The following is a 57,671-nucleotide window of genomic DNA, read 5'->3' on the forward strand; positions in this document are numbered from 1 at the left end:
CTCTACTGGACCTCAGAGAATACACACCTTTTCGATGCCGACGGCCTGCGGCGGGATGACCTGACGCCGACCCCATTACCCAGCTCATCTAGAAGCATTCCTCGTCCACCGGCGGTGGGCTCTTTCCAACACTGACAGCAGTATTGACACTTGCGGAGTCTCTTATGCGTTTGCGTACCCCTTTTGCAATGACCGCCCTGGCAGCGGGCTTGTTAAGCGCCGCCCAGGTAAACGCGGATAGCGTCGATCTGACCATGTACTACCCGGTCGCGGTGGGTGGTGCACTCACCGACGTCGTTGATAACCTGGTGGAAGAGTTTGAAAGCGAATACCCCGATATCAACGTGGAAGCGATCTACGCCGGCAACTACGACGATACCCGCGTGCGCGCCATGTCGGCGATGGAAGCGGGTGATACGCCTCAGCTGTCGGTCATGTTCTCCATCGACCTGTACGAGCTGATTGAGCAGAACGCCATCGTCGCCTTTGACGACCTGGTCGAAACCGATGAAGAGCGCGAATGGCTCGAAGGCTTCTACCCAGGGCTGATGGAAAATGGCCAATTGGATGGCAAAACCTACGGCATCCCCTTCCAGCGCTCCACCATCGTACTGTTCTGGAACAAAGACGCCTTTGAAGCCGCTGGCCTAGACCCCGAAACACCCCCGGAAAACTGGGAAGAGATGGCCGAGATGGCCGCTACCGTGCGCGAAGCCTCCAATGGCGAGCAGTGGGGCGTGATGGTTCCGTCGACTGGCTACCCCTACTGGATGTTCCAGGCCTTTGCCTTTCAGAACGGCCATCGGCTAATGAGCGAAGACGGCACTGAAGTCTACTTCGACGACCCCGCAGCGGTTGAAGCGCTGGAGTACTGGGTGTCACTGGCCACCGAGCATAACGCCATGCCCGACGGCACCATTGAGTGGGGCACCCTGCGCCAGAACTTCCTTGAAGAGTCCACGGCAATGATGTGGCACACCACGGGCAACCTGACCGCCGTACGCAGCGAAGCCAATTTTGATTTTGGCGTCGCCATGCTGCCGATGAAAACCCAGCGCGGTAGCCCCACCGGCGGCGGCAACTTCTACATTTTTGAAGACGCCACCGAAGAAGAACAGCGCGCGGCGATGACCTTCATTCGCTGGATGACCGACCCTGAGCGCGCCGCTGCTTGGTCAATTGAGACGGGCTATATGGGCGTTAGCCCTGCCGCCTACGAAACCGATGCGCTACAAGGCTATGTGGAAGAGTTCCCACCCGCCGCGGTCGCCCGCGACCAGCTCGAACATGGCACGGCGGAGCTTTCCACCTACCAGGGTGGCCGCATTCGCCGCGCCTTGGATAACGCCGTGCAGGCGGCACTCACCGGTCAAATGACACCGCAAGAAGCGCTTAGTCAGGCGCAGCAAGAGGCCGACAGCGTGTTGCGCCGTTACGCCCGCTAATCGTTAGAATTTTACTCTTCGCCGGGGCATGCCCCGGCTTTTCCAACGTGCGGTACGTTCTATGTCATTCACCAATCACCGCAAAATGCAGCTCTACGGCGCGCTTCTGCTGCTTCCCGCTGCGCTACTGCTGACGACTTTTGCTTATTTACCAACCGTGACAACGGTCATTAACAGCCTGTTTTTACCCGGCTTTCGCGGTGCACCCACTGAATTCGTAGGCCTTGAAAATTATCAGGTGTTGTTCGATGACCCGACGTTTTGGAAAGTAGCTCGTAACAACTTAATCTACGCCGTCGGTACGATTCCTACGTCTATCGCACTGGCCTTGGGTATGGCGCTGTTCGTCAATGGCAAGCTTCGCGGGCGGGGCTTTGTGCGCATGGCTTACTTTACGCCGACGATTCTACCCATGATCGCCGCGGCCAATATCTGGATGTTTTTCTACGCGCCGCAGATTGGCCTATTCAATAAACTGCTCGGCATGTTGGGCTTTTCCGGGGTGAACTGGCTGGGCGATCCAAACGTTGCGTTAAGCTCGGTGATCGTGATGTCGGTGTGGAAAGAAGCCGGCTTCTTTATGATCTTCTACTTGGCGGCGCTACAGAGCATGCCACCCGAGTTGAAAGAGGCGGCTGACTTAGAAGGCACTAGCCGCTGGAGCTTCTTTTGGCGCGTCACCTTTCCGCTACTCATGCCCACCACGCTGTTTGTGCTAATCAATGCGCTGATTAACTCGGTGCGGGTCGTGGATCACCTATTTATCTTGACCAAGGGCGGACCCAACAACGCCACCAACCTGCTGCTTTACTACGTCTACGAGAATGCGTTCTCGTTCTTTGACCGCACCACGGCAGCCACCATTACGGTGGTTATTCTGCTGGTACTCGCGGTAGTGGCCACGCTTAAGTTCACGATTTTAGATCGCAGGACCCACTATCAATGAATACGACCACTACCTATGCGACCCGCTCCCGCTTCTTCTCAATTCCAGCGCTGGAAACCGTGGCTGCGTGGCTACTGGCGATTATCTGGATTTTTCCGCTGCTGTATGCCTTTTGGGCCGCCTTCCACCCCAGCGAGTTTATGGTGAACTTTGAGCTCTTCGCCCCGCTGACGCTGGAGAACTTCACTAACGCCTGGTCTCAAGCGCCCTTTGCCCGCTACTACCTCAATACCTTTGCACTAGTAACGGGAGTAGTGATTGGCCAGTTTATCGTGTGTACTTTGGCAGCGTTTGCCTTTGCACGCTTCCCGATTCCCGGCAAGAACGTTCTGTTTATGCTGGTGCTGATTCAACTCTTTGTGTTTCCCGAAGTGTTGATTGTCGAGAACTACCGCATCGCCAGTGAGCTGGGGCTGATCAACACCATCACCGGGATTGGCCTGCCCTATGTAGCCAGCGCCTTGGGTATTTTTCTACTCCGCCAAACCTTTAAAACCATCCCAAGGGAGCTGGAAGACGCCGCCCGCATCGAAGGCTGCAACTGGCTGGAAATTCTCTGGAAGGTGTACGTACCGCTAGCCAAGCCCACCTACCTTGCTTACGGACTGGTCTCGATTAGTCACCACTGGAACAACTTTATCTGGCCACTGGTGGTCACCAACTCGGTAGAGAGCCGCCCATTAACCGTGGGCTTGGGGGTCTTTTCCGCGCCCGAAACCGGCGTTAACTGGGCAACCGTTAGCGCTGCGACGCTGTTAAGTATCGCCCCGCTGCTAATCGCCTTCCTGCTGTTCCAGCGCCAGTTCGTGCAGTCGTTTTTACGGGCCGGGATTCGCTAGACAGACGCCTCTCAGGTTTTTCGTGCGACAATTCTCCCTCAAGTACGCGACAAGGAGAGCATTGATGCACGGCGACCCTCACCCGGCAGCCCTCAAGGTACTGCAGGAGGTATTTGGCTACGACAGCTTTCGCGGCCCGCAGCAGGCCATCATCGAGCATGTGATGGCCGGCGGCGATGCGCTGGTGCTGATGCCCACCGGCGGTGGCAAGTCGCTGTGCTATCAGATCCCCGCACTGCTGCGCGAAGGCACCGCTATTGTGGTCTCGCCGCTGATCGCGCTGATGCAGGATCAGGTGGCGGCGCTTAAGCAGAACGGGGTCAGGGCGGCTTACCTGAACTCCAGCCTCGATTATCACGAGGCGGTCGAGGTGGAGAACCGCCTGCGTGCTGGGGAACTGGATCTTTTGTATGTCGCGCCCGAGCGGCTGGCCACGCCACGTATGCAGATGCTGCTGGAGCAGACCCGGATTGCGCTGTTCGCCATTGATGAAGCCCACTGCGTCTCCCAGTGGGGACACGATTTTCGTCCCGAGTATCGCCAGCTTTCCCAGCTTCATCAGCGCTTTCCCCAGGTGCCGCGCATCGCCCTGACCGCCACTGCCGATGTGCCCACCCGGGGCGATATCATGGAGCATCTGCAGCTCCAGGCGGCGGCACTTTACAACAGCGGCTTTGACCGGCCCAACATTCGCTACCATATCGCCGAGAATCAGGGTAACGCCAAAGAGCAACTGCTGCGCTTTATTCGCGAGCACCACGACGGCGAGGCGGGTATCGTCTACTGCCTTTCCCGGCGCAAGGTGGAGGAGACCGCCGCCTGGCTAGAACGCCAGGGGCTGACGGCACTGCCCTACCACGCGGGGCTTCCCCCCGAGCAGCGCCAGCACCACCAGACCCGCTTTCTACGTGAAGATGGCGTGGTCGTCGTGGCCACCATCGCTTTTGGCATGGGCATCGACAAGCCCGACGTGCGCTTTGTGGCGCATCTCAATCTGCCCAAGAGTATCGAAGCCTACTACCAAGAGACCGGCCGCGCCGGGCGCGACGGCCTGCCCGCCGATGCCTGGATGGCCTACGGGCTTCAGGACGTGATCACGCTGCGCCAGATGCAGCAGGACTCCAGCGCCGCCGACCATCAAAAGCGCATCGAACAGCAGAAGCTCGACGCCATGCTGGGGCTGTGTGAGATCATCAGCTGCCGTCGCCAGGCGCTTTTGCACTACTTTGGCGATCACCTGGACGCCCCCTGCGGCAACTGCGATAACTGCCTGACCCCACCCGAGACCTGGGAGGCCACCGTGGCGGCGCAAAAGGCGTTCTCCTGTGTCTACCGCACCGAGCAGCGTTTCGGCGTGACCTACCTGGTGGACGTGCTGCTAGGCAAAAGCAACGAGCGCATCACCCGCTTTGGCCACGACCGCCTTAGCACCTTCGGCATCGGTAAAGACCTCGCTGCCAACGAATGGAAAGCGCTCTTTCGCCAACTGATTGCCAGCGGCTTTTTAAGCGTGGATATGGAGGGCCACGGCGGCATTAAGCTCACTGCCAATGCCAGGCCGGTGCTACGCGGCGAGCAGAACCTCACCCTGCGCAAGCCAAGCAACAAACCCAGCAAAGCCAAAACCGCTCGACGAGGAAGCAAAAACGCCTCTGCGCCGCAGGGCCACGGCCCGCTATGGGAAGCCCTTCGCCAGCACCGCAAGGAGCTTGCCGAAGCCCAGGGCGTGCCAGCCTATGTGATCTTCCACGACGCCACCCTGGCTGAAATGGTCGAGCAGAAACCCCAAAGCCTAGCGGCACTGGGCGCGATCTCCGGCATCGGCGCACGCAAGCTGGCGGATTACGGCAAGGGCTTTCTGGCCGTTATTTTGGCGCATCAGGAAACCGAGCAAAACAGTTAAACCAGCCTCTGAGACCCGGAAGGCGAATGTGCCGCGGTGCTACGGCCCCCACGCGCTCTGACAAAAGGCAAGAGGTCGTCATCTTGGGCATGATTGGCAGCGTGCTGTTACTTCTGCGCCCGGCGATTCGATTGCATCGCTATATCTATTTCAAGCGGCTGCCGGACACCAATCACGATGCCTAGTCGACAAGGCAGGCCGCTCAACGTAGCTGGCTATCCTTGCTGCCGCGCCGATTGTAGCCACTATAGGCCGACTGCTTTTTGTCCAACTCACTCTGACAGACTACACAGAGCCGAACGCCAGGAATCGCTTTACGGCGCGCTTCAGGAATGGGGTCGCCACACTCCTCGCAAAACTCAAGACTCTCGCCGCGGGGCAGTTGGCTACGGGCTCGCTGCACTGCATCTTCCAGCGTGCTCTCCATCTGCTCTTGCTCGGCACCATCTTTTGCCCATCCGCCGGCCATTGTCGTGCTCCTCGCTAAGGTGAAACTCCTTTTAGCATAGCAGCTAGGCGGGCGAATCGTTTTTCTCAACGTCCTCAAACACCTCGGGATATTTTCGCCTAGCCCGCACTAAGCGAATAATAGTGATGATATTGGTCACCACAATCAGGCCTTCGGCAATAGTACCGCCGATGGTGCCAATCAACAGGTTATTCAGCATCCATGCTAAGGCGGCCAGCCCCAGAAAAAACCGCATGGCAATGCCGCGCATTAGAAACATGCCAACAGTTCCCAGCACCATAGCAGTCACCGGCAGAATATCCACCCAGCTTTGCCATGTGACGGCTGCGGCGATACCGCTGGCCAGCAAGACACCCGCCATCACGGCTTTACTTCCCAGGTAACGACGAGCCAGTACAATCCGCACTATCACCAGCACTGTTAACGCAGCCGCTGTCCAGCTCTCGAAAAAGACAAACTGCAGCGCAAAGGCCACATTGGCGGAAATCAGCAACACCAGAAGGCGATCATCGTTTTTGCTGGCAAAGGCCACGACGCATATCACCAGGGCCACCAAGCCACAGAGCTGACCAGCCAGGGCACTATGGCTGAACATTTCAAGCATTGAGAGAAGGCCCCTAGGCTAAGAACTGTTTAGATCTATAGGCTAACATGTCGTTGTCGCCGCCGCTGCCACACCAGCACTGCCAAGGGCACCAGCGCAATGGGGATCAACACTAGATTAAGCGTCGCCCAGCCTAAGCCGCTGACCAAGGGCCCAGCGAGCAAAGCCGTCGTAGCAGCGGTGCCAAACACTAGAAACTCGTTGGCGGCCTGGGTGCGCGCTTTATCCACCGGGCGGTAGCTTTCGGTGAGAAGACCGGTGGCGGGTAGGAAGGTAAAGTTCCAGCCCAGACCCAGCAAAATCAGCGCCACGTTGAACCCCGCCAAGCCGATACCCAGTTGGGTGACCAGCGCGCTTGCCACCAGCAGCAGGCAGCCCGCTACAATGACCTGCTTGGCGCCGATGCGGGTGGCCAAATGGCCAGTAAAGAACGAAGGTAAGAACATCGCCACCACGTGCCACTGGATGGTCATTGAAACGTGGTTAAAGTGGTGCCCCGCCCCTGCCATGGCGAGCGGTGTGGCGGTCATGGCCAGATTCATCACGCCATAACCGACCATCGCCGCGCTTACCGCCACAATAAACCCAGGCTGACGGAGTATCTTACCCAGCGGCAGTGAGGTGCCTTCGCCGTGGGTGCGGGAAGCAGGCGGCAGTTGCGTCAATATCAGCACTACCAATGCCAGGGCATAAAGCGCTGCCAAGCCTACAAAACTACCGAGAAACGGCACCTCGCCCAGCTCACGACTCACCCTTGCCAGCCACGGCCCGGCAAACGCGGCCAGTACGCCGCCGCCCATCACCAAACCAATCGCCCGGTCACGCAGTGGTGCAGGGGCGGCCTCCACGGCGGCAAAGCGATACAGCTGGCCAAAGCCAATGCCGATACCAATCAACCAGGTTGCCAGTAAGAACAGCCCAAAGCGCTCGCCAATCAGCGCCTGCACGGCGACCAGTGCTCCCACCAATCCCACAAGGTTGCCAAGCATGAAACCGCGCTTACGGCCCAACCTGGCCATGATCAACGAAGCAGGAATGGTGGCGCACATCAGCCCCAGCCACTGGGTGGCGACCGGCGCGGTCGACCATGACGCGCCAGGGGCCAAAGACGCCCCAATCAGCGGTGAGACGGCAATCAGTAAAACATTACCGGTGACCAGCAGCGCCTGGCAGAGCGACAATAGGGTGACGGTTAAAGGCATGAAACGCTCTCCTGAATAGGATCATCAGTATGGGAAGACGCAAAGCGCTGGCGATATACCGATGGTGATACGCCGTAGTAGCGCTGAAACTGGCGGCGCAGCTGCTCCGCGCCGCCCAGCCGCCAGCGCTGTGCCAGACGCTCAAGGGAGAGCTGCTCGCGCTCGTGCAGCAACGCCAGGCGCGCTTGCTCAAGGCGTAGCTGGGTCAGGTAAGCGCCGGGAGTGGTATTTAAGTAGCGTCTAAATAGCCGGGTTAAATGGCGCGGGGAGACCGCCATCAAGTCGGCCATGCTCTCAAGCCCATGATCCACGCTGGGGTCGGCGTGGAGTTGATCCAGCAAGCGGCGCAGCGGCCCAGCCTCTTGTTGGTGTCGCAGTATCTCGCTGAACTGCGACTGCCCACCTGGGCGCTGCAGAAACACCACGAGCTCACGTGCCACCCGTCCGGCAAGATCGGCACCCTGATCCGATTCTACTAGCGACAGCGCCAAATCAATCCCCGCCGTTACTCCGGCGCTGGTGTAGCGGCCGTTGCTTTCGATATACAGCGCATCGGGCTCGACGCTTAACGCGGGGTACTCATCGGCCAGTTGCGGTGCATGGCGCCAGTGGGTAGTGACGCGGCAACCATCCAACAGCCCCGCGGCGGCTAACAAAAATGCCCCGGAGCAGATAGAGCCCAGCCGCCTCACCTCTGGGGCCACCTCACAAAGCACTTGCTTCACTGGGGATATTTCACGCTGCTGCATCACGCCACTGCCGCCCGCCACCAACAGTGTATCCAGGGGCAGTAAATGAGTAAGTTGGTGGTAGGTGTGGGTAGCATGCACGGCTAAGCCGCTGTTGGTGATAACTGGGCCGACGGCATCAGCGACAAGGGTCAACTGATAAAGCGGTTGGGGGCTTAACGCGTTGGCGCTGGCAAACACCTGCCAAGGGCCGCTGACATCCAGCAGCTGGCAGTCGGGGTAGGCAAATAGGGCAACATGGCGAGTCACAGTCTCTCTCCGCTAACGGGCTATCGAAGCAGTAGAGAGAGTGTCAGCGCTGTGCCTTATGTCGGCAAGGACCATTACCCCACCGATTCGGACATCTCTATAAAAAGCGCTACATTCGCATCAGCCCGTCCTTTCTAACGGCGCTTCCATCCTGCGTACGCTGGAAACGAAATCACTAAAGCGCTCGCCCTGAATCAATACATGATCGCTCAGCGCTTGCTGCGCCGCCACGGGGTCGCCCCGCTCGATGGCTTCCACGATGGTTTGGTGCTCGCTGAGCGAATTATTCACCCGTTGGCGTACCTGCAGCTGTAGGCGCCGGTAGGGCTTTAAACGCTGCTTTAGCTGACGCGCTTCGCTGGCCAAAAAGGCGTTATGGCTAGCGGTATAGATACAGTCGTGAAAGCCTTCGTTCTCGTAGTAATACTCATCGCTGTCGCCGGCCAGGGCCGCCGCTTCGCAGCGTTGATGCGCCTCTCTTAACGCGGCCAACTCTGGCTCGGTAATCCGGCGGGCCGCCAAGCGTCCGCACATGCCTTCAAGCTCGGCCATCACCTCGAACATTTCGATCAGTTGATCAATCCCCACTTTTGCCACGAAGGTGCCCTTCTTCGGCGAAACGGTGACCAAACCGCTGGCCACCAATTGTTGAAAGGCTTCGCGCACGGGTGTTCGCGAGACCTGAAACTCACGGCCCAAGGCTTCCGGGTCCAGGCGTTCTCCTGGCACACGGCGGCCATTAATAATGTCGTCCTCAAGAGAATCTCTTAATCGCTGAGCGTTGGAACGCTTGGTGCCCGTCATGTTTTACCTCCTTGGATCGCGACTCACCTTGGCCGTTTTAATGCTGTCATATAGTTGACATTAGCATACGTAGCGCCTATTGATATATATATCAGCTCGACTGATAGATACATATAGTCAATCCAAACACACAACAACAACTGTTGGAGACGCCACATGCAACGCTATTTGATCTCAACTGCTGCCGCCCTCGGTCTCGCTATTGCGGCTTCCCACGCTTCTGCCGATACCGTGCTTCGCGCATCGCATCAATTCCCCGGTGGCCAGGGGGATGTCCGCGATGAAATGGTGCAAATGATGGCCCGTCATGTGGCCGATGCCGACGTTGGCCTGACCATTGAAGTCTATCCCGGCCAATCGCTGTTTAAAGCGCGCGAACAGTGGGGTGCTCTGGCCCGGGGCCGTCTGGATATCACCTCGCTGCCGCTGGATTACGCCAGCGGTCGGCACCCAGAGTTCTCTGCCACGCTGATGCCTGGCTTAGTGCGCAACCAGGCACATGCTCAGCGTCTGAATGACTCCGAATACATGGAGATGATCAAAGCGGTGATCCTCGATGGCGGTGCTCGAGTGCTCTCAGACGCATGGTTATCAGGCGGCTTTGCCTCTAGCGAGCGGTGCATTACCTCACCCGATACCGTCGAAGGTCAGAACCTGCGCGCCGCTGGGCCTGCGTTTGAGGAGATGCTGGAAGCCGCCGGCGCCTCCATCGCCTCGATGCCCTCTTCCGAGGTTTACACCGCCATGCAAACCGGCGTTCTGGACGCCGCCAACACCTCGTCGATGTCGTTTATCTCTTTCCGCCTCTACGAGCAGGTCGAGTGTTTGACCGAGCCAGGCGACTTCGCGCTGTGGTTTATGTACGAGCCGATTCTGATCTCCGAGCAGGTCTGGCAAGGCCTTAATGAAGAGCAGCAGGCTGCGCTGATGGAAGCCGGTGAAGCCGCAGAAGCCTTCTTTGCTGAAGAGGCCGCCGCCATTGATCAGGAGATGGTCGAGCTTTACGAGGAGAACGGCGTCGAGGTCGTTAGCATGAGCGAAGACGATTACAACGCTTGGCTGGAAATCGCCCGTGAGACCTCCTACAAAAATTTTGCCGAGAACGTTCCCAACGGTCAAGCCATTATCGATGCGGCGCTGGCCGTCGAGTAAGCAACCAATAATCGCCTAACGGCGCGGCCATTCCTCTCGGAATGGCCGCTTTATACTGATGCTTGCTTAGCTTGGCGACATAACCAGCTTGACGAGGGAATTATGGCACCTTCAACGACTCGCAATGCCCTTGCGCGAGGGGGCATTATCGGCGGCTACATTTGCGTCATGGATAAGCTCTCGCGAATTTCCGCCTATTTAGCCTGCGCCATGTTTATAGCTGGCGTATTAGTGATTTGCCAGATGGTATTTATTCGCTACTTGCTCGGAATGAGCACCAGTTGGCAGACCGAATTCACCATCTTCTCAGTAACGGCGGCAATGTTGATGGGTAGCCCTTATGTGCTGATGACCGGTGGCCACGTGGCGATCACCATTGTTCCCGATGCGCTGGGCGGTATTACCCGTACCATCATGCGTTTGATCGCTTCGCTGTTTGGGTTAGGTTTTTGTGCCGCCCTGGCGTATGCCAGCTGGGTCTATGTTTTTGAGGCACTTCACGGTGAGTGGACCACGGGCTCCGTCTGGAATCCACCGCTGTGGCCAGCCTTACTGCCCATGGCCATCGGCGCCACCCTATTGTCACTGCAGTATGTGGCTGAAATTCTGCGTGGGGAGAGCTAAGCATGGATCCCATTACCTTAGGCATTATTGTCGCCATCGCGCTGATTGCGCTGATGGCCATTGGCACCCCTATCGCTTTTGCCCTGGGCGGTGTATCGCTGCTGGCGCTGATCTATGACCGTGGCCTTTCCGAGCTCACCTACTTCGGTGAAACCTTTTTTGACCGCATCGCCGAGTTTGGTTTTGTCGCCATTCCGATGTTTATTCTGATGGGCGCCGCGGTGGCCTCCTCCCCCACCGGGCGCGATCTGTATCGCTCGCTGGATCTATGGATGGGCAAGCTGCCCGGCGGCTTGGCGGTTTCCAATATTGGCGCCTGCTCTATCTTTGCTGCGCTTTCGGGATCGTCACCGGCCACCTGTGCGGCGATTGGCAAAATGGGCATTCCTGAAATGCGCATGCGCGGCTACCCCGATGGCGTGGCGGCGGGCTGTATTGCCGCGGGCGGCACCCTGGGCATTCTGATTCCGCCGTCGGTCACCATGATCATCTACGGCATCTCCACCGAAACCTCTATTGGTCGACTGTTTATTGCCGGGGTGGTGCCAGGCTTTATGCTCGCGGGCCTGTTTATGATCTGGACGATGATCGCCTGCAAGCTGGCCGGTGGCTATAACAACCCCATGGCCGAGTCCGTCGAACGGCTAAAAAATAACGTTAAGCAGAATGTTGATACCAACCTGAAAGCCCTAGTCCGTGTTCTGCCCTTCCTGGGCGTGGTCGCGGGCATCCTGTTTGCTCTGTATGGCGGGGTGGCAACACCTTCGGAAGCAGCAGGTGTAGGCGCGTTCCTCTGTTTGGCGCTGGCTATTCTGATCTACCGCATGTGGCAGTTGGGACCGATCAAACTGATTATGCGCGACTCGCTGCGCGAAAGCGTGATGATCATGCTAGTAATCGCCACTGCCGAAGTGTTCGCCTACGCGCTCTCCTCGATGTTTATCACCCAAACCGTGGCGGGCGCGATTGCTGATCTGGAGATTAACCGCTGGGCGCTAATGGGGGTGATTAACCTCTTCCTGCTGGTAGCGGGTTTCTTCCTGCCGCCCGTGGCCGTGATCGTGATGACTGCGCCGATTCTGTTACCCATCATCCTGGCGGCTAACTTCGACCCCTACTGGTTTGCGGTGATTTTGACCATCAACTTGGAAATTGGTCTGATCACCCCGCCGGTGGGTCTCAACCTGTTCATTATTAAAGGCATCGCGCCAGATATCTCGCTGCGCGACATTCTGATGGGGAGCTTGCCCTACGCGCTGTGCATGGTGCTGGGTATCTTGTTGCTGTGTCTCTTCCCAGGCATCGCGCTTTGGCTACCTAACTTGATCATGGGTTAAGGAGTTCGACCATGAACATGCTGTTTTTGCAGGAGCTGTTCAACAATATCACCCAACGTGATGCGCTGTTGCGGCGCCGCCATCCCGAGACCTTAACGCCCGACCATGGGCAGTTGGTGAAAGCCTGCCAAAAGTTGCTGGAAAGCGATGGTGAAGCTTCCAGCATCGCCCTGGCAAGCCGCGCTTTGGCGATTTATCAGCGCCTTTCACTGGCTGAAAAAAGCAGCTTCTTTGCCCGCCTGACGACGGACTTTTCGGCCGAGCCCGGTCCTATTGATGCGGCCTATCTGGCGTACCAAGAGGTTCGCGACAACCAATCGCTACAGCGCCTGTTTGAAGCCTGTGAGCCACGCAGGCAGGAGCTTTTCCGGCGTTTAAACCTGGCCAGCGACGGTACCTATGAGCTGGTTAAAATGCGAGAGGACCTGCTGGCGCTGCTGCGCGAACAGCCCGAACTGGCGGCTATCGACGACGATTTCGCCCACCTGTTTGGCTCCTGGTTCAACCGCGGCTTTTTGATGCTCAAGCGCATTGACTGGAACACGCCCGCTTCGATTCTAGAGAAGATCATCCGCTACGAAGCGGTGCACGAAATTCAGGATTGGGATGATCTGCGTCGGAGACTGGATGCACGTGATCGCCGCTGCTTCGCCTTCTTCCACCCGGCGATTGGCGATGAGCCGCTAATCTTTGTAGAAGTTGCCCTCCACAAGGGTTTGCCAAGCCGTATTCAGCCTATCCTTTCTGGCGAAAGCAGCTATAGCAAAAAAGGTATCGATGAGGCCGAGGATGCTGATACTGCGGCGTTCTTTGGCATCAGCAACTGCCAGACCGGCCTGCGCGGCATCTCCTTCGGTAATTTTTTGATCAAGCAGGTGGTGCAAGAGCTCTCCCAGGAGCTGCCGCAGCTAAAATACTTCGTCACCCTCTCGCCGGTGCCCGGCTTCGCCCAGTGGTTACAAGAACAGCGTGATGATGAGCAGCTTCCCGAGTCACTGCGTAAGTCGCTCAAAGGGCTTGAAACGCCGGGGTGGCATCAAGATAAAACCCGTGAAGAGCAGCCCAAAGCCGCCATTCGTCCTCTAGCCGCCCGCTATCTGGTCGAAGAGAAGAACCGCCACGGCCTGCCGCTCAACCCGGTGGCCCGCTTTCACCTCGGCAACGGCGCCGAGCTCCACCGCATTAACTGGTTGGGCGATATCTCCGACAAGGGCTTTAAACAAGCCGCCGGCCTGATGGTCAACTACCTCTACGTGCTGGACGATATCGAACGCAACCACGAAAACTATACCGCCAAGGCGACCGTTGCTTGCTCAAATGAGGTGCGCGATCTCGCCAAACGCGCCCGCAAGCTGGCCAAGGGAGAGACCACCAAATGAGCCACAACCTATTTGAAACCTTTGCCGCCAAAATGCGTGAGCGCGCAGAGGCCGATTTTATTACCACCCGCGATGGCCGCCGCTATCGCTACACCGATGCGCTGTCCATCAGTGCGCAGCTTGCTGGCGCGCTAACCGAGTTAGGCGTTAAGCAAGGTGACCGAGTTGCCGTGCAGGTAGATAAAAGTCCTGAAGCCATTTTGCTTTACCTGGCCTGCCTGCGTATCGGCGGCGTCTACTTGCCCCTCAATACAGGCTATACGGGCGATGAGATTCGCTACTTCTTGAACGACGCCGAACCCGCGCTGTTTGTTTGCCGCCCTAAATTACTAGACGAAGCCAAGGCGCTTGCCGCTGAAACCGGCTGTCCTGCGGTGGCTACACTAGGCAGCGCTAGTGATGGCAGCCTAATGGAAACCGCTCGCACGGCAGCGCCGCGGGAGGATGTCGTGGCACTTGGCGAGCGCGATCTGGCCGCTATTCTTTACACATCCGGCACCACCGGGCGCTCCAAAGGTGCCATGCTGACGCACAAGAACCTCGCCTCAAACGCTGAAACCTTGGTAACAGCCTGGCACTTCAGCGCCGATGACCGGCTAATCCATGCGCTGCCGATTTTCCACACCCACGGCTTATTCGTCGCCTGCAACGTCACCTTGATGGCGGGTGCCAGCATGCTGTTCCTGCCCAAGTTTGATGCCGATGTGATATTTGAAGAGTTGCCCCGTGGCAGTGTGATGATGGGCGTTCCTACCTTCTATACGCGCTTGGTTCAGGATGAGCGCCTGACGCCTGACGCTACCGCCAACATGCGGCTGTTCGTCTCCGGCTCTGCCCCGCTCACCGCCGAAACCCACGAGGCGTTTGAAGCCAAAACGGGCCATGCGATTCTTGAGCGTTATGGCATGACCGAAACCAATATGAACCTCTCCAACCCTTATGAAGGCGCACGGCGAGCAGGTACCGTGGGTATGCCGCTACCCGGTGTGGAGATGCGTATTACCAATCGCGAAACCGGCGATGAAGTGCCTTTGGGTGAGATTGGCATGCTGCAGATTCGTGGCCCGAATGTGTTTATCGGCTACTGGCGGATGCCTGAAAAAACCCGCGAGGAGCTGTTAGACGACGGCTTTTTCATTACCGGCGATCTCGCCATGGTCGACGAGCAGGGCTATGTGCATATTGTGGGTCGCGACAAGGATCTAGTGATTTCCGGCGGCTACAACGTCTACCCAAAAGAAGTGGAGCAGGTGATCGACGAGCTCGATCAGGTCGCTGAATCCGCGGTCATCGGCCTACCCCATCCTGACTTTGGCGAGGGCGTGACCGCTGTGGTCGTACGCCAGCAAGGAGCTCTTGAAGATCAGCTTAATGAAGATAAGGTGATCAGCCACTTAGACGGTCGGCTAGCCAAGTATAAGCAGCCCAAACGGGTCTTCTTTGTCGATGAACTACCCCGTAATACCATGGGCAAAGTGCAGAAAAATGAGCTGCGCAAGCAGTTTAACGATACCTATCGCACTCCTTAGTCGCCCGTCCTGCCAGCATACTTTTAACAGCCTTTTGCCCCGCCGCGTGCGGGGTTTTTGGTACGGCTTTGCTGGGAAAAGGAACCATTTGCTCTACTAAGTGTTAAGGTGAAACTACTTAACGAACGATGGAGCAAATCACCTTGACTACGCCTACCGTCACGAGCGGCATCACTGCCAGCGAACTCTATAAGTTAGTCAGCCAGCCAGCCTCCGCCAGCAGCGAAAACGCGACCATTGAATGGCCCGAAGCGACCATTAGCCTGGATGAAACGAATCAGACGCTGATCTGGGAGCTCAACGACTACGGCAACTTGCCGATCACCCTCTCGCGCAGCGAAAATGAGTGGGTCGCCATGGCGCCCATTGTGGCCGTCGACAGCGTCAAAAACGCCGCCGAACTTAACGAAGTGCTGCTGCGCCAGGGCATCTCGTTACCACTGGCCTCTGTGGGTATTGTCGAGATCGACGGGCACGACTTTTATGTGGCATACGGACAGCTGTTTGGCGACTCCAAGCTTGAGTCAATTTGCGCTGAGCTACACGCTACGGCCAGTGCAGCCATGGACGTCGCCGAACTGATACAAACGCACTTCGCCTAACGTTTACCCATTGTTCGTCTATTATCCAAATCACCGTTATCAATTAGTGTCACCACTCAGGTGACGTATAAGCGAGATTATTTATGTTAAGCAAAATCATGACCGCCCTACGTGGCAAAGCGACTGAAACCGGTCAAACAGTAGTAGATTCCCAGGCACTGCGCATTTTAGACCAGGAAATCCGCGACTCGGAAAATCACCTGAGCCAGTCTAAAACCGAGCTCACCCGCTTGATGGGCCAGCGCCAACTAAACAGCAATAAAGCCGACACGCTGGAAAGCAAAATCGCCGAGCTGGAAAAAAGCGCCGAAGCCGCGCTGGATAAAGGTGAAGAACAGCTCGCCGTTGAAGTGGCAGAACGCATGGTGGCGCTACAGGATGACCTGGAAGCAGAGCGTGCCATTGTCAGCGAGTACGATGCCAGCATCGAAAAACTGCGCGGTGCCATTCGCGGTACCGACAACCAGCTTCGCCAGCTCAAGCAGCAGGTGAGCGTCGTTAAAGCCACCGAGTCAGCGCAAAAAGCCCAATCTGCCGTAGCGTCTCGCCACTCTGGCCAGAACAGCGCGATGAGCAGCGCCATGGAATCACTCGATCGCATCAAAGAGCGTCAGCAGCTTAATTCGGCGCAAATGCAGGCCGCCGATGAGATGGCCGCTGAAGAGAGCGGTAGCTCGCTGGAAGCCCGCCTGAAAGCAGCCGGTGTGGGCGGTCAGGAGCGCAAGGCAGACGACGTGTTAGCACGCCTGAAAGCGAAGAAAAATGCCGCACAAGAGTAAATTCAGCGTTTAAATTTATTAGGGAGCCAGGCCATGTTTAACACCCTCAAGGCACTTTTTCGCGCTACCACGGAAAAGCCGCCCGAGCCGAATACAGGCCGCCCGGTGGCCGCGGGCCTGCCTATGGGCATCAGTCAGGAAGACCTTGAGGGCCTGCGCCTGGATGGGCGCGTCAATATCAAGCTGATCGGCCTGCGTGCCCATCCCGACGCGCTGTTTCGCTGGAACGACGATGACTACCATCATATTGCCGCCGTAGGGCACGTCGACCTTGGTCAAGGAGCGCACCTGGTGCGCTTCTATCTGGATAACGACACCTGGCTGCAGGCCAACATTGAGAACGGCCAGGTGCTTGAATATAAGCTGTTCGACTTTTACCGTGTTGCCCATCTCTCGGATGCCGAGTTTGATAGCTTGATCAACGGTGAAGATAAGCAGCCCGACAGCATCGGCGCCCAAACTGTCTCGCTCACCTCAACCACTGAGGAAGCGCGCAGTTGCACCTATCAGCGAGTGTGGGGGGATGGCGACAGCCTGTGGTCGCCGCCGGTGGTTTTCGAAGAGCAGGTAATGACCACCGAGAGCGTGTCGGCCCGCCATGTGACCCACCATGCAATGCTCTATGAGCGTACCATTGAAGGCGCTGAGCGTATGGAGTACTTACTGTTAAGCGCAGAAAGCGATGGCGAAGGCAGCTTTATGGTGGTGCACAACGTGGGGGTAGATGTGGCCTCCGTCGATATCGACGCTATGTAATCATTACCGCCGTTTTTTAAAATACGTTTTACCTACTACAAAAGGAAACCGCCACCATGGTGAACTACCTGTACGGCTTGCCATCATTTATCGCCTATCTAGTCACGGCGATTTTACTGCTCGCCGCCTTTATGTACTGCTACAGCCGGATTACCCCGCACCACGAATGGACGTTGATTCGCGAAGGTAACGCCGCCGCCGCTTCTGCCTACGGCGGCTCCATTTTAGGCTTTACCATTCCGCTATATAGCGCGATGGCACACTCGATCAGCTTTATCGATTTTGTGCTCTGGGGCGTCGTCGCCTTTATCGTTCAGTTGGCTACCTTCTTCGCGGTTAAGCTGTTTCTACGTAAACAGGGTGAAAGCCTGTCGCAGCACATTACCGAAGGCCACCAGGCCTACGGCATTTTGATGGCCAGCGTGGCCGTGGCAGTCGGCTTACTCAACGCCGCTTCGATGACGTGGTAAAGGAGAGCCTGCATGTCTAAACACGATCACACCCCTCATTTGCCACGCCGCAAGCGCAGCGGGCGCTTGTCATTAGCGGTGATGGGCGCTAGTGCCTTTGGTCTTACTGCCTGTGGCCAACCGCCCCAGGAAGAGCAAATCACCGAGATCGAATTTGACGAGCCGCGCAGCTTTGAAAGCGTTGAAGCCTGCGTCGCTGAAAATGTCTATACCCGTAGCGCCTGTGAAGATGCCTACGAAGCGTCCCTGGAAGCGGTGCCGCGCTATAGCACCCTGGAAGAGTGCGAAGCTGAGAATGGTGAAGGCGCTTGTACCGCGCCAACCGAAGAGCAGTCACAAGCGGCGACGGGTAGCACCGGTGGTAGCTGGTTTATGCCCGCCATGATGGGCTATATGGTCGGCAGCATGATGTCCAACACTAACCGTGGACGCTCCTTCGAGCGGGTTTACCAAGAGCCGGTGTACCGCAATCGTCAAAACCAGGGCAACTGGAACACCGCGACCAATCAGGCGACCCAGCGCGTTACCCAGCGTAATGATGCAATGCGCAGCTCAGTGGCGACCTCTCAGCGCCGCGGCTTTGGCTCGCGCTCTTCTGCCCGCGGCGGTTGGGGCTCCTAACCCCTAGGCAAACATTACTATGCTGCGAATCGATATCCCTGAACGAAGCAACTGGAAAGCCCTTGCCCACGAGCTGGGCTTTCATTTTCATACCATCGACGGGGAGCCTTACTGGAAAGAGGACGCCTACTACCAGTTCACCCTAGAGCAGGTAGAGCGTGACATTGAAGAGCCTACCGAGGCGGTGCATGAGATGTGCATGGAGCTGGTGGATAAGGTCTGCCACTCCAATGCACTTATGCAGCGCTTGGCGCTGCCCGAGCATATGTGGGACAGCATCCATAACTCGTGGAAGTCGGGTCAGCCGCACCTCTACGGACGAATGGATTTTGCCTATTCCGGCGATGGACCGGCGAAACTGCTGGAGCTCAACTACGACACCCCTACCTCGCTCTACGAAGCGGGCTTTTTTCAGTGGGTGTGGCTTGAGCAAGCCATCCAGCAAGGCATCCTGCCCCGCCATGCGGATCAGTACAACTCGATTCAAGAGCGCCTGCTCAATGCCATGGCGCACCTTGGCGACCGCATAGAAGCGCGCACGCTCTACTTCTCCTGCATCAAAGATAACCCCGAAGAGCGTGCCACCGTGCACTACTTACAGGATGTCGCAGTACAGGCCGGCCTGAACGCGCCGTTTATCTACACTGAAGATATTGGCCTGCGCCCCGGAGCTGAGCACTTTGTTGACTTGGAGAACCAGCCCATCCACGCGCTGTTCAAACTCTACCCTTGGGAGGAGATGGCCGACGATGCGTTTGGCGAGTATATCCCTCAGTTAAACACCCACTGGTTTGAGCCGCCCTGGAAAGCGATTCTTTCTAACAAGGGTATTCTACCCCTGCTATGGGAGCATTTTGAGGGCCACCCCAATCTACTGCCGGCGTTTTTCGAGGATGCCAATAGCCCGCCGCTGCCAGCAGGATGGGTGCGCAAACCTTTTTTTTCCCGGGAAGGCAGTAACATTGAACTGATCACCCCCGCAGGGCAACGAGAAGCAGTTGATGGGCCCTATACCGACAGCCCATGGATCCGTCAGGCGTATCATCCCATGCCGCGCTTTGGTAACAATCACGCCTTAATTGGCAGTTGGGTGGTGGGTGACCGCGCTTGCGGTATGGGCATTCGCGAAGACGTTGGCCGTATCACCAAAGACTCTTCCTGCTTTGTGCCCCACGCGATCGTCTAAACAGACGTACCAAACTCCGCTTATTATCGCTGGACATTGCTCCCTAAAAAAGCTGAAATCACCCGTACTACTTTAAGCATTACTTTCGTGAGCAGGGGGCATCGCCCCCTTCACTTTTTTTATCCTGAATATTACCCAACCGCATTGTCACTAGGGTTTGAAAGCCTAAATGTCGTTGCATCTTCAGGGCCACCGTTTACTTTGGAGCAACGGCGAACATGATGGCGCGCTGGAAATCCCTACCTTTACGGCTTCGGCTATTTCTCTCCTTTGGGACGGTCTTAGCGCTCGCAATGCTCCTGGCGCTCTATCTTCAAGCGCGTACCCACAGCCAAGCGCGGCTGAACAACCTGCTTAATCAAGAGCTACCGGCACAGGTTGAAGGGTTAGCAGCGCATGTGAACCTTAACCTTAGCCAGGATCTAGCCATTTCCGAAAGCCTGGCCAATAGCTACTTTATTGAGCAGTGGGTGCGCGACGGTTTGCCTGAAGAGCGACAAAACGAGATTACCCTCTACCTTGAGCGCCTTATGGAGCAGTTAGACACCGAACTGGTGTTTATCGCCGCTCAATACCAGGGGCGGGGCTACTATTTCCAACTGCGCGATGGCGAATTTCTGCAGCGTGTTATCCAGCCCCCCGGTAGCGAAGACGATTGGTACTACCGTTTTACTGAAAGCGATAACACTTACGAGCTGAATTTAGATAGCGACGCCTTTTCACCCGATGATGCCTTTGTGTACGTCAATTATCGCAGCGCGGTAAATGCCACCAACGGTCGACCGCTGGTGGTGGCCGGCGCGGGGCTTGATCTCTCCCAAATGGCCAGCTTGATTGATGACTTCCGCTTAGGTGACACCGGCCACGCTTCGCTGCTCAGCGCCGAAGGTGAGCTGCTCGTTCGCAGTGGTGAAAATATTCGTAGTGATGAAACAGCACCTATTAGCGAGACAGCGGTGGAGTCCTTAGCAGAGGAAACGTCCCAGCGTCTGCTGCGTGATGAACGGCTCCAGATACAAGAGATTGAGCGCGACGGCCAAACTTTCCTGATTAACACACGCTGGCTACCCGAACTGCAGCGCTACCTGATGGTGGAAGTCGATAAAGAGGCGTACCTGGCGTCCACCCGTGAGCGCTTTCTGGAGTCCAGCGGTATAGGCCTGCTCATTTTGCTCGTCGGGTTACTGGTGCTCTACCCGCTGACTGGCAGCCTCATCCGCCCGCTGGTTGATTTCCAGCGCCAGTTGAAAGATATCACCCTCAGCCTGGATCTTTCGCGGCGGGTCAGCACCGACGACAAAGCCGAGCTTGGCGACTTAGCTGATCAAACCAACGAGCTCCTTGAGCGCCTTTCCCGCGCTATCGCAGCGGTGTCCAAGAACGCTCAGGCGCTAACCCAAGTCGCCGACCGGCTCGCGAAAACGGCCGGGCTTTCCGGAGTGCACGGCAGTGATATTGACCATGAGGCGAGCCAAACCATGGCCGCAGCGGTCGAGGAGATGGCCTCTTCGGTGGCTGAAATCACCTCCACCATGGAAGAACTCTCTACCTCATCAACCCAAATTGCCGACCACTCCCAATCGGTGGTCGACGTTGCCAATCAGACCCTGGAACGCAGCCGTAAAGGCAGTTCGGCCATGCAGCTGTTACAGTCGAAAATGCAAGATATTCGCAGCGACAGCGAGCAGAGCCTCACCGAGATCATGACGCTGGGGGCGAAATCCAAACAGATCAACAAGGTCATGGAGTTGATCAACACCCTGGCCGCCCAGACCAAACTGATCGCCTTTAATGCTGCCTTGGAAGCCTCGAGCGCAGGGGAGTCGGGGCGACGCTTTTCGGTCGTTGCCAGCGAAATACGCCGCTTGGCAGACAGCGTGACCGACTCTACCCAAGAGATCGAAGCGCATACCGATGATATTCAGACGGCGATTAATCGCCTGGTGGTGGCCTCTGAAAAAGGCGCCACCTCAATCGAGCAGGGCGTTGAAGCAAGCATGAGCACCGCCCAGGATCTCGAGGCGCTGCTTAAGGCGGCGAGTCAAACCAGCAGCGCGGCCCAACAGATATCTCTGTCTACTCAGCAGCAAAAAACCGCCAGTAGCCAGGTGGTGATGGCGCTGCGCGATATCGATACGGCCAGTTCACGCAACGCGCACTCGGTGCGCAGCATTACCGATATCAGCCAGGACATGATCCATATGTCGGCTGAGCTTAACGCGCTGGTGCAGGAGTTCACCCTAACAAATAAAGACCGCTGATAAGGATACCGGATGAGTGTAATTCGGGTAGTCATTGCCGACGACAGCCAAGTAGCCCGCGACGTGCTACGCGATATCCTCAGCCGAGACGATGATATTGAGATCGTGGGTGAAGCCACTAACGGCCGCGAAGCGGTGGAACTGGCCAAACGTCTTGCGCCACAGCTGATCACCATGGATCTCAACATGCCGGTGATGGACGGCCTAAGCGCTATTGAAGAGATCATGTACAGCAAAGGCGTACCCATCCTGGTGATTAGCGACCGCTCCGATGCGCAAACGGCCTATCAAGCCCTTGAGGTGGGCGCGCTGGAAGTGATGCCTAAACCCACACTGGAAGGGGCCGACGCGGAGCGCCTTTTGGAGCGAGTGCGCCTGCTCGCCGGCGTTGCGGTGATCACTCGCCTGCGGCGGCGCGCTACAACGCCTGCGCCCCTCCTCACCCTGCCCACCCTGGCAGCCACCCCAGGAGGGGTGCCGCGGGATTTCCAACACGTGGTCGCGATCGCATGTTCAACCGGTGGGCCTCAAGCCTTAGTGCGCCTGCTGCGAACACTACCCGCCGAGTTTCCAGCGCCTATTGTGATCGCCCAGCACATCAGTCATGGGTTTATCGATGGCATGGCGCAATGGATGGCATCGCTGTGTGCCATGCCGGTGAGTGTTGGCCAAGAGGGTGAGCAGCTACGCCCTGGACATATCTATTTGTCACCTTCCGAGCGTAATTTATGTGTGACCCCACGCCACCGCTTTCAGCTGCAATCCAGCCCCGAGACATTTCTCTACCACCCCAGCTGCGATGTACTGTTGCAGAGTGTCGCGGAGGTCTATGGCAGCGATGCGATTGGTATTATTTTGACCGGTATGGGCCGCGATGGCGTTAATGGCATGCGGGCTATTTATCAGGCAGGCGGGATTACTTTCGCGCAAGATGAAGCCAGCTCGGTAATTTACGGCATGAATCTGGAAGCCGTTAAAGCGGGCGTCATACAGTATGTATTACCGCTTGATAGCCTTCCTGATCGACTGCTACGCGATGTGCGTGGCTACTCAAATAGCCGGCCGGAGCCTCTGGCATGAGCGCGTTTGCTCCCTTTAAAGCCCTGGTGCATCAGCGTTGTGGTTTATACCTTGAGGGCTTAGCCGAAGCCCGGCTATTCCGGGCGGTGGCCAGCTTACAAGCCTCCACGGGGCTAACCGACACCACCCAGCTCCTGAGGCAATTACGCCGCGACCCGACGCTATTCGATCAATTTGTCAGCCAGCTAACGGTCAATGAAACCTATTTTTGTCGCGAGCCGGACGCGCTGAACTGGTTGGTCAGCACCTACTTGCCCGAGCGCTTAGCGGCAGAGCAACCGCCGCTCTCTATCTTCAGCGCAGGCTGCTCATCCGGCGAAGAGCCCTATAGCGTGGCGATGATGCTGTTTGAGCACTTTGGCGAGCGGGCCAAAGCGTTGTTTACCCTCACCGGCGGCGACCTGGATCACCAAGTCCTTACCAAGGCACGCCAAGCGGTGTATGGAGGGATGGCGTTTCGCGCGCTCTCTCCCGACTTTAAAGCGCGTTACTTTAGCCCCTACCAGGGTCGCTACAAGCTTCGCGAATCTCTGCGTCAGTGGGTAACCTTTCGCCCATTTAATCTATTAGACGCCGATGAGAGCAGTGCAGGCGGCCCCTTTGATGTAATTCTGTTTCGCAATGTGTCGATCTACTTTGACCAGCAGACGCGGCGGCGTATTCATCAGCAGCTTGGCCAGTTGCTGGCCCCGAACGGCATTTTACTCTGCGGCGTCACCGAAACCCTGGGTAACGATCTCGGCGTGTTCGAACTGGTCGAAGCACAGGGCGTATTTTACTTTCGCCATGCAGAGCAACCCGAGGCAGTGCAAGCGCCTCCCCTTCAGCCTCCCTTGCCCACGATGGACACCAAAGCTGATGAGAGTATTCACGTCGGTGAGAGCGCACATAAACAGCTAGCGCTAGCCAGCAGCGCTGATTTAGCGCCTGAAGCACAATTTGAGCCCGCAGCGGTAAATGAAAGATCGGACAGCATTACCCACCAACTGCACACCGCCCATCAGTTGCTCGATCAAAACGCCTTTAACGACGCCGCTGCACTGCTAGAGGCGCTGCTTAAGCAGCAGCCGTGGTTGATCGATGCGCTGGTACTGGCCGGGCTAGTCGCCCGTTGGCAGCAGCAGCCCAAACAGGCCTACGACTATTTTAAGCGGGCTATTTACGTTGCGCCGGAGTGTTGGCCCGCACACTTCTATTTAGCTGAACTTTATCGCCAGGGTGAACTGACCGACGAGCCATTACAGCGCAAACAGCGCTATGCTGCGGTGGTGCGTTTGCTGACCACCGAGCCCACCTCGAATGGTGGGCTAGACACTATCGCCCCGCCGTTACCGCCAGGCGATGCGCGCTTTCTAGCCGAACGTTATCTAAAAGCGGCCAAAACCACACTGGCATCGACCAGTACCACACAGGGAGTGGGTTAATATGGCGCTGGATATTCGCCGCTTTATACAGCGCTTTGTGGAAGAGGCAGCCGACCACCTGCCCCGCCTGCGCGAAGGGATCAGCGCATTGGAGCAAGGCCGCGCTGATCGCGAACAGATCAACGAGCTGTTCCGCGCAGCGCATACGCTGAAAGGTTCGTCGCGAATGCTGAAACTGGTGCCGATTACGGCGCTAGCCCATAGCACTGAAGAGCTGCTTAGCGCGCTGCGCGAGGGCACCCTAACCGCAACACCAACGGTTATCAGCTTGCTCAGCCAGGCGGTTGACGGGCTTTCTGACTTGGTCAGTCGGCTAGCCGACGGGGCGACAGGCGACGACTTACCCGCAGCTGATGAGGCGTTGTGTAGCGCCCTTGAAAATGCTGCTCACGGTCATACCCCAACCCAGCCCAGCAACCCCGATACGCCCACGCCTACGATACCTTCGTCCTCATCAACACCTCCCTCCTCCGCTACGCTGGTGACCGAGAACGAACTACGTCTTAGTGACACCGTGCGGGTTCGCTTGGATCGGCTAGACGATGTTATCCGTTTGATGGGTGAAGTGCTCTCCGGCCACCACCACTTACATGGGTTAGTGGACCAAGCCCGTGAGCTAAGTACCACGCTCACTGCCGAGCAGCAGGGGCCCTTTCACGCCTTTCACCGTGAGCTGAAAGATAGCGTGTTAAGCCATGAGTCGTTGATGAGCGACCTACACGACCGGGCACTGCAAATGCGCATGCTGCCGCTAAGTGTGGTGTTTGACCCGCTTGCGCATATGTCCAGAGAGCTGGCCCAGTCACTCGGCAAACAGGTCGACTGCCGCGTGCGGGGTAGCGAAATCGAACTTGATCGCCAGATGATTGATCGCCTGTCAGACCCACTCATTCACCTGCTGCGTAACGCCTTGGATCACGGCTTAGAGCTGCCTGCCGAACGCCAGGCAGCGGGCAAACCTTCCCGCGGGCAGCTGATTATCGAAGCCTGGCAAGACGCTGACTGGGTGGTGGTTGAGATGCGTGACGATGGCGCGGGGATCGCACTGGACGCGGTGCGCCAGAAAGCGCTCGCCAAACAGCTGATCAGCGAAGAGCAGCTGAATGCGCTGAGCGAACAGGAGACATTGGAGCTTATTTTTCTACCTGGTTTCTCTACCAAAAGCATGATTACCGACTTTTCTGGGCGCGGCGTGGGTATGGATGTGGTCAAACGCACCGTGGTGGACGAGCTCAATGGCGACTTGCAGCTTGCCAGCGAACGCGGCAGCGGCACGCGCTTTACCCTGCGTCTGCCGCTCTCGCTGGCGATGATGCGGGTACTGCTGGTCAGCGTCGGCGGTGTCAACCTAGGCGTCACCGCGCCTTACGTATCAGAATTGGTAGAGTGCTCATCACAATCATTCATTGATGCCGCCGGACAGCGCACGCTGATTTTACGCAATGAATTCGTGCCGGTGGTATCGCTTGCCCAACTGCTTGAGCTACCTACGACGACTACCGCCACTGATAACACCCTACTGCTGGTCGTCCACCAACGGCACCAGAAACTCGCCTTGATTATCGATTCACTGATTGATGAACGCGATATGGTGATCAAGCCACTGCCCGTACATTTACGTTATTTACCCTTGGTCTCGGGCATGGTTTCCATGGGCCGCAATGCGCTGGTAAGCCTGTTACATGTGCCCGCGTTACTGGAAGCCACCCGGCACAATGCTTCGCGTCCTAGCCATGAGCGGGCGTCTCCCACTCTCGCGAAACGCATTTTGGTGGTCGATGACTCACTGAATACCCGTGAAATTGAAAAAGATGTACTTGAAGCATGGGGCTACCACGTCACGCTGGCCGAAAATGGTCGTGACGGCTTAGCCAAAGCACTGGCGGAACCGTTTGATGCGGTACTTACCGACGTCGAGATGCCGGTAATGGATGGTTTTGCGCTGACTGCCCGACTGCGCGAAAATGAGGTTTATCGTTATCGGCCGATTATTATTATCACCTCGCGGGAAAAAGAGACTGATCGGCGACGTGGTATGGAGGTCGGGGCCGACGCCTATATCGTCAAGGGCAGTTTTGATCAAAACAATTTAGTAGAGACGCTCAAGGCCCTGCTGGGCTAACGAGAAGCGTTATGAACACAACCGTTAATGACACAACAATCATGAGGTCATGGAATGCATATCCTGGTCGTAGACGACGATCCGCTTGCCGGGGAAATGACGGCGGCACTGCTTGAGTCTCAGGGTCATGAGCCTCTGCTGGCCAATGACGCGATGGAAGCCGTCGAGCAGTTAGACACTCATAGCGATATCAAACTGATCGTCAGCGATATGCACATGCCCCTTGTCAGTGGATTAGCGCTGTTGGCGATGCTGCGCGAGCAAGATAATCACCTGCCATTTATTTTACTCACCGGCGACACCCCGGATGCAGCCCTACGGCAGACACCGGGCCTTGCCGCCTGTTTGTGTAAAGATGCCGAGCTGGCCTGGAACCTGGAAGCTGCCGTGAAAAAGGCTCTCGACAGCTAACAACGCTTAATACGATGGAATGGACAATTGACGGAATGGACCGCCGCTTTCGATCACTTACGTAGGTAGTTTGATGTCTAAGCCCGCCCCTTCGCTGCACGATAAGCTAAGCCAGCTGCGTGAGCGATTTATTGAGCAACTGCCCTACCGCTTGGCGCAAACCGCCGAGCAGTGGCAGCAGAGCCGCACGTCGGCGGAAGAGCAGACGCGGCTCGCGCCAGAGCTGCACCGTTTCTTTCACAGCTTGAAAGGCACCGGGAGATCGCTGGGCTTTGAACGACTCGCTATGCTGGCAGACCAGGCGGAGGCGGCGCTCACTACCTCTCCCGCCCGTGTCGATATCGACACATATATCGACCAACTGCTACTCCAGTTGCAGCGGGAACAGCAGCACCTGCGCTCACGTCACGGTCAACAGCAAGCACTGGCGGCCGTACACAGCTTCGAGCTTACCAGCCCGGTTGAACCGCTGCGCAATAAGCGCCAGCGGTTAATTTACCTGTGCGACGATGAGCCAGAGCAGGTCGATCAATTGATCCATCACTTGCGCTGCTTCGGTCATGAAGTTGTGCATTTTATCGACACGGAGAAGTTCTTTAACGCCGTGCTCACGCGTCGCCCTGACGCGGTGATCATGGACGTGCAGTTCCCCCAGGGCCAGACGGCAGGAACTGAAACCCTAACCAGCCTGAACAAACTAACCGGCCAGCCGCTACCCGCCATCGTACTGTCGGCCCACAGTGACTTTCACTCGCGGCTGAGTGCGGTTCGTGCAGGGTGCGGCGGCTACTTTACCAAGCCGGTAAAGCCACTGGATCTTATGTTGGCAGTGGATGAACTCACCGCGCCGGCGGCGGAGGAGCCGTTGAAAGTGCTAGTGGTGGATGATGAGCCCGAAGCAGCTGCCTACCACGCTTTGCTGCTTGAAGAGGGCGGTATGAGTGCTCATCAGGTGCACCATCCCGCCGATGCGCTTAATGCCATGGAGCGCTTTAGCCCTGATTTATTGCTAGTCGATGTGTATATGCCGGTGTGTTCGGGTGAGGAACTGGCGACGATTATTCGTCAGCAGCCGGAATATCTGGGGCTACCGATTATCTATCTCTCCAGCGAAACCGACAGCCAAAAGCAGATTTCCGCCATGTCCGCGGGGGTTGAAGCCTTTCTTACCAAACCCGTACAGCCCGAAGAGCTAGTCTCTGCTGTGCGGCTGCGCGCAGAACGCCTACGCCTGCTGCGCTCATTAATGACCCGCGACAGCATGACCGGGCTGTATAACCACAGCACCACCACCGAGCTGATCAATAAAACCCTCGCCCAAGCCCATCGCGAAGATAGCCAGCACGCCATGGCGATGATCGATATCGATCACTTTAAACATGTTAACGATACCCACGGCCACTTGGCGGGCGACCAGGTGATCATCACCTTGGCGAGGCTTTTGAAAACCCGCCTGCGGCTATCCGACATTATCGGCCGCTACGGCGGTGAAGAGTTTGTCGTGCTGCTGAAAGGCATAACGGCAGAAAAAGCCGCCACATTAATCGACAGCCTGCGCGAGGATTTTGCACTGGTCGATTTTCACGCCGGTGACGTTCGCTTTCGCTGCACCTTCAGCGTGGGGATAAGCAGTTTCCCCGCGCAGCCCTCTACCGAGTCCATGCGCTTAAGCGCCGACCAAGCGCTCTACCGTGCCAAGCACCAAGGCCGCAACCAAGTAGTGCTAGCGACGGAGCTAACCGATGACCGCTGAACATCCCCGCGACGGCGAGGCGAATGACCAGTCGTCGGCCACTTTGAGCTTGGACGAGGCGTTAGCGGCACACAGCGATAGTGAAACGGTAGTGGATGTTGATGAGCCCACCCAGCAGCTAGTGCTCTTTCGTCTCGATGGCCAGCGGTTTGCACTGCCCGGTAGCGCGGTGAGCGAAATTTTAGCCAGCGACCAGCCTGTCTATTACGTACCGGGGCTGCCCGCCTCTACCGAAGGCGTACTGCACCTACGCGGCAAAATCGAGTCCGTCATTAGCCTGCATCAGCTACTCGGTTTACCCACACCGGAAGGCACCTCTAAGGGGATGATTTTACTAGTCCGCGCAGCGGGGGTGACGAGTGGCGTGCGTATTGAGCAGCTTGACGATGTGTGCGAGGTCACCCAAAGCATGCTGCAAGCTCCGCCAGAAACGCTTCCCGGCACATTGCGCCCTTATGTTAGCGCATTGTGGCAGATAGATGAGTGCCAAGCGCTTGCCCTGCTTGACCCCGAGGCGCTGTTCGACGCCTACCAGCAGGGGTTGGGTTAAGGTGCCCGAGCAGCTAGACCAGCATGACCAGGCCCAGGTTGCCCTGGTGCTGTTTCGCGTAGGGCCTTATCGTGCTGCCCTGGAAGCATGCCATGTGCTCGCCATGACCGATCAACCTACGTCATCGCACACAGCCAATGCTCAATCGTTGCTAGACGACGAGGGCGACCATGCCCCACCTACCCGTTGGCTCACCCTGCGCGCCGCTCCAACAACCAATAGTGAGAACAACAGCACTTGGCAACTGGGCGTAAGCGGTGACATTACGCTTCAGCAACTGCCAGCCAACTCGCTTTACCCACTGCCTAAACTGCTGCTTTCGCGCCGGTTTTCAACGGCGCTATGCGGTTGCACCTTCGACCAGCGGCAGTTGGTGCTGCTACTGGATGCCCGCAAGCTTAGTCCTTAACTTTCTAAAGCCCCTGCTCTTAGCCCGCCAGCCACAAACAGCTGATGGCATCGCCCTCGGCTATGTCGCTATTGGCCGGAATCACCGCAAAGGCGTCGGCGTTGATACACGACGAAAGCACGCCGGAATTCTGATCATCAAAGGCCGTCGCTGTCACCCCGCCGGGAGTGAACTCTAATGTCACGCGCATATAGTGTTCGCGTGGGCCGGTGGAGGTAGCAAACCCAGCTTTCGCGGTCACTGCTGGCAGCGTTTTTAGCGCCGGACAGCCCAACATTGCGCCCAACAGGGGGCGTAAAAACAGCCAGGCGCCGACAAATCCCGATACCGGGTTCCCCGGCAGGCCAACAAACCGCGCCTGACTGCCGTTATCCCGCGGCAAGCGGCCGAGCGCTAACGGCTTACCGGGGCGAATCGCCAGCTTCCACATATCGAGCTGGCCAATTGCTTCCAGCGCGGCTTTGACGTGATCCTCTTCGCCGACGCTCACGCCGCCAGTGGTGACCACAAGGTCTGCTTCAGCAGCGGCAGCCGTTAACAGTGCCACGGTGCGGGCGTAGTCATCTGGCACGCTAACGGTGCTCACCAACTCGGCGCCAAAGTTCTCTAACAGGCGCCTAAGCATCGGCCGGTTCGAGTTGTAGAGCTGACCCGGCTTGAGCGGGGTGCCTGGGTCAATGATCTCATCGCCCGTCGAGAGCAGCGCCACCCGAGGCCGACGACGTACACTGACCTGGGTAATGCCCTGGCCTGCCAAGTGGCCAAGGGCCGCTGCTTCAAGCCGCTCACCGGTATTTAACAGTACGCTGCCCTGACGCACGTCGCACCCTTGGCGGCGAACATTATCACCCGCTGGGATATCGGCAGGTATCAGCGCACGTTCACCGTCAACTTCAACGCGCTCCTGCATCACCACGCAGTCAGCCCCAGGAGGAATCTCACCGCCGGTAAAAATACGCGCACAGCTACCGGGGACAAGTGCTTTAGCCTGCGTGCCGGCGGCAATGCGTTGACTTACCGGCAGCCACTGCCCCGCATCAGCGGCACTCAAGGCGAAGCCATCCATCGCGCTGTTATCGAAGGGTGGCACATCCAACTGGGCGGTGACGGCGGCGGCTAATACACGTCCACCGGCGGCTTCGAGCGGAACGCTCTCTGCATCGAGTGCACTAACGTCTGCCAGTAACGCCTCAAGCGCGGCTGATATCGGCTGTAAATCAGCCATGCTGACCTCGACCTGGGATGACCAGGTTGGCGAAGTTGCAGGGTTTGTGGCGGCTATCCAACTGCTCGGCCAGAATGCCGTCCCAACCGGTGCGGCAGGCGCCGGTCGAGCCCGGTAGGCAGAACACCACCGTGGCGTTGGCTAAACCACCGAGGCAACGGCTTTGTATAGTGGAGCTGCCAATCTCGTCACCGCTTAGCTGACGAAAGCGTTCGCCAAAGCCTTCAATGCGCTTATCCAACAGCACGGAGATAGCTTCAGGCGTGGAGTCTCGGCCAGTAAAGCCGGTGCCACCGGTGGTGATCACCACCTGTACATCTGCCTCGGCTATCCAGTTCGCTACTACCGCACGAATACGGTAGACATCGTCTGGTACGATGCGCTTTTCAGCCAACGTGTGGCCCGCCTTGGTTAAACGCTCGACCAGGGCTTGGCCACTGCGATCCGTCTCTTCTGTGCGAGTATCGGAGACAGTGAGTACGGCTATATTGAGGGGCTCCATTGGCTCACTCATCGACGTCACCCTTGTTTGGCTGCTTTCTTTTTGGCGTGGTGCGCTTCCCATGCTGCCATCTGTTCCGGCGTGGCAGGCGGCTGGTAAAGCTCTTTCCACTCGCTATAGGGCATACCGTATACGTACTCACGGGCCTCGTCGTAATTGAGGCTTTCATCCCGCGCTTCAGCGGCGCTAACCAGCCATTTCGATAAGCAGTTGCGGCAAAAGTCCGCCAGGATCATCAGGTCGATATTCTGAACATCTTTGTTATCGTCCAGATGCTGTAGCAAGCGCCGAAACGCGGCGGCTTCAAGCTCGGTGCGCGTGTTTGGGTTTAACTCATCAAACGCTGACATAACCGTTCCTCTAATAAATATGACTTGTGTTCAAGCATAACAAAAGACACCGCCGGAAGGCGGTGTCTTAGCTACCATGATGTGATCATCAACTGGTTCGCGTCGCCGACGGTTCACCGCTGCCACCAGATGACTTGCGAGCCGCCACCTCTTCTTCCGATAGCGTTTGATCTTTGACCTCGTCGTACCACAAATTGTGGTGCTCTTTGGCCCAAGTCTCATCCACGTAGCCCGTGGTCATACCCTCTAGCGCGCCTTCGGTACCCAGCGTGCCGATATAGATATGCCCGAGGGAAACCGCCGTAAGCCCCAAGGCACCCAATGCGTGGATAATATGGGCCCACTGCATGGTGTCACGGCTTTGGTTGAAGTTGGGGAAGTCGAGCACGAAGCCACTGGCAATGACGAGAATACCGACCGTCGCCAAAAGCCAATACCAAGCCTTCTCCCCACCGTTGGCAAAGCCTGCATCAACATGCTTTTTGCCAATCATACCGCCGCCCTTCTTGAACCATACCCAGTCGTGCTTTTTGGGGATGTTTTGTTTGATCAAGCTGACCAGCAGAATGACGAGCAAAATGCCAAAGATCGGCCCTAGGTAGTTGTGCAGCACTTTCGTGGCCGCAATCATCCACGCCCAAATCCCATCGCCAAACAGTGGACGGAATACAAACTTGCCAAATAGCAGCGTCATTCCAGTCAGCGCCAGAATGATAAACAGCGTTGCTACCGTCCAGTGCAGCGCGCGCTTCATCAGCGTCCACCGCAAGAGCAGGCGGCCCGTGCGCGGCGCCTCAAGCTCCTTACGCCCAACAATTAAGTAGAACAGCGTGATCAGCGCCGCCATGCCAAATACCGCAATCAAACCAAACGGCGATACCCAGCGGTTACGAATTTGCCGCCAGGTTTCACCGCTTGAATTGATCAGGTTGTAGTTACTGTCAGCACGTGAATCACGGTAGTTAGCCCCGGTTTCTCCACTACGTACCTGACGCCACTGGTCGGCGGTAATGCCAGGAGCGGCAGTGGTCATTTCGCGATCGGGATCTGCTTGGGCCACCGCCACTTGCGTGAAGCCGAGGCTTAGCACCAAAGCAAGCGCCACCAACATAAAGCGCCAAATGCCCAGGGCGAGCCCTTTACCTGAGCGCGGCACCCCACCGGGTGCCTGTGCAGTCAACAGGTTCATGACACGCCTCCTTACCCTTTATGGGCAGCATCATAGGCTAGGTTGTCGGCACTGGCCTGGGGGTTATTAGACCAGGCGCCATCTTTGTGGCCGCGATGTACAACGCGCTGACGGAAGATATCGGCAACGTCTTGGGCATCACCGGCAAGCAGCGCTTTGGTGGAGCACATCTCCGCACACAGCGGCAGCTTACCTTCGGCAATGCGGTTGGAGCCGTACTTCTCGTACTCCTCTTCTTTGCTTTCGGCCGGGCCGCCCGCGCAAAAGGTGCATTTGTCCATCTTGCCGCGCTCACCAAAGGCATCCTGCTGGGGAAACTGCGGGGCGCCAAACGGGCAGGCGTATAGGCAGTAGCCACAGCCGATACACAGGTCTTTGTCGTGCAGCACGATCCCGTCATCAGTTTTGTAGAAGCAGTCGGTGGGGCATACCGCCATGCAAGGGGCATCGTCACAGTGCATGCAAGCGACGGAGATGGACATTTCATCCGCTTCACCGTCGTTAAGCGTAACCACGCGGCGGCGCTGAATGCCCCACTCGACATCGTTGGCATTTTTACAGGCGGTGACGCAGCCGTTGCACTCGATGCAGCGTTCGGCGTCACACATAAATTTCATTTGAGCCATGGTGTTCTCCTCATACCGGTGCGGGATGGCTCCCGCACCGTAGTGCTGTCAGGTCGGTCGGGGCTTAAGCCCGCTCAATGCGGCAAATGGTGCACTTGGTCTCTTGCATCAGTGTCACCGGGTCGTAGCCATACGTGGTGGCGGTATTGGCCGCTTCACCAATGATGTACGGGTCCGACCCATCCGGGTAACGGTCGCGCAGGCTCTCGCCCTGGAACATGCCGCCAAAGTGGAACGGCATAAACGCCACGTTACGATCGACGCGAGGAGTGATCATGGCTTTGACCTTCACACGGCCCCCTTCTGCCCCTTCAACCCAAACATCGTCACCATCTTTAATGCTGAGGTCGTTGGCGTCCGCCGGGTTGATCTCGACAAACATCTCCTGCTGCAGCTCGGCAAGCCACGACATGGAGCGCGTCTCTTCCCCGCCGCCTTCGTACTCAACCATTCGGCCAGAGGTGAGAATCATCGGATACTCGCCGCTGTTGTCGCGATCCTGAATGGTTTTGTACATGGTCGGCAGGCGCATGATGGAGTCGAAGTCGTCCCAAGTAGGGAAGCGTTCAACCAAATCACGCCGCGTGGTGTAGAGCGGCTCGCGGTGCTTCGGCACCTGGTCGGGGAAAGTCCAGACCACGGCGCGTGCCTTGGCGTTGCCGTAGGGCGCACAGCCATGCTCAATGGTGACACGCTGGATACCGCCAGAAAGGTCGGTTTTCCAGTTTTTGCCTTCCGCCGCTTGCTTCTCTTCGGCGGTCAGGTCGTCCCACCAGCCCAGATCTTTAAGCAGTTGGTCGTTGAACTCCGGATAGCCGTCGTCGATATCGCCGCCCACCGGCGCGGAACCTTCCGCCAGAAGGTTGATGCCATCACGCTCGATACCAAAACGAGCACGGAAGCCCATGCCGCCTTCCATCACCGGCACGCTGGTGTCGTAAAGATTAGGCGAGCCCGGGTGATTAAACTCGGGTGTGCCCCAGCAGGGCCACGGCAAGCCGTAGTAATCCCCATCCGCCGGACCGCCCTCTGCGCGCAGGTTCTCAAAGCTGAAGGTGTGCCAGTTTTTCTGGTGTTCTTTAAGACGCTCGGGGCTTTGCCCGGTGTAGCCCACCGTCCACATACCGCTGTTGATTTCGCGCAGAATATCATCGATGAGCGGCTCATCACCGTTCATCTGATAGTTCTTAACCAGCTCATTACCGAAGCCCAGCTTACGAGCAAACAGGTACATGATTTCGTGGTCGGGCTTGGACTCAAACAGCGGCTCAATCACGCGGTCACGCCACTGAATCGAACGGTTAGTCGCGGTGACACTGCCTGTGGTTTCGAACTGGGTGGCCGCTGGCAGCAGATACACGCCGTCGCTGCGGTCGTGCATTACGGCAGCAACGGTGGGATAAGGGTCAACGATGACCATCATCTCAAGCTTCTGCATCGCTTTTTGCATCTCGACGCCGCGGGTCTGGGAGTTAACCGCATGGCCCCAGTAGAACATTGCTTTCAGCGCGGTACGCTGGGAGATGTTCTCGTCCTCTTCGAGCACGCCATCGACCCAGCGCGACACGGTAATGCCGCTGGTGTACATGGGCTTACCATCAGCGTACTCGGTATCGTCATAGCGGCCTTTAAGCCACTCGTAGTCGAGATTCCACACCTGCGCCCAGTGCTGCCAGGCACCTTCCGCCAAACCGTAGTAACCCGGCAATGAATCGCAGCCAAGGCCAAGGTCAGTTGCGCCCTGTACGTTATCGTGGCCGCGCAGGATGTTAGCGCCGCCGCCCGCCACACCAATATTCCCCAGCGCCAGCTCAAGAATGCAGTAAGCGCGGGTATTATTGTTGCCGGTAGTGTGCTGGGTGCCGCCCATACACCAGACCACACAGCCAGGCCGGTTGTCGGAGAGGCGTTTGGCGACATCGTACATCTCGGCTTCAGGGACGCCGGTGACTTCTTCTACAACGCTGGGCGGGAAGTTGGCAACTTCAGCGCGCACTTCATCCATACCGTAAACGCGCTGATTGATGTACTCGTTGTCTTCCCAGCCATTTTCAAAAATGTGCCACAACAAGCCCCAAATGTAGGCGACGTCCGAACCGGGGCGTAGACGCACGTATTTGTTGGCCTTGGCGGCGGTACGGGTAAAGCGCGGGTCAGCGACAATAATGTCACAATTATTGCGCTCTTTGGCGATCAGGATGTGCTGCATCGCCACCGGGTGCGCTTCACTGGGGTTAGAGCCAATGAACAGAATCGCCTTGCTGTTATGCATATCGTTGAGCGAGTTAGTCATCGCTCCATAACCCCAGGTATTCGCCACGCCCGCCACGGTGGTGGAGTGGCAAATACGCGCCTGGTGGTCGGTGTTGTTGGTGCCCCACAGCGAGGCAAGCTTGCGCATCAAATACGCCTGCTCGTTGCTGAACTTAGCCGAGCCCAGCCAGTAAACGCTGTCCGGGCCGTGCTCTTCGCGCAGCTCAAGCAGTTTGTCGCCAATCTCGTTAATGGCGTCATCCCAACTCATACGCTCCCACTCACCCGCGACTAACTTCATCGGGTACTTGAGGCGTCGCGTTGAGTGACCGTGCTGGCGCAACGAAGCGCCTTTCGCGCAGTGCGCACCACGGTTGATGGGGTGATCAAAAGCGGGTTCTTGCTTGGTCCAAATGCCCTCTTGAACTTCGGCATAAACGCCACAACCTACCGAACAGTGGGAGCAGATGGTGCGTTTGGTCTCGACCGGCGAGTCCAGCACGGGGGTTTTGTCGGCTGCTTCCGAGCGCTGCATCATGGGCGCACCCATAAAGCCAACAGCGGCCACACCGCCGGTGGCAGCACCGCTGCGTTTGAGGAACTGGCGACGGGAAATACCCAGCCCGGAGGCCTTGGGGGTGTCTGTTTTGCGAGTTAAGCGCATGGCAAATCTCCTGGCATTCCGCCGTCAGTCACGCAGCGAGGCGTAGTAAGCACGGACGTGATCAGTCTCACGGTAGTTAACCGTTGGTTTTTCGTCTTTCACCGGGGCAGTGTCAGCCTGTGCCAGAGTGACATGACCGACTGCCGCCGCGGCGCCAGCCGCGGCGGTTCCCAACCCTACGGTTTTCATAAACCGGCGGCGCTCAGCGTTGTGTGACGGTTGCATGGGTTTCTCCTCTTGCATGCTTTTTTGTGCGGGTCTTTTTATGCTGTTTTTAGCTTTTTTGCTGTTTCTTTTATGAAGCCTGCGTTAAGGCTCAAGAATACGCACTGGCGTATGGCCCGCATCAACCCTCAAGCGAGCCTGTTCACTCTCCATAAAAGCGCTACCTAACTGCCCCAGCGCTGCATAGAAAGCGGTGTCTACCTGCCCCAGGTCGGCAAAACAGCCGGCCGCCCAAGGGGCTAAATGTTGGCTAAAGAAATAGCCCTGCTCTGAACTTTCAGCGTCAATCAGCATTGCCATGACTTCACACAGGGCCGCCAAGTGATCTTCAGGGTCCCGAGTATGCTCACTGCGTTCAAAGCCGAGTACTTTTAGGTCCTGGCGCAGTGCCACCAGCGCCGCTTCCATCAGTTCGCCGTTGCGGTACCAGGAGGCATAAGGCACTACATCACCTTGAATCACACCCACCAAGTGGCGAAAGTGGGCGCGCTGAAGTCGCTCAACGTCATCGCCGCCCTGTTCAGTATCGGCGGCAGCGACTGCCAACGACTGCCAGCACTCTGCAAGACGGCTGCCGTCCTGCTCGATAGCCAGCTCAGCCAGCCAGTTGAGTAACTCAGTATCCGGCGCTTGGCGCAGCAGTGTGGCTAACAGCCGGTAGATATCGGCGCGTAGCGCATCCGCTTCTTTAAGCGTGGGCAGTGCATCCGTCATCGGCTTATACCTTCAGTTGCGCGTCGGGATCGCGAATCATGGTTTTCCAGACATCTTTTACCCGGCAGTCTTCGCACATTTCCAGGCGGATCATCGCCTCACCGGCAAAGTAGGGGTGGTTAGCCAGCTTCTGTTTAATAGTAGCGACCGTGCTGACGGTGGCAAACGGCTTACCGCAGTTGATGCACTCAAAAGCGGCTTCTTCGTGGCAGATGTGGCGCGTTTCGCGGGCATCGGATGCCAGGAAGCCGGGTATCAGAGTAATCGCATTTTCCGGGCAAGCCTGCTCACACAAATCACACTGCACACAATCCGCTTCAAGAAAGCTCAGCGCGGGCGTGTTGCCGCCTGATTTTAATGCCGGCGTCGGGCAGTTGCTGACGCAGGCATGGCAGAGCGTGCAGGCATCGCTATCGACTTGAATGGCGCCGTAGGCAGCGCCTACCGGCATGGCAACCCGCTCACCGCTGGGGTTACCCAATTCAGCCAGCTTGGCCAGCACGCGGTTCAAACGCGCACGCTTTTCTGGCTCTGGCAGGCTAAGCGGTGACTCTGTCAACGGCGTTAGCGCCGGTAGCGCATCCCGGCCTGCTGCATCGGCTATCTCGATGAGTTTTACGCGAGCACGGTCATGGCCTAAGGCGTCTAGCAGGGCATGCGTCTGGGCGACTTGATCGGTCAAAAAGGCACTTAAGCGGGCGGGCATATTGGGATGCAGCTGGATACGCACTTCGGCGGCACCGGTGGCCAGAGCGGTTAGCCACTGGTCATGGCCCGCTGCACCCAGCTCTTCTAGCGGTGCATCGATGATATGGCCTGCGGTGACGACACCCGCTGCGCGCTCTGCATCTTGGGAATCATGGGTAATAAAGCGCAGCACCGGCGCTTGGCCACCTGCTTCGCGGTAGGCGCCCAGCCACGCAGAGAGCGTATCCTGCTGGCGGCGCGTTTCCGGTAGGCGAAATTCGATAGCGCCGGTGGGGCAAGCGCTGGTGCAACTTCCTACGCCTTGGCAGAGAAAGGGATCAATCTCGATGTGAGATTCAATCCGCCCCTGGATGCTGGAGATAGCATCCGCCGGGCAAACATCCAAACAACGGGTACAGCCAATATTGCCGCTGGTGGAGTGGGCACATAAGTCGCTGTTGACCTGAAAATAGCGCGGCTTGTCGAATTCGCCCACTAGCCCCACAAAATCGTCGAGAGTGTCGCTGCGCTGCTCGACATCCTGCCACTGCATTACCACATAACCCGGCGGCGGTAGTTCCCAGCGCTGGGTGTGGGTAGTGGCGGCAAGATCGAGGATAAGGTCAAAGTTATCGCGCTCAATCAGTGCACGGGCGAGATCCAGCGGTGAGTCGGCGTCGTCGAGCTGGACGCTAAAAGCGCCTAAATAGCCGTTAATGCGCAGCTGGCTAAGTTGCCCCTGGGACAGCGCCTGGGAGACCAGCGGCTCGCTAGCCCCAGCAGGATCGACTGCATCGTCTCTCAGCGTGGTCGTATCAGACTCAGTAACTAGTAGCGTAAGCGATGCCAAGCCGCGCCCTTGAAGCGCGCGAGCGGCTGGATAAACGTCGTCGGCCGAACCTATTAACAGCGCATGACCACGGCTGTGATAAGTCACATTGGCAGGCGTTAGATTAGCGGGCCAGGAGATACGCTGGCGTACCGTCTCCCGAGCCTCGGCATTGCGCTGGTCGTCTAACGACGCCAGTTGGATTCGTTGGTTCATGCGCTCTCACGGTCAGGGAATAATTCTTATTATATTTTTGAGTTATATATTTAACTATTGTGGCATAACAATGCGTTGAAGCTAAGTTCAGCCTATGGCGAAATGTGTATTTTGCCAACCTGATTACCGTCAACGCTGCCAACGCTGCCCACCGTTAACACATCCAACACGTTGACTTTTATAAATTTAGCGTCGATATCATGTTTTCGTCTTAGACCAGAAAAATAATCAGACTGGTCGTCTAGCGGAGTTTTTTACAATTTTGTCACTGTCAGCGCAAGGCGTTGGATTCTCTTCCTCTAACGCGGTCGCTTGCTCATTTGTCGGTTCGTCGGCTGCCAGCTCTTTTTGGGACTCGGTTTCGGCTTCGTCTAACGACTTATCAACCGCCTCTTCCACTTTATGCGTCCAGCGGCGCAGTTTACTGGCGAGCTCAGAGCCCATGGGCTTTAACAGCTTATTATAGTCGGCATCGTAGTCATCTAGGCCATCGCGAACGTTGTAGTTACCGGTGGCCCACAGGCGTTTCAAAGCACGCCGCCGCAGGGCTCCACTAACTCCTGGCACCATAAAGGCGCTAAAGTCGCTGCCCGCTTCCAGCGTTTCGGGGTCTGGCAAGGTGTGGTCGAGGCTGCCCGGTTCGGGCGGTGTCTGCGTTGTGTCGGGGTCATGGTGTGGCGGCTCTACTTCATTTGGCGAAGCATTCGACTCGGCTGCCAGTTCATCAACAGACTCTTCAACAGGCAGTGACGCTGGCGGCGCATCCTGCTCTTGGGGAACATTTCGTTTTAGTCGCGACCAGCGCTCTAGGCGGCTCATTGCGGCTGCTCCTTGGTGGGGGTCTCTTTGGCGCGTCCCGCCCCTTTGCGTTTTTTCTTGCGCATCTCCATCGGCGCTTCGCCGTGACGTGCGAGGTAGCTTTCAATCCAGACCTGAATAGCCATGGGCATCGGTGCTTCGAGCACCTGCTGCTCGCCGTCCATCCAGCCAGCCGCCACGTCCTGACTGGCGGTGATCGCGTCTGGCTTGGGTGTTTCCCCGGTAAAACCCGCCCGCACAAATAGCCGTGGGGTGGTAGACGTCAGGTTGAAACGGTAGGCCGCACGCTCGGTCATCGACAGTTGCAGGTTGAGCACGATAGGGCCTTGATCCCCCAAGGTAAGCTCGGCAATACGCCACTGGGTCAGCGTAAAATTTTTCACCTGCTTCGGTTCGGCGACCAGGGTGATGCTCAGTGAACGTAAATTATCAGACATCGCGTTAAACCCCTTAGCGAAGTATCTAGGCAAAGTACTTAAGTACCTAGACTTTGAACGGATAGCAGTTGAACAGGTAGACAAGTAAGCCTCCCCGGCGCCATCATCGTCAACTCAGACTTTTTTACTCAGGTATTTTATTTTAGTAGCGAGGATTGCGGATGCACGCTCTTCAGTTAAGCCGAGCCCGCTTACCGGCCACCACCGAGATCAGCATCGTTGACGAGTATGGCGATGCACGCCAGCAGGCGATCGCCGCTGAAAGAGCGTTGACGGTCTACCTCAACAAGCGCGAAATTGTCACTTTAATGACCTTGGGCGACGACCCGGAGGCACTAGTGGTCGGCTATCTGCGCAACCAAGGGCTGCTAAGCGCCGCGGCTGATTTAGAAGCCGTGCAAGTCGATTGGGAAGTAGAATCGGCGGTCGTGATTACACGCCACTTGCCCGAAGACTTAGAAGCACGCTTAAGCACCCGCACGGTCACCACCGGCTGCGGCCAGGGCACGGTCTTTGGCAAACTGCTCGACCAAACCGCGCTCACGGCGCTGCCGAATACTCAACTGGCACAATCCACGCTCTATCAATTGCTGCAAAACCTTAACGCCTACAACGAAACCTACCGCAGCGCTGGCGCCGTTCACGGCTGCGCGCTGTGCCAGCAAACCGACGTGCTCGACTTTGTCGAAGACGTAGGACGACATAACGCGGTAGATACCTTGGCGGGGCGTCAATGGCTACAGCAGGCCGACAGCGCTAATGCGGACATTTTCTACACCACTGGCCGACTGACGTCCGAGATGGTACTCAAAGTGGCGCAAATGGGCATTAGCGTGCTGGTCTCTCGCTCGGGCGTCACCCAAAAAGGCGTAGAACTGGCCGAACGCTTCGGCGTGATGCTGATCGCCCGCGCCAAAGGACGCCATTTCCAAGCGATCAACACCCAAAACCGTTTAGCCCTGGACGCTATTCCTACGCGGCCATCCCATGCCCGTTCATCGAAAGAGGCAAGCTCATGATCCCCACTCACGAACTCACCGGCATGATTCTCGCGGGCGGCGAAGGGCGGCGAATGGGCGGCCGTGACAAAGGGCTTGAACCTTTCGCGGGCCTGCCACTCGTCGGCCATGTGGTGAAGCGCCTTGAAGGCCAGGTGGGCGAGCTGCTGATTAACGCTAATCGCAATGCTGACGCCTACCGCTTTTTCGCAGATCGCGTCATAGCTGATCTTGTAATGGACGGTGCCGAAGGCGGCTTTAAAGGCCCACTAATGGGGATCTATAGCGGCCTACGGGCGGCAAAAACGCCATGGTTGCTGGTCGCGCCCTGCGACTCCCCCGCCCTGCCAGACGATTTAGTGGCGCGAATGATAAAAGGTATTGGCCAGCATGATATCGCCGTGGCCTTTGACGGCGAACGGCTGCATCCGGTGGTTGCGCTGCTGCGCACTTCGCTGGCCGATGATTTAGCCGCCACCCTGGCCGAGGGCGAACGTAAAATCGACCGTTGGTACGCCCGCCACGACTGGTGCCGAGTCGATATGTCCGACTGTCCCGATGCGTTTGCCAATCTTAATACCGAGGAGGAGAAGCTGCATCTGGAAAAAGTACTAATGGGTTCTTCGAGCAAGGAGGTGAAATGACCCTCTCCTGCTTCGATCTTGGCGAGCAGATGCTCAGCGTGGACGAAGCGCGCCAAGCGCTCGCCACCTTGATTGAACGCCCGCTGGGCAGCGAACAGATCCCCCTGTCGCAGGCTCACGGTCGCCGTTTGACCACAACCGTGAAAGCTCCCATTAACGTGCCGCAAAATACTAACGCGGCCATGGACGGCGTAGCGCTAGCCCTGCCCAGAGAAGGGGTTGGGACCAAGCAAACTCTCTGGCCGCTGGCCGGTGAGGTATTGGCCGGGCAATATCGCAGCGAATTAGTACCTGCCGGTCACTGCGTGCGCATCACCACCGGCGCCCCCTTGCCGCCGGGCACCGATACAGTGGTAATGAGTGAACAGCTGCGCGAACCGATAGAAGATGATAAGCCAGCGCATGTGACCATCGAGTCTCCAGAGCTCCTCAAGCACGGCCAACATGTCCGCCAGGCCGGTGAGGATATTGCCCTCGGCGACACAGCCCTTCCTGCAGGAGCACGGCTTAATGCCGCATCGCTGGGGCTTTTGGCCTCTCTGGGTTATGCCGAGATCAGCGTGAGCCAGCGCCCAAAGGTAGCGATTTTTTCCACTGGCAATGAAGTGACCGCGCCCGGCGAACCGCTGCCCCAGGCAGGCATTTATGATGCCAATCGCTTCACCCTTATGGGCTTGCTTGCTGAACACGGCGCCGACGTCATTGATCTGGGCATTCTTCCAGACGATTTAAACGCTATTAAAACGGCTCTTGAAGACGCTGCAGAACAGAGCGACTTGGTGATTACCAGCGGCGGCGTTTCCGTCGGCCAGGCTGACTTTACCCGTGAGGCTCTGGAGCAGTTAGGTCGCCTGGCCTTTTGGCGGGTAGCGCTGCGACCTGGCCGCCCGATGGCCTGCGGTTGGCTAGGCCCAACACGCACTCCGTTTGTAGGCTTGCCCGGCAATCCGGTGGCGGTCATGGTAACCTTTCTACAGTTTGTGTCGCCGCTGCTGAATTGGCTTCATGGGCAGCCGGTATCGCCGCCCCAACGCCTTAATGCGATTGCCGACACCGCCTTAAAAAGCCGCTTGAAGCGTACTGATTTTATCCGTGGCGTTTACCATACTGATAGCGAAGGACGGTTACTCGTGCGCAGCACCGGCGCCCAAGGTTCGGGCATTTTAACCTCGATGGTGGCTGCTAACTGTTTGATTGAGCTTGCTGATGACCAGGCAGGCGCGCAACCGGGCGAGGTAGTCAGCATACAACCACTAACGGGATGGCTATGACCGAGCAACGACCCGCACAACCAAAAGCTAATCAACAGCGATCTGTCCAGCCAGAAGCTGACCAGCAACTGATCGACGACTTTGGTCGGCGCATTAGCTACGTGCGCATCTCGGTCACCGATCGCTGCGATTTCCGCTGCGTGTACTGCATGAGCGAGGAGATGACATTTCTGCCCCGCTCCCAGGTACTGACGCTGGAAGAGATCGCCATGGTGGCGCGCGCCTTTACCGAGCTTGGGGTGGAGAAAATCCGCCTTACCGGCGGCGAGCCGCTGGTGCGTCGGGGCATTGAGCAACTGGTCGATGAGATCGGTGCGATGCCAGGCCTTAACGACTTCACCATGACCACCAATGGTGCCAGCCTACGCAAGCACGCCAAGCAGCTTTACGCCAGCGGCCTGCGGCGGCTGAACATCAGCCTGGATTCACTGGATGCGGAGCGCTTCAAGCAGCTCACCCGCACCGGCGATTTGACCAAAGTCATCGACGGCATTCACGCTGCTAAAGAAGCAGGCTTTAAACGCATCAAGCTCAACGCGGTGATCTTAAAAGGTCGCAACGACGACGAAGTGATCGACCTGGTCACCTTTGCGCGCCAGGAAAACCTCGATATTAGTTTTATCGAAGAGATGCCGCTGGGCGATGTCTCCGACCATTCGCGGGCGGAAACCTTCTACTCCAGCGATGATGTTCAAGAATTGATCGAAACGCGCTATCCGCTGATCCCTACGACCGAAACCACCCCCGGCCCATCGCGCTACTTCAAAATGGCCGACAGCGACAGCCGTGTTGGGTTTATTTCCCCCCATAGCCACAACTTTTGCGATACCTGTAACCGGGTGCGGGTGACCGTGGAAGGCCGTTTGCTGCTTTGCCTAGGCAACGAACACTCGGTGGATCTGCGCGCCGTGCTGCGCCGCCACCCCGGTAATATGCAGGCACTGAAAGAGGCAATCATCAACGCCCTGCCGCTTAAGCCCGAGCGTCATCACTTCACCACCGATGGCGATGTGCAGGTAGTACGCTTTATGAATATGACGGGGGGCTAAGCGTTGGTAGGGTTGGCAAAAGTGCCGGTGCATATCATTACCGGCTTTCTCGGCAGCGGTAAGACCACGCTTATCCACAGCCTCATCGAGCAGAAGCCTGTGGATGAAAAGTGGGCCATACTGGTCAACGAGTTTGGCCAAATCGGCATCGACCAAGCGATGTTTGACTCCCGTGACGATGTGGTAGTGAAAGGCCTTCCCGGCGGCTGCCTGTGCTGCCAGCTCGCCTTTGTACTGCAAGCGGCGCTGGTGAATTTACTCGCGCGCAGCAAGCCCGACCGGGTAATCATCGAGCCCTCAGGCCTTGGCCACCCGGCGGGTCTGTTGGATCTACTGCGCGGCGAAGCCTTTCATGAGGTGGTCGAAGTACGCGATATTATTGCTACTCTTGACCCGCGCCGATTAGATGACGCTCGCGCGCGACAGCACGACACCTTCCGTGATCAGCTCGATATGGCCGACGCCGTGGCGCTCACCATGCTCGACCAGAGCACGCCCAAACAGCTCAGCGCCGCCCACGCCTTTGTGGCGCAGCGCTGGCCTCCGCGTAAATGGGTTCAGGAAGCCCCGCAAGGCGAACTACCCATAGCGCTGTTGACCCAAAGCGGAAGCGCCGAAGCAAGCGATATCAGCATGCCCACCAGCCATCAACAGCTGGCGGCAGCGCCCAGCATAGCCGGGTCATTTTTTGATTTTCCGCCCCCACCCGGCCAGCCCCAGCGTGAGACCGGCACCTCGCTGGGCTATACCAGCACGGGGCTACGTTGGCATCCAAGCGAGCGCTTCGAACTGGATAACTTGGCCGCCTGTTTGGGAGAGCTACCCAGTGAGGCGCGCATTAAAGGCGTGTTTCATACCGATAGCGGCTGGAAACGCCTGAACCGCGCCGGCGGTACGCTCAGCGTTGAAAGCAGCGCGTGGCGTCAAGACTCCCGGCTGGAAGTTATCCTTCCCGATACTAGCCCCGCTCTCGATATCAATATAGAGGTCCTACTCCGCTCGTTGACACTGGATTAATCGCCGTCACCAATTTCTCAATGGCCTCTACGGTGACCGGACGCCCAAACAGATAACCTTGATACGCGTGGCAGTCGTGCGCCAGTAGCCACGCCTGCTGCGCTTTGGTCTCTACTCCTTCCGCAATGACCTCTAGATTGAGGCTCTCTGCCAGAGCAATAGTACTCTCGACAATCGCCGCGTTGGCCTGGCTTTCGAGCACCTGCTGCACAAAGGATTGGTCGATTTTTAGCTGATCCAGCGGCAATTGCGCTAAATAAGCCAGGGACGAGTAGCCGGTACCAAAATCATCCAAAGAGAAGCGTACGCCGCGCGCTTTAAGGGCGAGCATTTTCTCCCGAGCGTCATCTCGCGCTTCCACAAACAGCGACTCTGTCACTTCCAACTTTAGCTGCTGAAGCGGCGCCTGGGTACGCGCAAACACCCCCTCTACACGGGCTAGAAAGTGCTCATCGCGAAACTGTAGCGGACTGATATTCACCGAGACGGTCAATTTGCTAAGCCTCGGGTGCTGCGCCCAGCGAGCCAATTGATAGCAGGCATCTTCCAATACCCATTCGCCCACATCGTTTATCAGCTCATTGCTTTCCAACAGTGGAATGAAATCGCCTGGAGAGACCATGCCGCGCTCAGGATGATGCCAGCGCAGCAACGCCTCTACACCTGTGATCGTACCGTAGTGATCCACCTGGGGCTGGTAATAGAGCTGCCACTGTTGACTTGCCTGCGCCTGGCGCAGATCCGCCTCTAATCTCACATGGGCCAGTAGCGCTGCCTGCATTGAAGGGTCAAAAAAGCACATACCATGGCGACCGTTGCTCTTGGCATGAAAGAGCGCCATATCGACCTGCTGTAGATAGTCATCAACGCCGTACTCATTGCTCGCCATAATCGCAATACCAATACTCCCCGTCACCGTGATGCTCTCTTCAGCCAGGGTGATTGGTTCGTTAAGCACTGCCAGCAACTTATGCGCGATACGCTCCGCCAGTCGGGTGGTTTGAGCGTGATTGCTATCCACGCCCTCAATTAATACCGCAAATTCATCGCTGCCCAGCCGCGCCAAGGTATCGGTATCGCGCAGCATCTGGCCCATCCGCCGGGCAACGCTCTGTAACACCTGGTCTCCCGCATAGTGCCCCAAGGTGTCATTAATTTGCTTGAAGTTATCGATATCAATAAATAACAGTGCGCCGCAACGCTGATGGCGCTGAAGCTCTTTGAGGGCGGTACCGATGCGATCCATAAACAGCCGCCGGTTTGCCAATCCGGTCAAGGTGTCATAAAACGCCAGCTGATGAATCTCTTGCTCAGCAACTTTGCGTTCGCTGATATCACTCATGGTGGCGACATAGTGAGTTAATGTGCCTTCAACGCTGTACACCGCACTGATGGTTAGCCACTCGGGAAACAGTTCACCATTCTTACGCTGGTTCCATATCTCGCCTTCCCAATTACCGGTTTTGCTAACTCGCTTCCATAAGCGACGATAAAATGTGGCATTTTGTAGGCCAGAGCTAAACATACGCGGGTTATTACCCACGATCTCAGCTTCGCTATAGCCGGTAATGCGGCTGAAGGTCTCATTAACCTTGAGAATGGTGCCTCGTGGGTCGGTAATAAGAATGCCTAAGTGCGTCTGGAAAGCGGCAGCGGCGATTTGCGCCTCGGCGCGCGCCTGTTCACGCTCTTCAATACGCTGACGCAATTGATGCGCCAACGCTAAACGGTTTAAGTAGTGTCGCGCCCCCCAGGCACCCAGCAGGGCAATAACGGCCATCACCAGCGTTAAGATCAAAGCACGCTGGCGCCAAGCAGCCAACAATTGGTGCAAATCAACGCCGACAACGGCCAGCATGGGATACTCGCCTACCCTTTGCATGCGAAAGAGGCGCTCACGGCCATCAATGGGCGAGAGCGCTTTTAATGACCAGGCGGCCTCTCCTCTCGCCTCCTCTTGAACAGCATGATCACCAGTAATTTCCATGCCAATGGGGAATTTTTCACCTACGTCTGGGTGCCTAGCGATTAACTTCGAATCTGAATCTACTAGCGCAATACTCTCACCGTCATACACGTGCATTTGCTGAAGTGCGTTGGCAAATACCTGCGGAACAATGCTAGAGATCACTACCCCCGCAAAGTCGCCGCTTGGACCATCTAATCGTCGACCATGGTAGAGATAATAGTGTTGATCAATTTCAGACCAGTAAAGCGGGGTAATCAGCTCCTCCTGCCCTGCTTGCTTGAAGGCATTAAAAAACGCTGACTCGCTGATATCAACATTCGCTCTTCGGTTGTCGCGTCCGCTCGCCAGTAAACGCCCTTCAGAGCCCACAACAGCGATTTCATCCACCATAGGGACATACAGGGTCAGGTTTTCTAATGAGTGCTGAAGCGCCTGGACATTGTCACTCTCAGGCATCCCTTGCAGTGCTAGCAGTTCCGAAAGCCCAAACAACGCTTGTCCGCTTTGTGCGAACACGCCTTTCGCCCACTCAGTGACCACATTAGCGCGGGCGGTAATCCGCGACTCGGCGGCCTCAATTTCTTGCTTGTACTGTTCGCTCAGCAGCCAACCAAACAGGACTGTCATGAGGAACAGTGCTAACAGATATAACGCAATCAAATGACGGCGTTGTTGACGATAAGTCTTGGTCGCTTTTAAAACATCATCATTTACATTAATGGGAGTAACGGACATCGCGCAGAGGCCTTATTCAGGTAACCCATAGGTGCACCTGATACAGTGTAAAAAGTAACCAGAAACAATACATAGCACGCGCTGACACGTGTCTTTATCCGATAGTGCCGCAGTGCTTTTGTGATGTATAACAGTTTTTATCGCCGTTAATGCGTTGAAAAGCGTCACGTTGTGCATTGATAGCCAACTTACCAGGGAATTGTTATGGCATCGCTGGGCCAAATGAGCGATTACGAGATACGTCTCATTCGTATTTTTAAGACGGTCGTTGAGTGCGGCGGCTTTACCGCGGCGGAAACCACGCTGGGTATTAGCCGGTCGGCGATTAGCCAGCACATGAACGATTTGGAGGGGCGGCTAGGCTTTTCGCTCTGCCAGCGGGGGCGTGGCGGGTTTAGCTTAACCGAAGAGGGCAAAGAGATTTATCAGGCAGGGTTGACGTTACTGACCGCGCTCGAAACCTTCAAAAGCGACGTTAACGCGCTGCATCAGACGATTAAAGGCGAGTTGAATATCGGTATCACCGACAACCTGGTGACGCTACCCGCCATGCACGTGACCAATGCATTGGCTGAGCTTAGCGCGCCAGAGCATGAGGTCACGCTGCATATTCATATGGAGCCTTCTGACGCGGTCATTCGAGGGGTGATGGATGGACACTTGCACGTCGGCGTAGTGCCTTCAGTGAACCTGCCCACCAGCTTAGAAGCGCGGCACCTTTATGATGAGCCATCGTATCTTTACTGCGCGGCTGACCATCCGCTGTTTACCGAGGATGATGACACGCTCTGTGGTGCAGATATCGCCCTACACTCCGCTATTGCGCCGCGCTATCCCCTACCGGTTGAGGCGCGCCAGGCGCATGAGGCGCTAAACCTGCGTGCTTCAGCATCCGACCGCGAAGGCGCCGCATTTTTGATTCTTACCGGGCGCTTTATCGGCTTTCTGCCCGAACACGTAGCCGCTCAGTGGGTAGCAGCGGGCAAGATGCGGGCGCTGCATACCGCCACGCAGCACTACCGCATTCCGTTTGTACTCATTACCCGCCATGACCGACGTCCTAACCGCGTCGTTGATGCGTTTCTGCGCTTAATCAAAAGCAGCTAAGATAAACCCGGCAGCAATACCGGGCTTAAACTGTTTAACGCTGCTCCGTTGCCTCATTGGCCATTATCGGCGCTGGCCCCGCCTGGGGCGATGACGCCAACAATTGGCTTGCAACGTAGTAAACAATTGCCCCCAGCGCCGAGCCGGTGAACCAGCCGTAGTCGTAGAACCAATCCATAGTGCCGGTTAACAGCGACAACAAAGTAAGCGCCACCGGCACGCCAAAGGCGATAAAACCGGCGATGTTCACCGCAGGATAAGCATGGTTATCCATATATAGGCTGGGCACATCCAGGCGTTGCTTTTTAATCAGGAAGTAATCCACTGCCATAATGCCCGCGATTGGCCCTAGCAAGCTTGAATAGCCTAACAACCAGTTGGAGTACATCTGTTCAAGGGAAACCCCTGGCGGAATAACACCCGCTTTTTGCAGCAAATCGTAGCCCATTAGCAGTACGCCTACAGCGCCGGTCATAAGCACACCGCGGGTCTGATTAATTAATTTAGGGGCAATGTTCTGAAAATCGTTGGTAGGCGAAACGATGTTAGAAGCCGTATTGGTGGAGATCGTGGCGATAATGATCAGCAGCATCGCCAGTACCACCCAGAAGGGGCTGTCGATATAGCCGATCAAACGCACCGGGTCGGCAACAGTTTGGCCCACCAGCGTCTCAGAAGCAGCAGTTAACACCACACCGAGCGCGGCAAAGAAGAACATCGTTAGAGGCAAACCAATCACCTGACCGACGATCTGATCTTTTTGGCTTTTGGCAAAGCGGCTGAAATCGGGAATATTCAGCGAGAGGGTGGCCCAAAAGCCCACCATGGCGGTTAAGCCCGCGAAGAAGTAGCCATACACCGACGCCCCTTCAGGCCGCGACGGCGGCTGGGCCAATAGCTCGGTCATCGACATATTTGGCCATGCCCATATCATTAGCCCCACCCCAACGGCTAACAGCAGAGGTGCGGCGAAGGTTTCCAGCCATTTAATCGACTCCGCGCCACGAATCACCACATAGAGATTCATCGCGCCGAAGACAAAAAAGCCGATCACTTCACCAACACCTCCCATCGCAGCCCAAGCGGGAATCAACTCGGAGAGCAACAGGTGAATGGCCAAACCACCAAACATGGTTTGAATACCAAACCAGCCGCAGCCGACCAGGGCGCGCACCAGACAAGGTACGTTGGAACCTAAAATACCGAACGAAGAGCGTAAAACCACCGGAAATGGAATACCAAACTTAGTACCAGGAAAGGCGTTTAAGGTAAGTGGAATCAACACGATCACGTTGGCCAAGAGAATGGCGAACAGCGCTTCCCCTACGCTCAACCCAAAGTAGGCGGTTAATACTCCACCTAGCGTGTAGGTGGGTACGCAGATCGACATGCCTACCCACAGTGCCGCAATATTCCACTTACTCCAAGTACGCTCGCTGGCCTGGGTAGGCGCAATATCCTCATTAAAGCGCGCGCTACTGCGTACATCGTCCCCTACATCAAGTTCTATCAGCCCGCCTCGATCCACCATCTGAGAGGTTGTTTCGGTCATTTTTTATCTCCTCAGCATTGCGTTGCCCATCTAGGCCATATCTGAAAGCTAACTTCCACGGTCAATGGAGCTTCCCAGACAGAATTAAAAGCAATAAGCGTGCCTACTTATAAAAGCAGGACAACTAACTCATTGATTAAAAAGCTGCCTTTCTAGACAACAATATTATTGTTAGCTTGTTACCTTTACTTCACTCTTCCCTCAAACAAAAACCAATTAAACAAAGCTAGGCCAAAAAAAATATTTGCACCAATTTAAAACAAAAAATAACCAAATTAATTCATTACAAACATAGTAAGCACATGATTTATATAGCATAAACAAACCATCCAAAACAGTGCAAAGACTCACCAAAAGAGTGAAAATCGCTTCTTATAACAATAAAACCAAGCAAACTCAAAGAGTTAAATGCAGTTTTACAAATCGCCATTAAAGACTTGCTAAAACCACCCTCCCAGCGCTACTTTCAACAAAAGCTGTCTATTTCGTCAGCTTTACAAAACTCATTCTGAACACATTACAAATATGCACCACACACCAACAATCAGAGGGAGCGTCTCATGCAGAAGATGAAAATTGGGCTGATTCAGATGGGCCTTAAAACCAGCACCGATCTTGAACCTGAGGCTATTCGCGACGCCATGAACGAGGCGCACCTGCCGATGATTCAGCAAGCGGCTGACCAAGGTGTGCAAGTGCTCTGTTTTCAGGAAGTGTTTAATCAGCCCTATTTCTGCCCCAGCCAAGATGGCAAATGGTACGCCGCCGCCGAGCGGGTGCCGGAAGGACCTACCTGCCAGATGATGCAGAAGCTGGCCGCCGAGCACCGCATGGTAATCATCGTGCCCGTGTACGAAGAGACTGAAACCGGCGTTTACTACAACACCGCCGCAGTGTTCGACGCCGACGGCAGCTACCTGGGTAAATACCACAAAACCCATATTCCCCAAGTGGCCGGGTTTTGGGAGAAATTCTTCTTCAAGCCGGGCCAATCCAACTGGCCGGTGTTCGATACCGCCTACGGCAAGATCGGCGTGTACATCTGCTACGACCGTCACTTCCCCGAAGGCTGGCGGGCGCTGGCACTCAATGGCGCCGAAGTGATCTTCAATCCCTCTGCCACCGTGGCCGGGCTTTCCCAGTACCTGTGGGAGCTTGAGCAACCCGCCTCCGCCGCTGCCAACGGTTGCTTTATCGCTGCGATCAATCGTGTAGGTACTGAAGCGCCTTGGAATATCGGCGATTTCTACGGCTCCAGCTATATCGTCAACCCGCGAGGCAAGATCGAGGCTCAGGCCAGCGAAACCGAAGACGAATTGCTGGTCCACGAGATCGATTCGGACATGGTGCGCGAGGTGCGCAACAACTGGCAGTTCTTCCGCGACCGCCGCCCGGAAACCTATACCCGCCTCACCGACGGTGAATGATTCTGCTGGTAAAAAAAATAACAGGAGCGAATGATGAGCTTATTAATCAAGGGCGGCACCGTGGTCACCCACGCCGACACTTACCGCGCCGACGTGCTGTGTGTGGACGGCAAAATCCAAGCGATTGGCACCGACCTAGAGGCCCCGGATGGGTGCGAAATTGTCGATGCCAGCGACCAGCTGGTGATGCCCGGCGGCATTGACCCGCATACCCATATGCAGCTGCCCTTCATGGGTACCGTGGCCAGTGAAGATTTCTATACCGGCACCGCCGCGGCCCTGGCGGGCGGCACGACCTCGATCATCGACTTCGTGATCCCGCAGCCCGGCCAGTCACTATTGGAAGCTTTCGAGACCTGGCAGGGCTGGGCGGAAAAAGCCGCCACCGACTTTGCCTTTCACGTGGCGATCACCTGGTGGGACGATAGCGTGCGGGAGGAAATGGGCACCCTGGTACACGAACACGGGGTTAACAGCTTCAAGCATTTCATGGCCTACAAGGGCGCGATCATGGCCACCGATGACATTCTGGTGGAAAGCTTTTCGCGCTGCCTGGAGCTGGGGGCGATTCCCACGGTACACGCGGAAAACGGCGAGCTGGTCTATCACATGCAGCAGAAACTGCTCGCTCAGGGCATGACTGGGCCGGAAGCCCACCCGCTTTCGCGCCCGCCCCAGGTGGAAGGCGAAGCCGCCAGCCGAGCGATTCGCATTGCCAGCACCCTAGGCGCACCGATCTATCTGGTTCACGTGTCGACCAAGGACGCGGTAGATGAGATCGCCTACGCCCGCCAGCAGGGCCACCCGGTTTACGGCGAGTGTCTGGCCGGCCACCTGCTGATTGACGACAGCGTCTACCAGGATACCGACTGGGGGCGTGCCGCCGCCCACGTGATGAGCCCGCCCTTTCGACCCAAGGGCCACCAGGAAGCGCTCTGGCACGGTCTGCAGTCGGGCAATCTGCAAACCACCGCCACCGACCACTGCTGTTTCTGTGCCGATCAGAAAGCCGCGGGCAAGGATGACTTCACCAAGATTCCCAACGGCACCGCCGGGGTCGAGGACCGCTTGGCCGTGCTGTGGGATGAAGGCGTCAACACCGGCAAGCTGTCGCCCCAGGAGTTCGTCGCGCTGACGTCGACCAACACCGCCAAGATATTCAACCTTTACCCTCGCAAGGGCGCCATTCAGGTGGGTGCCGACGCTGACATCGTGGTGTGGGACCCCAACGGCACGCGGACGATTTCCGCCAAGACCCACCACCAGAACGTCGACTTCAATATCTTCGAAGGCAAAACGGTTCGCGGTATTGCCCGCCACACCATTAGCAAAGGCAAATGGGTATGGCGCGACGGTGACCTACGCGCCGAACGCGGTGCAGGCCGCTATCTGGAGCGCCCCGCCTACCCCGGTGTCTTCGAATTGCTGGCCAAGCGGGCTGAGCTGAATGCGCCGATGGCCGTAAAAAGATAACAGCTGTGCCCATAACAACAGCGGAGGCTCTACTGTGAATAGCCCACTGAACCACCTACCCAGCGCAAAAGAGGTCGGCACTTACGACCCGGATACGCTGGCAAGCAACTTTAGCGACCTGCACCCGCCGCTGACCCATCGTCAGGCGATGATCGAAAGTCAGCGCTGCCTCTATTGCTTCGATGCGCCCTGCGTTGAGGCCTGCCCGTCGGAGATCGACATCCCGAGCTTTATTCGCCAGATCAGCGAAAACAACATCAACGGCGCGGCGGAAACCATTCTGGAAGCCAACATCCTGGGCGGCAGCTGCGCCCGGGTTTGCCCAACGGAAATTCTCTGCGAGCGCAGCTGCGTGCGCAACCACGACGCCGAGTGCCAGCCGGTACTGATCGGTTTGCTGCAGCGTCACGCCACTGACCACATGCAGTTCGACGGCCACCCGTTCAAGCGCGCCGCTTCCACCGGCCGTCATGTGGCCGTGGTCGGCGCTGGCCCTGCTGGGCTCTCCTGCGCACACCGGCTGGCGATGCTCGGCCATCAGGTGACCATCTTCGAGGCCGAGCAAAAGCCCGGCGGACTGAACGAGTACGGCATCGCCCGCTACAAGATGACCGATGATTTCGCCCGTAAGGAAGTCGAGTTTCTGCTCGAGATCGGCGGCATCGATATCCAGTACGGTCAGCGCCTGGGCGACAATCTAGAACTGGCCGCCCTGCATCAGCAGTACGACAGCGTATTTCTCGGCTTGGGCCTGGGCACCAGCCGCGCCTTGGGGCTAACCGGTGACGAAGCGCCCGGCCTGATGCCCGCCGTGGACTACATCAAGACCCTGCGCCAAACCGATGATCTGGGCAGCCTTGCGGTCGCCAAGCGCTGCATCGTGATTGGCGCAGGCAATACCGCTATCGACATGGCCACCCAGATGGCCCGCTTGGGCGCCACCGACGTCACGCTGGTCTATCGTCGCGGCGTCGAGGCAATGTCCGCCACCGACCACGAGCAGGAGATCGCCAAAGCCAACGGCGTGCGCATGATCACCTGGGCACAGCCCGACGATATTCTGCTGGACAGCCAAGGCCGGGTGGCCGGCATGCGCTTTGCCAAGACCCGGGAACAGGCAGGACAGTTAACCGCCACTGGCGAGACCTTTGAGATTGCCGCCGACGCCATCTTCAAGGCGATTGGTCAGGGCTTTGATGGGGCAAGCCTTCGCGACGCCACGGCTGCCGAGCTCGCCCGCGACGGCGAGCGCATCCAGGTGGATGACATGCTGCGCACCTCGCTGCCTAACGTTTACGCTGGCGGTGACTGTGTAAAACCTGGCCAGGACCTCACCGTTCAGGCCGTGCAGCACGGCAAGCTTGCCGCCCACGCCATTCATCAGGCGCTCGTCGCCAAGCAGGAGGCCGCATGAAGACCACCCCTCTCTCTTTCCCAGGTAAGAAAAACAGCGGCGACAGCGTCGTCAACAGCGTTGATCTGTCGGTTAACTTTGCCGGTATCAAAGCCCCCAACCCGTTCTGGTTGGCCTCCGCTCCGCCCACCGACAAAGCCTACAACGTGGTACGCGCCTATGAAGCGGGCTGGGGCGGCGTGGTGTGGAAAACCCTAGGCGAAGAGCCACCTGCGGTGAATGTCTCCTCACGCTACTCGGCCCACTACGGCAAAAACCGCGAAGTGATCGGCTTTAACAATATCGAGCTGATTACCGATCGTTCACTGGAGATCAATCTTAAAGAAATCACCCAGGTGAAAAAGGACTGGCCCGACCGCGCGCTGATCGTCTCCATCATGGTCCCCTGCAATGAAGAGGCATGGGCCTATATTCTGCCGCTGGTGGAGGCCACCGGTGCCGACGGCATCGAACTCAATCTGGGCTGCCCCCACGGCATGCCCGAACGCGGCATGGGCGCGGCGGTAGGCCAGAACCCGGACCTGATCGAGAAAGTCACCTACTGGTGCAAGAAGCACTACTCCAAACCGGTGATCGTGAAGCTAACGCCCAATATCACCGATATTCGCGTGGGCGCCCAGGCGGCGCTGCGCGGCGGGGCCGACGCGGTGTCGCTGATCAATACCATTAACTCGATCACCAGTATCGACCTGGACAATATGGTCGCCAAGCCCACCGTGGGCCATCAAAGCACCCACGGCGGCTACTGCGGCAGCGCCGTTAAGCCCATTGCGATGAATATGGTGGCAGAGATTGCCCGCGACCCGGCGACGCCCACTCTGCCAATCTCTGGCATTGGTGGTATCTCCAACTGGCGAGACGCAGCGGAATTTATCGCTTTAGGTGCGGGCAGCGTGCAGGTGTGTACCGCCGCGATGCTCAACGGCTTTCGCATTGTGGAGGAGATGAAAGACGGGCTTTCCCGCTGGATGTCGGAAAAAGGCTATGACTCGATCGAGGCGTTCTCGCGCAAGGCGATACCCCAGACTACCGATTGGAAGCACCTGGATATCAACTTCAAGACCATCGCCAAGATCGACCAGGACCTGTGTATTGAGTGCGGCCGCTGCTATATCGCCTGCGAGGATACCTCCCACCAGTCGATTGCCAAGCTCACCGAAAAAGACGGCGCGCGCCGCTACGAAGTGATCGAGGAAGAATGCGTGGGCTGCAACCTGTGCCAGATCACCTGCCCGGTGGAAAACTGCATCACCATGGTGCCGCAGGAAACCGGAAAGCCCTTCCTGGCTTGGGATGACGACCCGCGCAACCCCTTCCGGGTCGCCTCTTGATTAACGCCCTATAAAACGCCACCGCCCCCACAGAGTGAGGGCGGTGGCATTTTTTTAGCCGATGTTTCTTGCCTCTAAAAGCGACGAACACTGCATTAATCCGAATGAACCTTGATCCGGTACAGCACGCAATAAACCACCGGCAGCACTATCAAAGTTAACAACGTGGCGACGCCAAGGCCACCGATCAGCGCGACCGCCATGCTGGCGAAGAAGGCATCGCTAATCAGCGGGATCATGCCCAGCATGGTGGTTAACGCGGCCATGGCGACCGGGCGAACGCGGCTGACGGCGGCTCGCACTACCGCGTGGTAGCGGTCTTGGTGCAGCGGCAGCTGCACGTTGATCTCCTCCACCAGCACGATGGCATTTTTGATCACCATACCGATCAAACTCAGCGTGCCCAGCAGTGCCATAAATGAGAAGGGCATCCCGGTAACCAGCAGCGCGCCCACTACGCCAATAATCGTTAGCGGAACCAGCGACCAAATGGCCAGCGGCTGGCGGAAGTTATTGAACAGCACCACAGTGAGAATAAACATCATCACTATGCCCAGCGGCAGTGAGGAAAATAATCCACTCTGCGCTTCGCCAGCGGTCTCAAACTCACCGCCCCACTCCAACCGATAGCCAGCCGGTAGATCCAAGGCTTCCACTCTTGGGCGAATGTCGGTCAATACGCTGGCCGCGGTCACGCCACTTAGCGGGTCGGGCTCACCGTACACCGCCAGCATGCGTTCTCGATTGCGGCGCATAATCAGCGGATCTGCCACCTGTGTAGTGATATCGCTGATCACTTGATCGGCGGTAATGTAGCGACTCTGCTCTGCGCTCCATACGTTAAGTGAGCCAAGGTTATCCGCATCGTGGCGCTGCTCAGAAATTGCCCGCGCCACTATCGGAATCAGGTCACTGCCGTCACGGTAAACGCCGACCTGGCTGCCACTGGTACTCAGCGCAAGGGTGCTGGCCAGGTCTTCACGGGTCACGCCCAACCTACGCGCGGTATCCTCAAGAAAGACGGGCTCAATCACCTGCACGCGGTTACGCCAACTGGTGCGCACGCTGGTCATATTCGATGTATCGCGGAACATGGCCTCAACCTGATCGCCCAACTGGCGCAGTACCGCTGGGTCGCTGCCGTAGAAGCGCGCCTCTAGCTTGGCTTTCGGCGCGGGGCCGACTTCCAAAGGGGCGATTTTAAAGTCGATATCGCTGTGGTCGCGCTCAAGCACTTGCTCAACGTCGGCCATACGCGCTTGCTGGATCGCTTTATCGTCGGTTTCGACAATT

General features: G+C 57.1%; 54 protein-coding genes (2 of these 54 running past the window's edge). 35 read left to right on the plus strand and 19 right to left on the minus strand.

The features are described from left to right. The 6 genes from QHL1GM_RS10040 to QHL1GM_RS19335 form a co-directional block, all read left to right on the plus strand. Positions 1–135, plus strand: partial view of an ABC transporter ATP-binding protein gene (locus QHL1GM_RS10040; RefSeq protein ID WP_071694350.1) — the final stretch only. The gene continues 996 nt to the left of window position 1, outside the view; 135 of the gene's 1,131 nt are visible here — the last part of the coding sequence; its start codon lies off the left edge, out of view; it ends in the stop codon at positions 133–135. A gap of 29 nt (positions 136–164) precedes the next feature. Further along, positions 165–1,445, plus strand: coding sequence for an ABC transporter substrate-binding protein (locus tag QHL1GM_RS10045; protein ID WP_071694351.1), 1,281 nt, complete (start codon positions 165–167; stop codon positions 1,443–1,445). Between the two features lie 61 nt (positions 1,446–1,506). Continuing rightward, positions 1,507–2,391 (plus strand): carbohydrate ABC transporter permease, encoded by an 885-nt coding sequence (locus QHL1GM_RS10050; RefSeq protein WP_071694352.1) that lies wholly within the window; start codon positions 1,507–1,509, stop codon positions 2,389–2,391. Further along, positions 2,388–3,230: a carbohydrate ABC transporter permease gene (locus tag QHL1GM_RS10055; RefSeq protein WP_071694353.1), complete on the plus strand. Its 843-nt coding sequence runs from the start codon at positions 2,388–2,390 to the stop codon at positions 3,228–3,230. Before QHL1GM_RS10050 ends, QHL1GM_RS10055 begins: the two co-directional genes overlap by 4 nt. A 64-nt stretch (positions 3,231–3,294) precedes the next feature. After that, complete coding sequence (gene recQ, locus QHL1GM_RS10060; RefSeq protein ID WP_071694354.1) at positions 3,295–5,133, plus strand: DNA helicase RecQ; 1,839 nt, start codon at positions 3,295–3,297, stop codon at positions 5,131–5,133. Between the two features lie 26 nt (positions 5,134–5,159). Next, positions 5,160–5,318, plus strand: coding sequence for a hypothetical protein (locus tag QHL1GM_RS19335; protein ID WP_175540374.1), 159 nt, complete (start codon positions 5,160–5,162; stop codon positions 5,316–5,318). Between the two features lie 17 nt (positions 5,319–5,335). On the opposite strand, the gene QHL1GM_RS10065 is transcribed toward QHL1GM_RS19335, so the two are convergent. The 5 genes from QHL1GM_RS10065 to QHL1GM_RS10085 form a co-directional block, all read right to left on the minus strand. Beyond that, on the minus strand, positions 5,336–5,602 hold the full coding sequence (locus QHL1GM_RS10065; RefSeq protein ID WP_071694355.1) for a DksA/TraR family C4-type zinc finger protein: 267 nt from the start codon (positions 5,600–5,602) through the stop codon (positions 5,336–5,338). 43 nt (positions 5,603–5,645) lie between these two features. Further along, entirely contained in the window at positions 5,646–6,206 is a 561-nt protein-coding gene (locus QHL1GM_RS10070; RefSeq protein ID WP_071694356.1) for a YgjV family protein, read from the minus strand. Between the two features lie 35 nt (positions 6,207–6,241). Then, the gene (locus QHL1GM_RS10075) at positions 6,242–7,408 is read right to left on the minus strand and encodes an MFS transporter (RefSeq protein WP_071694357.1); all 1,167 of its coding nucleotides are present in this window, start codon (positions 7,406–7,408) and stop codon (positions 6,242–6,244) included. Next, positions 7,399–8,406 (minus strand): GlxA family transcriptional regulator, encoded by a 1,008-nt coding sequence (locus QHL1GM_RS10080; protein WP_071694358.1) that lies wholly within the window; start codon positions 8,404–8,406, stop codon positions 7,399–7,401. The genes QHL1GM_RS10075 and QHL1GM_RS10080 overlap by 10 nt, the downstream gene beginning before the upstream one ends. A 120-nt stretch (positions 8,407–8,526) precedes the next feature. Then, a complete protein-coding gene (locus QHL1GM_RS10085; RefSeq protein WP_071694359.1) occupies positions 8,527–9,210 on the minus strand; it encodes a GntR family transcriptional regulator in 684 nt (227 codons plus the stop codon). Positions 9,211–9,366: 156 nt separating this feature from the next. On the opposite strand from QHL1GM_RS10085, the gene dctP reads away from it, so the two are divergent. The 19 genes from dctP to QHL1GM_RS10180 all read left to right on the plus strand — a co-directional run bounded on the left by dctP (position 9,367) and on the right by QHL1GM_RS10180 (position 29,655). Continuing rightward, entirely contained in the window at positions 9,367–10,362 is a 996-nt protein-coding gene (gene dctP / locus QHL1GM_RS10090) for a TRAP transporter substrate-binding protein DctP (RefSeq protein WP_071694360.1), read from the plus strand. A 102-nt stretch (positions 10,363–10,464) separates the two neighbouring features. Continuing rightward, positions 10,465–10,986, plus strand: coding sequence for a TRAP transporter small permease subunit (locus QHL1GM_RS10095; protein ID WP_071694361.1), 522 nt, complete (start codon positions 10,465–10,467; stop codon positions 10,984–10,986). Between the two features lie 2 nt (positions 10,987–10,988). Then, positions 10,989–12,323: a TRAP transporter large permease gene (locus QHL1GM_RS10100; protein ID WP_071694362.1), complete on the plus strand. Its 1,335-nt coding sequence runs from the start codon at positions 10,989–10,991 to the stop codon at positions 12,321–12,323. 11 nt (positions 12,324–12,334) lie between these two features. Further along, a complete protein-coding gene (locus QHL1GM_RS10105; RefSeq protein ID WP_071694363.1) occupies positions 12,335–13,702 on the plus strand; it encodes a malonyl-CoA decarboxylase in 1,368 nt (455 codons plus the stop codon). Further along, positions 13,699–15,231, plus strand: coding sequence for a malonyl-CoA synthase (locus tag QHL1GM_RS10110; protein ID WP_071694364.1), 1,533 nt, complete (start codon positions 13,699–13,701; stop codon positions 15,229–15,231). The genes QHL1GM_RS10105 and QHL1GM_RS10110 overlap by 4 nt, the downstream gene beginning before the upstream one ends. Before the next feature lie 143 nt (positions 15,232–15,374). Continuing rightward, positions 15,375–15,833, plus strand: coding sequence for a DUF2170 family protein (locus tag QHL1GM_RS10115; RefSeq protein WP_254795284.1), 459 nt, complete (start codon positions 15,375–15,377; stop codon positions 15,831–15,833). A gap of 83 nt (positions 15,834–15,916) precedes the next feature. Next, entirely contained in the window at positions 15,917–16,612 is a 696-nt protein-coding gene (locus tag QHL1GM_RS10120) for a PspA/IM30 family protein (protein ID WP_071694366.1), read from the plus strand. 33 nt (positions 16,613–16,645) lie between these two features. Beyond that, positions 16,646–17,368 carry a DUF2491 family protein gene (locus tag QHL1GM_RS10125; RefSeq protein WP_071694367.1) on the plus strand — a complete coding sequence of 241 codons (723 nt, stop codon included), beginning with the start codon at positions 16,646–16,648 and terminating at the stop codon, positions 17,366–17,368. Positions 17,369–17,424: 56 nt separating this feature from the next. Next, entirely contained in the window at positions 17,425–17,838 is a 414-nt protein-coding gene (locus tag QHL1GM_RS10130; RefSeq protein ID WP_071694368.1) for a DUF350 domain-containing protein, read from the plus strand. A gap of 12 nt (positions 17,839–17,850) precedes the next feature. Next, positions 17,851–18,459, plus strand: coding sequence for a DUF1190 domain-containing protein (locus QHL1GM_RS10135; protein ID WP_071694369.1), 609 nt, complete (start codon positions 17,851–17,853; stop codon positions 18,457–18,459). 19 nt (positions 18,460–18,478) lie between these two features. Beyond that, on the plus strand, positions 18,479–19,645 hold the full coding sequence (locus tag QHL1GM_RS10140; RefSeq protein ID WP_071694370.1) for a glutathionylspermidine synthase family protein: 1,167 nt from the start codon (positions 18,479–18,481) through the stop codon (positions 19,643–19,645). 218 nt (positions 19,646–19,863) lie between these two features. Continuing rightward, entirely contained in the window at positions 19,864–21,906 is a 2,043-nt protein-coding gene (locus QHL1GM_RS10145) for a methyl-accepting chemotaxis protein (protein ID WP_071694371.1), read from the plus strand. A 12-nt stretch (positions 21,907–21,918) separates the two neighbouring features. After that, on the plus strand, positions 21,919–22,986 hold the full coding sequence (gene cheB, locus QHL1GM_RS10150; RefSeq protein ID WP_071694372.1) for a chemotaxis-specific protein-glutamate methyltransferase CheB: 1,068 nt from the start codon (positions 21,919–21,921) through the stop codon (positions 22,984–22,986). Continuing rightward, complete coding sequence (locus tag QHL1GM_RS10155; protein WP_071694373.1) at positions 22,983–24,410, plus strand: protein-glutamate O-methyltransferase CheR; 1,428 nt, start codon at positions 22,983–22,985, stop codon at positions 24,408–24,410. The genes cheB and QHL1GM_RS10155 overlap by 4 nt, the downstream gene beginning before the upstream one ends. A gap of 1 nt (position 24,411) precedes the next feature. Further along, entirely contained in the window at positions 24,412–26,532 is a 2,121-nt protein-coding gene (locus QHL1GM_RS10160) for a response regulator (RefSeq protein WP_071694374.1), read from the plus strand. Positions 26,533–26,586: 54 nt separating this feature from the next. Continuing rightward, positions 26,587–26,943, plus strand: coding sequence for a response regulator (locus QHL1GM_RS10165; RefSeq protein ID WP_071694375.1), 357 nt, complete (start codon positions 26,587–26,589; stop codon positions 26,941–26,943). A gap of 73 nt (positions 26,944–27,016) precedes the next feature. Continuing rightward, positions 27,017–28,696, plus strand: coding sequence for a diguanylate cyclase (locus QHL1GM_RS10170; RefSeq protein ID WP_071694376.1), 1,680 nt, complete (start codon positions 27,017–27,019; stop codon positions 28,694–28,696). Next, positions 28,686–29,246, plus strand: a complete 561-nt coding sequence (locus QHL1GM_RS10175) for a chemotaxis protein CheW (protein WP_071694377.1) — start codon at positions 28,686–28,688, stop codon at positions 29,244–29,246. The genes QHL1GM_RS10170 and QHL1GM_RS10175 overlap by 11 nt, the downstream gene beginning before the upstream one ends. Position 29,247: 1 nt before the next feature. Next, positions 29,248–29,655, plus strand: a complete 408-nt coding sequence (locus QHL1GM_RS10180) for a hypothetical protein (RefSeq protein WP_071694378.1) — start codon at positions 29,248–29,250, stop codon at positions 29,653–29,655. A gap of 19 nt (positions 29,656–29,674) precedes the next feature. Here the strand turns inward: QHL1GM_RS10180 and glp (QHL1GM_RS10185) are convergent, their stop codons facing one another. The 11 genes from glp (QHL1GM_RS10185) to QHL1GM_RS10235 form a co-directional block, all read right to left on the minus strand. Continuing rightward, positions 29,675–30,880: a gephyrin-like molybdotransferase Glp gene (gene glp, locus QHL1GM_RS10185; protein WP_071694379.1), complete on the minus strand. Its 1,206-nt coding sequence runs from the start codon at positions 30,878–30,880 to the stop codon at positions 29,675–29,677. Next, positions 30,873–31,394: a molybdenum cofactor biosynthesis protein B gene (moaB, locus tag QHL1GM_RS10190; RefSeq protein ID WP_071694380.1), complete on the minus strand. Its 522-nt coding sequence runs from the start codon at positions 31,392–31,394 to the stop codon at positions 30,873–30,875. Before moaB ends, glp (QHL1GM_RS10185) begins: the two co-directional genes overlap by 8 nt. 5 nt (positions 31,395–31,399) lie before the next feature. Continuing rightward, a complete protein-coding gene (locus tag QHL1GM_RS10195) occupies positions 31,400–31,732 on the minus strand; it encodes a DUF1244 domain-containing protein (protein ID WP_071694381.1) in 333 nt (110 codons plus the stop codon). An 88-nt stretch (positions 31,733–31,820) separates the two neighbouring features. Beyond that, positions 31,821–32,921 (minus strand): formate dehydrogenase subunit gamma, encoded by a 1,101-nt coding sequence (locus tag QHL1GM_RS10200; protein WP_071694382.1) that lies wholly within the window; start codon positions 32,919–32,921, stop codon positions 31,821–31,823. 11 nt (positions 32,922–32,932) lie between these two features. Then, positions 32,933–33,547, minus strand: coding sequence for a formate dehydrogenase FDH3 subunit beta (gene fdh3B, locus QHL1GM_RS10205; protein WP_022521832.1), 615 nt, complete (start codon positions 33,545–33,547; stop codon positions 32,933–32,935). Positions 33,548–33,611: 64 nt separating this feature from the next. Next, positions 33,612–36,464, minus strand: coding sequence for a molybdopterin-dependent oxidoreductase (locus QHL1GM_RS10210; protein ID WP_071694383.1), 2,853 nt, complete (start codon positions 36,462–36,464; stop codon positions 33,612–33,614). Positions 36,465–36,488: 24 nt separating this feature from the next. After that, the gene (locus tag QHL1GM_RS10215; protein ID WP_050713060.1) at positions 36,489–36,689 is read right to left on the minus strand and encodes a twin-arginine translocation signal domain-containing protein; all 201 of its coding nucleotides are present in this window, start codon (positions 36,687–36,689) and stop codon (positions 36,489–36,491) included. Between the two features lie 84 nt (positions 36,690–36,773). After that, positions 36,774–37,403: a molecular chaperone gene (locus QHL1GM_RS10220; RefSeq protein WP_071694384.1), complete on the minus strand. Its 630-nt coding sequence runs from the start codon at positions 37,401–37,403 to the stop codon at positions 36,774–36,776. Positions 37,404–37,407: 4 nt separating this feature from the next. Further along, positions 37,408–39,135 (minus strand): 4Fe-4S dicluster domain-containing protein, encoded by a 1,728-nt coding sequence (locus QHL1GM_RS10225; protein WP_071694385.1) that lies wholly within the window; start codon positions 39,133–39,135, stop codon positions 37,408–37,410. Positions 39,136–39,363: 228 nt separating this feature from the next. Continuing rightward, on the minus strand, positions 39,364–39,954 hold the full coding sequence (locus tag QHL1GM_RS10230; RefSeq protein ID WP_071694386.1) for a DUF3306 domain-containing protein: 591 nt from the start codon (positions 39,952–39,954) through the stop codon (positions 39,364–39,366). Continuing rightward, positions 39,951–40,391 carry a DUF3305 domain-containing protein gene (locus QHL1GM_RS10235; protein WP_071694387.1) on the minus strand — a complete coding sequence of 147 codons (441 nt, stop codon included), beginning with the start codon at positions 40,389–40,391 and terminating at the stop codon, positions 39,951–39,953. Before QHL1GM_RS10235 ends, QHL1GM_RS10230 begins: the two co-directional genes overlap by 4 nt. 161 nt (positions 40,392–40,552) lie before the next feature. On the opposite strand from QHL1GM_RS10235, the gene QHL1GM_RS10240 reads away from it, so the two are divergent. Genes QHL1GM_RS10240 through QHL1GM_RS10260 form a run of 5 tightly spaced genes read left to right on the plus strand, consistent with a single transcriptional unit; the run spans position 40,553 to position 45,370 of the window. Beyond that, on the plus strand, positions 40,553–41,410 hold the full coding sequence (locus QHL1GM_RS10240) for a formate dehydrogenase accessory sulfurtransferase FdhD (RefSeq protein ID WP_071694388.1): 858 nt from the start codon (positions 40,553–40,555) through the stop codon (positions 41,408–41,410). Then, positions 41,407–42,033: a molybdenum cofactor guanylyltransferase MobA gene (gene mobA / locus QHL1GM_RS10245; RefSeq protein ID WP_071694389.1), complete on the plus strand. Its 627-nt coding sequence runs from the start codon at positions 41,407–41,409 to the stop codon at positions 42,031–42,033. Before QHL1GM_RS10240 ends, mobA begins: the two co-directional genes overlap by 4 nt. Next, a complete protein-coding gene (gene glp / locus QHL1GM_RS10250) occupies positions 42,030–43,304 on the plus strand; it encodes a gephyrin-like molybdotransferase Glp (RefSeq protein ID WP_071694390.1) in 1,275 nt (424 codons plus the stop codon). Before mobA ends, glp (QHL1GM_RS10250) begins: the two co-directional genes overlap by 4 nt. Beyond that, positions 43,301–44,353 (plus strand): GTP 3',8-cyclase MoaA, encoded by a 1,053-nt coding sequence (gene moaA, locus QHL1GM_RS10255; protein ID WP_254795285.1) that lies wholly within the window; start codon positions 43,301–43,303, stop codon positions 44,351–44,353. The genes glp (QHL1GM_RS10250) and moaA overlap by 4 nt, the downstream gene beginning before the upstream one ends. Positions 44,354–44,365: 12 nt before the next feature. Beyond that, a complete protein-coding gene (locus QHL1GM_RS10260) occupies positions 44,366–45,370 on the plus strand; it encodes a GTP-binding protein (protein ID WP_254795286.1) in 1,005 nt (334 codons plus the stop codon). Here QHL1GM_RS10260 and QHL1GM_RS10265 read toward each other — a convergent pair. After that, a complete protein-coding gene (locus QHL1GM_RS10265; RefSeq protein ID WP_071694392.1) occupies positions 45,330–48,074 on the minus strand; it encodes an EAL domain-containing protein in 2,745 nt (914 codons plus the stop codon). The genes QHL1GM_RS10260 and QHL1GM_RS10265 overlap by 41 nt on opposite strands. Positions 48,075–48,278: 204 nt before the next feature. On the opposite strand from QHL1GM_RS10265, the gene QHL1GM_RS10270 reads away from it, so the two are divergent. Continuing rightward, positions 48,279–49,181, plus strand: a complete 903-nt coding sequence (locus QHL1GM_RS10270; RefSeq protein WP_071694393.1) for a LysR family transcriptional regulator — start codon at positions 48,279–48,281, stop codon at positions 49,179–49,181. Positions 49,182–49,215: 34 nt separating this feature from the next. Here the strand turns inward: QHL1GM_RS10270 and QHL1GM_RS10275 are convergent, their stop codons facing one another. Beyond that, on the minus strand, positions 49,216–50,733 hold the full coding sequence (locus QHL1GM_RS10275; RefSeq protein ID WP_071694394.1) for an NCS1 family nucleobase:cation symporter-1: 1,518 nt from the start codon (positions 50,731–50,733) through the stop codon (positions 49,216–49,218). 560 nt (positions 50,734–51,293) lie between these two features. Between QHL1GM_RS10275 and QHL1GM_RS10280 the strand changes: the two genes are divergently transcribed. The 4 genes from QHL1GM_RS10280 to preA are packed head-to-tail and all read left to right on the plus strand — an operon-like array spanning position 51,294 to position 56,378. Beyond that, positions 51,294–52,160 (plus strand): nitrilase-related carbon-nitrogen hydrolase, encoded by an 867-nt coding sequence (locus QHL1GM_RS10280; protein WP_071694395.1) that lies wholly within the window; start codon positions 51,294–51,296, stop codon positions 52,158–52,160. A 33-nt stretch (positions 52,161–52,193) separates the two neighbouring features. Further along, positions 52,194–53,633 (plus strand): dihydropyrimidinase, encoded by a 1,440-nt coding sequence (hydA, locus tag QHL1GM_RS10285; protein ID WP_071694396.1) that lies wholly within the window; start codon positions 52,194–52,196, stop codon positions 53,631–53,633. 34 nt (positions 53,634–53,667) lie between these two features. Beyond that, complete coding sequence (locus QHL1GM_RS10290) at positions 53,668–55,047, plus strand: NAD(P)-dependent oxidoreductase (protein ID WP_071694397.1); 1,380 nt, start codon at positions 53,668–53,670, stop codon at positions 55,045–55,047. Then, a complete protein-coding gene (gene preA / locus QHL1GM_RS10295; protein WP_071694398.1) occupies positions 55,044–56,378 on the plus strand; it encodes an NAD-dependent dihydropyrimidine dehydrogenase subunit PreA in 1,335 nt (444 codons plus the stop codon). Before QHL1GM_RS10290 ends, preA begins: the two co-directional genes overlap by 4 nt. Positions 56,379–56,473: 95 nt before the next feature. Here preA and QHL1GM_RS10300 read toward each other — a convergent pair whose 3' ends face one another. After that, a protein-coding gene (locus tag QHL1GM_RS10300; protein WP_071694399.1) for an efflux RND transporter permease subunit crosses the window boundary here: on the minus strand, positions 56,474–57,671 show its final stretch. The gene runs 1,847 nt beyond the window's last position; the window shows 1,198 of its 3,045 coding nt (coding positions 1,848–3,045); its start codon lies beyond the right edge, outside the window; it ends in the stop codon at positions 56,474–56,476.

Origin of the sequence: Halomonas sp. QHL1 (assembly GCF_001882345.1) — a bacterium.
Taxonomy (GTDB): Bacteria; Pseudomonadota; Gammaproteobacteria; order Pseudomonadales; family Halomonadaceae; genus Vreelandella.

Excerpts from the sequence above, each read along its gene's own strand:
- QHL1GM_RS10045 (WP_071694351.1), top strand. The coding sequence starts at position 165 with ATGCGTTTGCGTACCCCTTTTGCAATGACCGCCCTGGCAGCGGGCTTG.
- QHL1GM_RS10050 (WP_071694352.1), top strand. The coding sequence starts at position 1,507 with ATGTCATTCACCAATCACCGCAAAATGCAGCTCTACGGCGCGCTTCTG.
- QHL1GM_RS10055 (WP_071694353.1), top strand. The coding sequence starts at position 2,388 with ATGAATACGACCACTACCTATGCGACCCGCTCCCGCTTCTTCTCAATT.
- recQ (WP_071694354.1), top strand. The coding sequence starts at position 3,295 with ATGCACGGCGACCCTCACCCGGCAGCCCTCAAGGTACTGCAGGAGGTA.
- QHL1GM_RS19335 (WP_175540374.1), top strand. The coding sequence starts at position 5,160 with ATGTGCCGCGGTGCTACGGCCCCCACGCGCTCTGACAAAAGGCAAGAG.
- QHL1GM_RS10065 (WP_071694355.1), bottom strand. The coding sequence starts at position 5,602 with ATGGCCGGCGGATGGGCAAAAGATGGTGCCGAGCAAGAGCAGATGGAG.
- QHL1GM_RS10070 (WP_071694356.1), bottom strand. The coding sequence starts at position 6,206 with ATGCTTGAAATGTTCAGCCATAGTGCCCTGGCTGGTCAGCTCTGTGGC.
- QHL1GM_RS10075 (WP_071694357.1), bottom strand. The coding sequence starts at position 7,408 with ATGCCTTTAACCGTCACCCTATTGTCGCTCTGCCAGGCGCTGCTGGTC.
- QHL1GM_RS10085 (WP_071694359.1), bottom strand. The coding sequence starts at position 9,210 with ATGACGGGCACCAAGCGTTCCAACGCTCAGCGATTAAGAGATTCTCTT.
- dctP (WP_071694360.1), top strand. The coding sequence starts at position 9,367 with ATGCAACGCTATTTGATCTCAACTGCTGCCGCCCTCGGTCTCGCTATT.
- QHL1GM_RS10095 (WP_071694361.1), top strand. The coding sequence starts at position 10,465 with ATGGCACCTTCAACGACTCGCAATGCCCTTGCGCGAGGGGGCATTATC.
- QHL1GM_RS10100 (WP_071694362.1), top strand. The coding sequence starts at position 10,989 with ATGGATCCCATTACCTTAGGCATTATTGTCGCCATCGCGCTGATTGCG.
- QHL1GM_RS10105 (WP_071694363.1), top strand. The coding sequence starts at position 12,335 with ATGAACATGCTGTTTTTGCAGGAGCTGTTCAACAATATCACCCAACGT.
- QHL1GM_RS10110 (WP_071694364.1), top strand. The coding sequence starts at position 13,699 with ATGAGCCACAACCTATTTGAAACCTTTGCCGCCAAAATGCGTGAGCGC.
- QHL1GM_RS10120 (WP_071694366.1), top strand. The coding sequence starts at position 15,917 with ATGTTAAGCAAAATCATGACCGCCCTACGTGGCAAAGCGACTGAAACC.
- QHL1GM_RS10125 (WP_071694367.1), top strand. The coding sequence starts at position 16,646 with ATGTTTAACACCCTCAAGGCACTTTTTCGCGCTACCACGGAAAAGCCG.
- QHL1GM_RS10130 (WP_071694368.1), top strand. The coding sequence starts at position 17,425 with ATGGTGAACTACCTGTACGGCTTGCCATCATTTATCGCCTATCTAGTC.
- QHL1GM_RS10135 (WP_071694369.1), top strand. The coding sequence starts at position 17,851 with ATGTCTAAACACGATCACACCCCTCATTTGCCACGCCGCAAGCGCAGC.
- QHL1GM_RS10140 (WP_071694370.1), top strand. The coding sequence starts at position 18,479 with ATGCTGCGAATCGATATCCCTGAACGAAGCAACTGGAAAGCCCTTGCC.
- QHL1GM_RS10145 (WP_071694371.1), top strand. The coding sequence starts at position 19,864 with ATGATGGCGCGCTGGAAATCCCTACCTTTACGGCTTCGGCTATTTCTC.
- cheB (WP_071694372.1), top strand. The coding sequence starts at position 21,919 with ATGAGTGTAATTCGGGTAGTCATTGCCGACGACAGCCAAGTAGCCCGC.
- QHL1GM_RS10155 (WP_071694373.1), top strand. The coding sequence starts at position 22,983 with ATGAGCGCGTTTGCTCCCTTTAAAGCCCTGGTGCATCAGCGTTGTGGT.
- QHL1GM_RS10160 (WP_071694374.1), top strand. The coding sequence starts at position 24,412 with ATGGCGCTGGATATTCGCCGCTTTATACAGCGCTTTGTGGAAGAGGCA.
- QHL1GM_RS10165 (WP_071694375.1), top strand. The coding sequence starts at position 26,587 with ATGCATATCCTGGTCGTAGACGACGATCCGCTTGCCGGGGAAATGACG.
- QHL1GM_RS10170 (WP_071694376.1), top strand. The coding sequence starts at position 27,017 with ATGTCTAAGCCCGCCCCTTCGCTGCACGATAAGCTAAGCCAGCTGCGT.
- QHL1GM_RS10175 (WP_071694377.1), top strand. The coding sequence starts at position 28,686 with ATGACCGCTGAACATCCCCGCGACGGCGAGGCGAATGACCAGTCGTCG.
- glp (WP_071694379.1), bottom strand. The coding sequence starts at position 30,880 with ATGGCTGATTTACAGCCGATATCAGCCGCGCTTGAGGCGTTACTGGCA.
- moaB (WP_071694380.1), bottom strand. The coding sequence starts at position 31,394 with ATGAGTGAGCCAATGGAGCCCCTCAATATAGCCGTACTCACTGTCTCC.
- QHL1GM_RS10195 (WP_071694381.1), bottom strand. The coding sequence starts at position 31,732 with ATGTCAGCGTTTGATGAGTTAAACCCAAACACGCGCACCGAGCTTGAA.
- QHL1GM_RS10200 (WP_071694382.1), bottom strand. The coding sequence starts at position 32,921 with ATGAACCTGTTGACTGCACAGGCACCCGGTGGGGTGCCGCGCTCAGGT.
- fdh3B (WP_022521832.1), bottom strand. The coding sequence starts at position 33,547 with ATGGCTCAAATGAAATTTATGTGTGACGCCGAACGCTGCATCGAGTGC.
- QHL1GM_RS10210 (WP_071694383.1), bottom strand. The coding sequence starts at position 36,464 with ATGCGCTTAACTCGCAAAACAGACACCCCCAAGGCCTCCGGGCTGGGT.
- QHL1GM_RS10215 (WP_050713060.1), bottom strand. The coding sequence starts at position 36,689 with ATGCAACCGTCACACAACGCTGAGCGCCGCCGGTTTATGAAAACCGTA.
- QHL1GM_RS10220 (WP_071694384.1), bottom strand. The coding sequence starts at position 37,403 with ATGACGGATGCACTGCCCACGCTTAAAGAAGCGGATGCGCTACGCGCC.
- QHL1GM_RS10225 (WP_071694385.1), bottom strand. The coding sequence starts at position 39,135 with ATGAACCAACGAATCCAACTGGCGTCGTTAGACGACCAGCGCAATGCC.
- QHL1GM_RS10230 (WP_071694386.1), bottom strand. The coding sequence starts at position 39,954 with ATGAGCCGCCTAGAGCGCTGGTCGCGACTAAAACGAAATGTTCCCCAA.
- QHL1GM_RS10235 (WP_071694387.1), bottom strand. The coding sequence starts at position 40,391 with ATGTCTGATAATTTACGTTCACTGAGCATCACCCTGGTCGCCGAACCG.
- QHL1GM_RS10240 (WP_071694388.1), top strand. The coding sequence starts at position 40,553 with ATGCACGCTCTTCAGTTAAGCCGAGCCCGCTTACCGGCCACCACCGAG.
- mobA (WP_071694389.1), top strand. The coding sequence starts at position 41,407 with ATGATCCCCACTCACGAACTCACCGGCATGATTCTCGCGGGCGGCGAA.
- glp (WP_071694390.1), top strand. The coding sequence starts at position 42,030 with ATGACCCTCTCCTGCTTCGATCTTGGCGAGCAGATGCTCAGCGTGGAC.
- moaA (WP_254795285.1), top strand. The coding sequence starts at position 43,301 with ATGACCGAGCAACGACCCGCACAACCAAAAGCTAATCAACAGCGATCT.
- QHL1GM_RS10265 (WP_071694392.1), bottom strand. The coding sequence starts at position 48,074 with ATGTCCGTTACTCCCATTAATGTAAATGATGATGTTTTAAAAGCGACC.
- QHL1GM_RS10270 (WP_071694393.1), top strand. The coding sequence starts at position 48,279 with ATGGCATCGCTGGGCCAAATGAGCGATTACGAGATACGTCTCATTCGT.
- QHL1GM_RS10275 (WP_071694394.1), bottom strand. The coding sequence starts at position 50,733 with ATGACCGAAACAACCTCTCAGATGGTGGATCGAGGCGGGCTGATAGAA.
- QHL1GM_RS10280 (WP_071694395.1), top strand. The coding sequence starts at position 51,294 with ATGCAGAAGATGAAAATTGGGCTGATTCAGATGGGCCTTAAAACCAGC.
- hydA (WP_071694396.1), top strand. The coding sequence starts at position 52,194 with ATGAGCTTATTAATCAAGGGCGGCACCGTGGTCACCCACGCCGACACT.
- preA (WP_071694398.1), top strand. The coding sequence starts at position 55,044 with ATGAAGACCACCCCTCTCTCTTTCCCAGGTAAGAAAAACAGCGGCGAC.